The organism is Sphaerisporangium flaviroseum, assembly GCF_039537005.1.
Classification (GTDB): domain Bacteria; phylum Actinomycetota; class Actinomycetes; order Streptosporangiales; family Streptosporangiaceae; genus Sphaerisporangium; species Sphaerisporangium flaviroseum.
In genome coordinates this window covers 59,749-114,626 of record NZ_BAAAZR010000018.1, presented here as the reverse complement: position 1 = coordinate 114,626, position 54,878 = coordinate 59,749, and the positions used below count along the sequence as shown (strand labels likewise).

The 54,878-nt window shown below is 70.4% G+C and carries 57 protein-coding genes and 1 pseudogene (2 of these 58 only partly in view); 33 read left to right on the top strand and 25 right to left on the bottom strand.

Annotated features, from left to right (window positions below):
• From ABD810_RS24360 to ABD810_RS24345, 4 genes are all read right to left on the bottom strand, one after another.
• A protein-coding gene (locus ABD810_RS24360; RefSeq protein WP_344944740.1) for a hypothetical protein crosses the window boundary here: on the bottom strand, positions 1–2,141 show its 5' portion. It extends 220 nt beyond the left edge of the window; only the first 2,141 of its 2,361 coding nucleotides appear in the window; it begins with the start codon at positions 2,139–2,141; the stop codon falls past the left edge of the window.
• 69 nt (positions 2,142–2,210) lie between these two features.
• The gene (locus ABD810_RS24355; protein WP_344944737.1) at positions 2,211–2,993 is read right to left on the bottom strand and encodes a class I SAM-dependent methyltransferase; all 783 of its coding nucleotides are present in this window, start codon (positions 2,991–2,993) and stop codon (positions 2,211–2,213) included.
• Positions 2,994–3,206: 213 nt separating this feature from the next.
• On the bottom strand, positions 3,207–4,289 hold the full coding sequence (locus tag ABD810_RS24350; RefSeq protein WP_344944734.1) for an ABC transporter substrate-binding protein: 1,083 nt from the start codon (positions 4,287–4,289) through the stop codon (positions 3,207–3,209).
• 104 nt (positions 4,290–4,393) lie between these two features.
• Positions 4,394–4,621 (bottom strand): putative acetyltransferase, encoded by a 228-nt coding sequence (locus ABD810_RS24345; RefSeq protein ID WP_344944731.1) that lies wholly within the window; start codon positions 4,619–4,621, stop codon positions 4,394–4,396.
• A 99-nt stretch (positions 4,622–4,720) separates the two neighbouring features.
• Here ABD810_RS24345 and fdxA point away from each other — a divergent pair, with 99 nt between their 5' ends.
• From fdxA to ABD810_RS24330, 3 genes are all read left to right on the top strand, one after another.
• Positions 4,721–5,047: a ferredoxin gene (gene fdxA, locus ABD810_RS24340; protein ID WP_344944728.1), complete on the top strand. Its 327-nt coding sequence runs from the start codon at positions 4,721–4,723 to the stop codon at positions 5,045–5,047.
• A 117-nt stretch (positions 5,048–5,164) separates the two neighbouring features.
• Positions 5,165–6,244 carry a succinyldiaminopimelate transaminase gene (dapC, locus tag ABD810_RS24335; RefSeq protein ID WP_344944725.1) on the top strand — a complete coding sequence of 360 codons (1,080 nt, stop codon included), beginning with the start codon at positions 5,165–5,167 and terminating at the stop codon, positions 6,242–6,244.
• Between the two features lie 11 nt (positions 6,245–6,255).
• Positions 6,256–6,915: a DUF4178 domain-containing protein gene (locus ABD810_RS24330; RefSeq protein ID WP_344944722.1), complete on the top strand. Its 660-nt coding sequence runs from the start codon at positions 6,256–6,258 to the stop codon at positions 6,913–6,915.
• A 35-nt stretch (positions 6,916–6,950) separates the two neighbouring features.
• On the opposite strand, the gene ABD810_RS24325 is transcribed toward ABD810_RS24330, so the two are convergent.
• Complete coding sequence (locus ABD810_RS24325) at positions 6,951–7,691, bottom strand: hypothetical protein (RefSeq protein WP_344944718.1); 741 nt, start codon at positions 7,689–7,691, stop codon at positions 6,951–6,953.
• Between the two features lie 146 nt (positions 7,692–7,837).
• Between ABD810_RS24325 and ABD810_RS24320 the strand changes: the two genes are divergently transcribed.
• From ABD810_RS24320 to ABD810_RS24305, 4 genes are all read left to right on the top strand, one after another.
• The gene (locus ABD810_RS24320) at positions 7,838–8,674 is read left to right on the top strand and encodes a 2,3,4,5-tetrahydropyridine-2,6-dicarboxylate N-succinyltransferase (protein ID WP_344944716.1); all 837 of its coding nucleotides are present in this window, start codon (positions 7,838–7,840) and stop codon (positions 8,672–8,674) included.
• Positions 8,667–9,755: a succinyl-diaminopimelate desuccinylase gene (gene dapE, locus ABD810_RS24315; RefSeq protein ID WP_344944713.1), complete on the top strand. Its 1,089-nt coding sequence runs from the start codon at positions 8,667–8,669 to the stop codon at positions 9,753–9,755. The genes ABD810_RS24320 and dapE overlap by 8 nt, the downstream gene beginning before the upstream one ends.
• Before the next feature lie 226 nt (positions 9,756–9,981).
• Positions 9,982–10,743 (top strand): LOG family protein, encoded by a 762-nt coding sequence (locus ABD810_RS24310; protein WP_344944710.1) that lies wholly within the window; start codon positions 9,982–9,984, stop codon positions 10,741–10,743.
• A gap of 51 nt (positions 10,744–10,794) precedes the next feature.
• Positions 10,795–11,382 carry an LOG family protein gene (locus ABD810_RS24305; RefSeq protein ID WP_344944813.1) on the top strand — a complete coding sequence of 196 codons (588 nt, stop codon included), beginning with the start codon at positions 10,795–10,797 and terminating at the stop codon, positions 11,380–11,382.
• Here ABD810_RS24305 and ABD810_RS24300 read toward each other — a convergent pair.
• Positions 11,359–11,643: a hypothetical protein gene (locus ABD810_RS24300; RefSeq protein WP_344944707.1), complete on the bottom strand. Its 285-nt coding sequence runs from the start codon at positions 11,641–11,643 to the stop codon at positions 11,359–11,361. The genes ABD810_RS24305 and ABD810_RS24300 overlap by 24 nt on opposite strands.
• A 163-nt stretch (positions 11,644–11,806) precedes the next feature.
• Between ABD810_RS24300 and ABD810_RS24295 the strand changes: the two genes are divergently transcribed.
• Together ABD810_RS24295 and ABD810_RS24290 are read left to right on the top strand one after the other, a co-directional pair.
• Positions 11,807–12,685 (top strand): hypothetical protein, encoded by an 879-nt coding sequence (locus ABD810_RS24295; RefSeq protein WP_344944704.1) that lies wholly within the window; start codon positions 11,807–11,809, stop codon positions 12,683–12,685.
• Between the two features lie 58 nt (positions 12,686–12,743).
• The gene (locus tag ABD810_RS24290; protein ID WP_344944701.1) at positions 12,744–13,301 is read left to right on the top strand and encodes a DNA-3-methyladenine glycosylase I; all 558 of its coding nucleotides are present in this window, start codon (positions 12,744–12,746) and stop codon (positions 13,299–13,301) included.
• A gap of 17 nt (positions 13,302–13,318) precedes the next feature.
• On the opposite strand, the gene ABD810_RS24285 is transcribed toward ABD810_RS24290, so the two are convergent.
• Positions 13,319–14,176: an enoyl-CoA hydratase-related protein gene (locus tag ABD810_RS24285; protein ID WP_344944698.1), complete on the bottom strand. Its 858-nt coding sequence runs from the start codon at positions 14,174–14,176 to the stop codon at positions 13,319–13,321.
• Entirely contained in the window at positions 14,176–15,000 is an 825-nt protein-coding gene (locus tag ABD810_RS24280; protein WP_344944695.1) for a PaaX family transcriptional regulator, read from the bottom strand. Before ABD810_RS24280 ends, ABD810_RS24285 begins: the two co-directional genes overlap by 1 nt.
• A 143-nt stretch (positions 15,001–15,143) precedes the next feature.
• Between ABD810_RS24280 and ABD810_RS24275 the strand changes: the two genes are divergently transcribed.
• On the top strand, positions 15,144–15,311 hold the full coding sequence (locus ABD810_RS24275) for a DUF3117 domain-containing protein (protein WP_114033903.1): 168 nt from the start codon (positions 15,144–15,146) through the stop codon (positions 15,309–15,311).
• Positions 15,312–15,416: 105 nt separating this feature from the next.
• Entirely contained in the window at positions 15,417–16,847 is a 1,431-nt protein-coding gene (locus ABD810_RS24270; protein ID WP_344944691.1) for a leucyl aminopeptidase, read from the top strand.
• A gap of 78 nt (positions 16,848–16,925) precedes the next feature.
• On the opposite strand, the gene ABD810_RS24265 is transcribed toward ABD810_RS24270, so the two are convergent.
• Entirely contained in the window at positions 16,926–17,576 is a 651-nt protein-coding gene (locus ABD810_RS24265) for an O-methyltransferase (protein ID WP_344944688.1), read from the bottom strand.
• A gap of 179 nt (positions 17,577–17,755) precedes the next feature.
• Between ABD810_RS24265 and sigE the strand changes: the two genes are divergently transcribed.
• From sigE to ABD810_RS24245, 4 genes are all read left to right on the top strand, one after another.
• Positions 17,756–18,415, top strand: coding sequence for an RNA polymerase sigma factor SigE (gene sigE, locus ABD810_RS24260; RefSeq protein WP_344944685.1), 660 nt, complete (start codon positions 17,756–17,758; stop codon positions 18,413–18,415).
• The gene (locus tag ABD810_RS24255; protein ID WP_344944682.1) at positions 18,412–18,936 is read left to right on the top strand and encodes an anti-sigma factor family protein; all 525 of its coding nucleotides are present in this window, start codon (positions 18,412–18,414) and stop codon (positions 18,934–18,936) included. The genes sigE and ABD810_RS24255 overlap by 4 nt, the downstream gene beginning before the upstream one ends.
• 167 nt (positions 18,937–19,103) lie before the next feature.
• Complete coding sequence (locus ABD810_RS24250) at positions 19,104–20,783, top strand: S1C family serine protease (RefSeq protein ID WP_344944679.1); 1,680 nt, start codon at positions 19,104–19,106, stop codon at positions 20,781–20,783.
• 120 nt (positions 20,784–20,903) lie between these two features.
• Positions 20,904–21,269, top strand: coding sequence for a sec-independent translocase (locus ABD810_RS24245; RefSeq protein WP_344944676.1), 366 nt, complete (start codon positions 20,904–20,906; stop codon positions 21,267–21,269).
• Positions 21,270–21,345: 76 nt separating this feature from the next.
• Here ABD810_RS24245 and ABD810_RS24240 read toward each other — a convergent pair whose 3' ends face one another.
• On the bottom strand, positions 21,346–22,485 hold the full coding sequence (locus ABD810_RS24240) for an Mrp/NBP35 family ATP-binding protein (protein ID WP_344944674.1): 1,140 nt from the start codon (positions 22,483–22,485) through the stop codon (positions 21,346–21,348).
• Between the two features lie 122 nt (positions 22,486–22,607).
• Between ABD810_RS24240 and ABD810_RS24235 the strand changes: the two genes are divergently transcribed.
• Positions 22,608–23,057, top strand: coding sequence for a MarR family winged helix-turn-helix transcriptional regulator (locus tag ABD810_RS24235; protein WP_344944810.1), 450 nt, complete (start codon positions 22,608–22,610; stop codon positions 23,055–23,057).
• Here the strand turns inward: ABD810_RS24235 and ABD810_RS24230 are convergent.
• Positions 23,049–23,567 (bottom strand): DUF1003 domain-containing protein, encoded by a 519-nt coding sequence (locus ABD810_RS24230; RefSeq protein WP_344944671.1) that lies wholly within the window; start codon positions 23,565–23,567, stop codon positions 23,049–23,051. The genes ABD810_RS24235 and ABD810_RS24230 overlap by 9 nt on opposite strands.
• A complete protein-coding gene (locus ABD810_RS24225; protein ID WP_344944669.1) occupies positions 23,557–24,852 on the bottom strand; it encodes a magnesium transporter MgtE N-terminal domain-containing protein in 1,296 nt (431 codons plus the stop codon). The genes ABD810_RS24230 and ABD810_RS24225 overlap by 11 nt, the downstream gene beginning before the upstream one ends.
• A 200-nt stretch (positions 24,853–25,052) precedes the next feature.
• On the opposite strand from ABD810_RS24225, the gene ABD810_RS24220 reads away from it, so the two are divergent.
• On the top strand, positions 25,053–26,003 hold the full coding sequence (locus tag ABD810_RS24220; protein WP_425566946.1) for an EamA family transporter: 951 nt from the start codon (positions 25,053–25,055) through the stop codon (positions 26,001–26,003).
• 480 nt (positions 26,004–26,483) lie between these two features.
• Here ABD810_RS24220 and ABD810_RS24215 read toward each other — a convergent pair whose 3' ends face one another.
• Together ABD810_RS24215 and ABD810_RS24210 are read right to left on the bottom strand one after the other, a co-directional pair.
• Positions 26,484–27,509 (bottom strand): aldo/keto reductase, encoded by a 1,026-nt coding sequence (locus ABD810_RS24215; RefSeq protein WP_344944806.1) that lies wholly within the window; start codon positions 27,507–27,509, stop codon positions 26,484–26,486.
• Positions 27,509–27,940 (bottom strand): PPOX class F420-dependent oxidoreductase, encoded by a 432-nt coding sequence (locus ABD810_RS24210; protein ID WP_344944663.1) that lies wholly within the window; start codon positions 27,938–27,940, stop codon positions 27,509–27,511. The genes ABD810_RS24215 and ABD810_RS24210 overlap by 1 nt, the downstream gene beginning before the upstream one ends.
• Positions 27,941–28,039: 99 nt before the next feature.
• Here ABD810_RS24210 and ABD810_RS24205 point away from each other — a divergent pair, with 99 nt between their 5' ends.
• Both ABD810_RS24205 and ABD810_RS24200 read left to right on the top strand, forming a co-directional pair.
• Positions 28,040–28,888, top strand: coding sequence for an MmyB family transcriptional regulator (locus tag ABD810_RS24205; RefSeq protein ID WP_344944660.1), 849 nt, complete (start codon positions 28,040–28,042; stop codon positions 28,886–28,888).
• A 554-nt stretch (positions 28,889–29,442) separates the two neighbouring features.
• Complete coding sequence (locus ABD810_RS24200; protein ID WP_344944658.1) at positions 29,443–30,681, top strand: S8 family peptidase; 1,239 nt, start codon at positions 29,443–29,445, stop codon at positions 30,679–30,681.
• A 212-nt stretch (positions 30,682–30,893) separates the two neighbouring features.
• Here the strand turns inward: ABD810_RS24200 and ABD810_RS24195 are convergent, their stop codons facing one another.
• Positions 30,894–31,832: an HpcH/HpaI aldolase/citrate lyase family protein gene (locus tag ABD810_RS24195; RefSeq protein WP_344944655.1), complete on the bottom strand. Its 939-nt coding sequence runs from the start codon at positions 31,830–31,832 to the stop codon at positions 30,894–30,896.
• 466 nt (positions 31,833–32,298) lie between these two features.
• On the opposite strand from ABD810_RS24195, the gene ABD810_RS24190 reads away from it, so the two are divergent.
• Together ABD810_RS24190 and ABD810_RS24185 are read left to right on the top strand one after the other, a co-directional pair.
• Positions 32,299–32,865 carry a biotin transporter BioY gene (locus ABD810_RS24190; protein ID WP_344944652.1) on the top strand — a complete coding sequence of 189 codons (567 nt, stop codon included), beginning with the start codon at positions 32,299–32,301 and terminating at the stop codon, positions 32,863–32,865.
• A 1,234-nt stretch (positions 32,866–34,099) separates the two neighbouring features.
• Positions 34,100–34,207, top strand: a pseudogene (locus ABD810_RS24185) (CoA ester lyase); the annotation flags it as partial.
• Between the two features lie 132 nt (positions 34,208–34,339).
• Here ABD810_RS24185 and ABD810_RS24180 read toward each other — a convergent pair.
• Together ABD810_RS24180 and ABD810_RS24175 are read right to left on the bottom strand one after the other, a co-directional pair.
• Positions 34,340–34,912 carry a DUF6529 family protein gene (locus tag ABD810_RS24180; RefSeq protein ID WP_344944649.1) on the bottom strand — a complete coding sequence of 191 codons (573 nt, stop codon included), beginning with the start codon at positions 34,910–34,912 and terminating at the stop codon, positions 34,340–34,342.
• A gap of 15 nt (positions 34,913–34,927) precedes the next feature.
• Positions 34,928–35,596, bottom strand: coding sequence for a hypothetical protein (locus tag ABD810_RS24175; RefSeq protein ID WP_344944647.1), 669 nt, complete (start codon positions 35,594–35,596; stop codon positions 34,928–34,930).
• Between the two features lie 156 nt (positions 35,597–35,752).
• Here ABD810_RS24175 and ABD810_RS24170 point away from each other — a divergent pair, with 156 nt between their 5' ends.
• Both ABD810_RS24170 and ABD810_RS24165 read left to right on the top strand, forming a co-directional pair.
• Positions 35,753–36,832, top strand: coding sequence for a CPBP family glutamic-type intramembrane protease (locus ABD810_RS24170; RefSeq protein WP_344944644.1), 1,080 nt, complete (start codon positions 35,753–35,755; stop codon positions 36,830–36,832).
• 512 nt (positions 36,833–37,344) lie between these two features.
• The gene (locus ABD810_RS24165) at positions 37,345–40,299 is read left to right on the top strand and encodes a beta propeller repeat protein (protein WP_344944643.1); all 2,955 of its coding nucleotides are present in this window, start codon (positions 37,345–37,347) and stop codon (positions 40,297–40,299) included.
• Positions 40,300–40,326: 27 nt separating this feature from the next.
• On the opposite strand, the gene ABD810_RS24160 is transcribed toward ABD810_RS24165, so the two are convergent.
• Entirely contained in the window at positions 40,327–40,731 is a 405-nt protein-coding gene (locus tag ABD810_RS24160; protein WP_344944640.1) for an NUDIX hydrolase, read from the bottom strand.
• 27 nt (positions 40,732–40,758) lie between these two features.
• On the opposite strand from ABD810_RS24160, the gene ABD810_RS24155 reads away from it, so the two are divergent.
• From ABD810_RS24155 to pqqE, 8 genes are all read left to right on the top strand, one after another.
• Positions 40,759–41,439 (top strand): DUF6758 family protein, encoded by a 681-nt coding sequence (locus ABD810_RS24155; RefSeq protein WP_344944637.1) that lies wholly within the window; start codon positions 40,759–40,761, stop codon positions 41,437–41,439.
• A gap of 109 nt (positions 41,440–41,548) precedes the next feature.
• The gene (locus ABD810_RS24150) at positions 41,549–42,262 is read left to right on the top strand and encodes an MBL fold metallo-hydrolase (RefSeq protein ID WP_344944633.1); all 714 of its coding nucleotides are present in this window, start codon (positions 41,549–41,551) and stop codon (positions 42,260–42,262) included.
• 79 nt (positions 42,263–42,341) lie between these two features.
• Positions 42,342–43,250: a RecB family exonuclease gene (locus ABD810_RS24145; protein WP_344944630.1), complete on the top strand. Its 909-nt coding sequence runs from the start codon at positions 42,342–42,344 to the stop codon at positions 43,248–43,250.
• Positions 43,251–43,483: 233 nt separating this feature from the next.
• Positions 43,484–43,636, top strand: a complete 153-nt coding sequence (locus ABD810_RS24140; RefSeq protein WP_344944627.1) for a hypothetical protein — start codon at positions 43,484–43,486, stop codon at positions 43,634–43,636.
• Between the two features lie 25 nt (positions 43,637–43,661).
• Positions 43,662–44,564, top strand: coding sequence for a pyrroloquinoline quinone biosynthesis protein PqqB (gene pqqB, locus ABD810_RS24135; RefSeq protein WP_344944624.1), 903 nt, complete (start codon positions 43,662–43,664; stop codon positions 44,562–44,564).
• Complete coding sequence (gene pqqC, locus ABD810_RS24130; protein WP_344944621.1) at positions 44,561–45,253, top strand: pyrroloquinoline-quinone synthase PqqC; 693 nt, start codon at positions 44,561–44,563, stop codon at positions 45,251–45,253. Before pqqB ends, pqqC begins: the two co-directional genes overlap by 4 nt.
• Positions 45,250–45,600: a pyrroloquinoline quinone biosynthesis peptide chaperone PqqD gene (gene pqqD, locus ABD810_RS24125; protein WP_344944618.1), complete on the top strand. Its 351-nt coding sequence runs from the start codon at positions 45,250–45,252 to the stop codon at positions 45,598–45,600. The genes pqqC and pqqD overlap by 4 nt, the downstream gene beginning before the upstream one ends.
• Positions 45,597–46,778 (top strand): pyrroloquinoline quinone biosynthesis protein PqqE, encoded by a 1,182-nt coding sequence (gene pqqE, locus ABD810_RS24120; protein WP_344944615.1) that lies wholly within the window; start codon positions 45,597–45,599, stop codon positions 46,776–46,778. The genes pqqD and pqqE overlap by 4 nt, the downstream gene beginning before the upstream one ends.
• On the opposite strand, the gene ABD810_RS24115 is transcribed toward pqqE, so the two are convergent.
• The 3 genes from ABD810_RS24115 to ABD810_RS24105 all read right to left on the bottom strand — a co-directional run bounded on the left by ABD810_RS24115 (position 46,723) and on the right by ABD810_RS24105 (position 50,850).
• Positions 46,723–47,640 carry an oxygenase MpaB family protein gene (locus tag ABD810_RS24115; RefSeq protein ID WP_344944612.1) on the bottom strand — a complete coding sequence of 306 codons (918 nt, stop codon included), beginning with the start codon at positions 47,638–47,640 and terminating at the stop codon, positions 46,723–46,725. The genes pqqE and ABD810_RS24115 overlap by 56 nt on opposite strands.
• A 95-nt stretch (positions 47,641–47,735) precedes the next feature.
• A complete protein-coding gene (locus ABD810_RS24110) occupies positions 47,736–48,614 on the bottom strand; it encodes an alpha/beta fold hydrolase (RefSeq protein ID WP_344944609.1) in 879 nt (292 codons plus the stop codon).
• A gap of 199 nt (positions 48,615–48,813) precedes the next feature.
• Entirely contained in the window at positions 48,814–50,850 is a 2,037-nt protein-coding gene (locus ABD810_RS24105; protein ID WP_344944606.1) for a DEAD/DEAH box helicase, read from the bottom strand.
• A gap of 406 nt (positions 50,851–51,256) precedes the next feature.
• Here ABD810_RS24105 and ABD810_RS24100 point away from each other — a divergent pair, with 406 nt between their 5' ends.
• Positions 51,257–51,994, top strand: a complete 738-nt coding sequence (locus tag ABD810_RS24100) for a ferritin-like fold-containing protein (RefSeq protein ID WP_344944604.1) — start codon at positions 51,257–51,259, stop codon at positions 51,992–51,994.
• Between the two features lie 338 nt (positions 51,995–52,332).
• On the opposite strand, the gene ABD810_RS24095 is transcribed toward ABD810_RS24100, so the two are convergent.
• The 4 genes from ABD810_RS24095 to ligD form a co-directional block, all read right to left on the bottom strand.
• Positions 52,333–52,563 (bottom strand): DUF3107 domain-containing protein, encoded by a 231-nt coding sequence (locus tag ABD810_RS24095; RefSeq protein ID WP_344944601.1) that lies wholly within the window; start codon positions 52,561–52,563, stop codon positions 52,333–52,335.
• A gap of 107 nt (positions 52,564–52,670) precedes the next feature.
• Positions 52,671–53,291, bottom strand: a complete 621-nt coding sequence (locus ABD810_RS24090; protein ID WP_214412694.1) for a TetR/AcrR family transcriptional regulator — start codon at positions 53,289–53,291, stop codon at positions 52,671–52,673.
• A 162-nt stretch (positions 53,292–53,453) separates the two neighbouring features.
• A complete protein-coding gene (locus ABD810_RS24085; RefSeq protein ID WP_344944594.1) occupies positions 53,454–53,732 on the bottom strand; it encodes a hypothetical protein in 279 nt (92 codons plus the stop codon).
• Between the two features lie 17 nt (positions 53,733–53,749).
• Positions 53,750–54,658, bottom strand: coding sequence for a non-homologous end-joining DNA ligase (gene ligD, locus ABD810_RS24080; RefSeq protein ID WP_344944591.1), 909 nt, complete (start codon positions 54,656–54,658; stop codon positions 53,750–53,752).
• A 178-nt stretch (positions 54,659–54,836) separates the two neighbouring features.
• Between ligD and ku the strand changes: the two genes are divergently transcribed.
• On the top strand, positions 54,837–54,878 hold the 5' end (the start) of the coding sequence (ku, locus tag ABD810_RS24075; protein WP_344944588.1) for a non-homologous end joining protein Ku. It continues 885 nt past the right edge of the window; the window shows 42 of its 927 coding nt (coding positions 1–42); its start codon is at positions 54,837–54,839; its stop codon lies off the right edge, out of view.

Sequence of the window (54,878 nt, the reverse complement as noted above, 5' to 3'; positions counted from 1 at the left end):
AGCACCTTGTCCTCCTCGGCGACCGTGAGGAACAGGTGGGCCCCGGGTTGGGCGCCCAACTCGTTGAGCAGCGGTCCAAGCGAGTCGATGACGGGGCGGGCCTGCCAGGTCAGTATGACCTCGCCGGCGGTGGTCTCGACCGTGTGGCTGTCGCCGGGCGTCATCCCGAGGTAGGACGCGAACCCGCTCGGCAGCGGGCACTCTCCGCCGGTGAGCTGGTCGGGGAGGACGTCGACCCTGAGCCACCAGAGGCCGTCGGGGTGCCGGAAGCACCTGCGGGTCATCGAGACGTCCTTCAGCTGACCTGTCGGCGCCGACTGGGGTCCCTCGGGATCGCTCGGCCCGTCTGCTTGGTCATCTTGGCCGGACGTACTCCCCTTTTTGGTGCTCTGAATCCGAAGTTGCGGGACGTTCTCCAGCCACTCCTTGGCGATCTCGGGATGGATGCCCAGGGTCGAGACCAGTTCGAGGGCACGCGCCACCGTCGGCGGGCGCTCGGCGTTGAGGATCAGGGCACAGGTCTGCTCGCGCAGCTCGGCGATGTCGCCGGAGACCAGCCAGTCGTCCTGGACCGTGTAGCCGGGCAGCGTGGCCAGCACGAACTGCCAGGCAGGGACGTCGAGGGAGCGCAGCTCCCTGGTGTGCCACTCGGCGGCGCCGATCAGGCGTGACTTCGGCGCGGCGACGCCGAGGGTGCCGGGAAGTTTCTCCAGGTGCTGGGTGTAGGGGGCGGCGTCCGCGCCGTCCAGCCAGCCGGCGAGCCGGGTGCGCAGCTCCTCCTCCAGGGCGAGGATGTCCTCCGGGGACACGGCGAACAGCTTCGCGAGCTCCTCGGGAGCGGCGGGCGAGTCGGTGAAGACGTGGTTCTGCGCGACCGCCCAGGTCTTGTCGTCCAGGTCCGCGAACGCCGAGTCGATCAGCGCGGGGATGTCGTCCCTTTCGGTGCGCCCGGTGCCCAGGTCGTCGGCGCTGATGCCCTGGGGGGTGTCCGCGCCTTCGGACGCTGGGGGGTCCTCGTGCTCACGGTCTTCCCCGCCTTCGCGTGCCTGCGGGCCGTCCAGAGGTTCGGAAGGTCCCGACGGCTCCGGCGGTTCGGACGGGAACGGCCGCAGGTCTTTGCCGTACGCGCCGAGGCCGAGCGGGGCCGGATCGAACGGCTCGGGCTCGGGGACGAACGGACGGGGAGCGGCGGAGAATCCCTGGCCGTCGGTTCCGAAGGAGGGGGCGTCGGGGGCCGGGAAGGGCCGCTCCGCGCGTGGGGGCGGGGTGAACATCGACGTGCGGGCACCCGGGGCGCCCACCGGGGAACCGTCGGCCGGCAGGTCGCGGGACGCCGGCTGCCGCAGGGCCGCCTCCGCCAAGCGGGCAGCGGCCAGGCCGAGGGGGTCACCGGGGTCGATCGACGCCTTCTGCCGCTTCGGAAGCCGGGACGGTGACCGTACGGGAAGCGGTTCCGCTTTCGGGACGCGCCGCACGGGCAGCGGGGCCGCCTCGGGCGAAGATCCGGTGGGGGAGCGGTCCCCGGCCTTCGCGGGCGTCTTGGAAACCCGTACGGACGTCTCAGGGGCCTTCCCGGCCGAGACCGGCGACTCCCCGGCCCGTGCGGCCCGGAGCGGCGTCTCCTGGACCGCGTCGCGGGTCTCGGCCGGCGCCGCCTCGGCGGCGGCCGCCTGCTTCGAGGCGCGACCTTGGGACTTGGCGGCCGATCGCGCGGCGTGGTCGCCCGACTGGTCGCCGGAGGGCGCGAGCCGTACGAAGACCGCCGTGAAGAGCGCGGTCAGGATGGGCCTGGCACGGATGAAGGGCTGGTCGGTGAGCTCGCGCCCGGTCAGCGACAGCAGGCCGAACCAGGAGCCCACGCGGTCGAGCGCGATGGAGACCTGCGGCTCATCGGCCTCGTCGGGGTCCATCACGTGCAGCGCGGGCAGGATGTCGCCCACGGCGGCGGCCGGCCAGTGTTCCATCGCGAGCTCGGTCAGCAGCTCACCGAGCGCCTCCGGGCCGAGCACGACGAACACCCGGCTGACGGGGACGGCCCGCCACCAGGCGTCCGGAAGGCCTGGCACGTCGCGGAGCTGCGCGAATCCGGTGGCGTCACTCCAGCGAAGCGGAGGGACGAGATCACTCAGGCAGAAGTTCATCCCGTTTCCTCTCCGGTGATTCCGTTGACCAGACCATAGTGTGGCAAATCGCTCGATCGTAGGCGGCGGTTAGGCCCGCACAGCGGCGAATCGAAGCCTCACGTAGTCGGCCACCCAGCCCGATTCCCGGCGCAAAGCGGGCGCCGCGAGCTCGTTGACCCGTCTGAGCAGGGGTTCCACGGTGGCGGGCGGCACTCCGTCGAGAAGGGAGCCCGCGAACATCCGGACCCAGTCGGCGGCGCCGTTGGGGCATTCGTCGAGCGGTGTCGGCCGGTCGAAGTATTCGAGCAGCCGCACGGTGAACCCGCCCTTCTCCAGCCGGAGGGCGTACTCGGCGGGGGAAGGGAAGTACCACGGCAGCTCCGGTTCGGGCAGCCCGTACTCGCGCCACGCGGTGAGCATGGCCGAGGTGAGCGCGGCGCAGTTGCCTGCGCCGCCCATCTCGGCCACGAACCGCCCGCCGGGGGTGAGCGCCGTGCGCACGCAGTGGATCACCGCGTCCGGGTCGCGGCCCATCCAGTGCAGCGCCGCGTTGGAGAACACCGCGTCGTACGGCTCGCCGACGCGGAAGTTGGCACCGTCACCGATCATGAAGTCCAGGCCGGGGTGGTGGGCGACCGCCACCTCGATCATCGCGGCGGAGCCGTCCATGCCGAGGACGGTGGTGCCCCTGGCGGCGATGTCGGCGGTGAGCACTCCGGTGCCGCATCCGAGGTCGAAGATGCGCTCACCGGGCCGGGGGTCCAGCAGGTCGATCAGCGGTTCGCCGTGCGCCGAGACGTAGCCGAACGAGCTGTCATAGGCGCGAGCGTTCCACCGCATCAAGCTCGGCGTGTCGTATCGCAAGGCCATCAGCTCGCATTCTCAGACATCGCTTCCCGTGTCCGTAAGTACAGACACTTTAGAGCCTCAATGTCCTTGCAACACATCTGTCCGATAGCTTCGCTCTTGCTCGCTTTGGCCCCGCTATGGAGCAACCAACCGTCCAGGCCTCACGCGTTCGGGGAATCACCCGGCGGGATCTTCGGAGAAATCGGCGCGTTCCAGCGGTGCGGGAGGAGCGGCTCAGCCCATGGTGCGGGCCCAGTTGGCCCTGAGATAGGTCTTGGCCTCGTCCGCCTGGGGGATCGTGAGCAGGACGGGATTGCCGGACACCAGAGGCAGCTTGGCCGCGGCCTGCTTGTCCAGCTTGCCCTTCATGTCGAGCGCCTCCATGCGCGCCGGGCGGGCGAAGCCCTTGAGGAAGAGGTTCTGGACCTCGTCGCTGTAGAGGAACTCCTGCCAGAGCCTGGCGGCGGCGGGATGGGGCGCCCTCTTGTTGATCGCCTGCACGTAGTACGACGCGAGCGTCGCGTTGGACGGGATCACGACCTTCCAGGCGGGCTTGGCGTCCCCCGCGGTCTGGGCGGCCTTGGCGGCGTTCACGTAGTCCCAGTCGACCAGGGTGTTGGCCCGGGAGGGCAGGCTGAAGCCGCCGCCCTTCTTGAGCTTGCTGAAGAACTCGAGGCCCCGCTGGGCCTCCGGCCGTCCGGCCTTGAGCGACGCCGCCATGACGCCGTTGAAGGCGGCCGCGGTCTGCAGCGGGTCGCCCGGCAGCGCGACGGCGTACCCGGGCTTGAGCAGGTCGGAGAAGCTCGTGGGCGCCGGCACCTTACGCGGGTCGTACCCGATCGACATGTAACCGCCGTACCCCGCGTACCAGTGCCCCTTGAGGTCCTTGACGTTGTCGGGGATGTCCTGCCAGGCGGTCACCTTGTAGGGGGCGAACCGCTGCGCGTTGGCGATCGCGACGTCCATGCCGAGGTCGAACACGTCGGGAGCCTGCTCGGCCGTCGTGGTCTTCGCCACGTCGATCTCGCGCTGGCTGCTCGCGCCCGGCTCGGTCACGTTGATCCGCAATCCGTACTCGCCGGAGAAGTGATCCATGATGGCGCCGTAGTTCACCCATTGGCGAGGGATGCCGATGAGGTTGAGCGAGCCCTCTTTCCTAGCGGCCTCGACGAGCCGGTCCATCGTGCCGAACCCTTCGGCGAGGCTCGCGGCCTTCGGGTTGACCGGAGGGAGCTTCTTCTCGGTGGTCGTCGGGGAGGAGCACCCCGCGACGGCTGTGGCGAGGAGCACTACTGCGGCTGCGGCACGTGAGGTCACGAGACGAATACTCAACGTAACGGCCGGCCGCGTCGAGGAGGCACGCGGATGTTTGGGGCAGCGTTGAGGCAACGGTCAGGACGTACCCCCTCAAACCGTCTAGGTCAGCGTTCGGGGACGACCTTGGCCGCGACGACCGTCTCCTCGGGGATGTCGACCAGCGTGCCGTCGCGCTTGCGCACCTTGAGCGACCCTTCGCGCCACGACTCGAGGACGCCCACGGCGTCGCGGAACCCCTCGGGATCCCTGCGCCGAACGGTGACCCTGCGGCCGACATCGGAGGGGGAGATGGAGATGAGCAGTCTTCCGCCGAAGTGCGGTGTCACGCGCATTGCCCCCCTCCCGTTTCAGACATGCGGTCGGCACGGCAATACTAGGTCTAGCAACCCGCGGTCGAGTCGTGCGAAGGCGCGGAGAAGAAGGAGCCCGAGGTGACCTACGTCATCGCGCAGCCTTGCGTGGATGTCCTGGACAAGGCGTGCATCGAAGAGTGCCCCGTCGATTGCATCTACGAGGGCAACCGCATGCTCTACATCCACCCAGACGAGTGTGTGGACTGCGGCGCGTGCGAGCCCGTCTGCCCGGTCGAGGCGATCTTCTACGAAGACGACACGCCCGACCAGTGGAAGGATTTCTACAAGGCCAACGTGGAGTTCTTCGACGAGTTGGGCTCGCCCGGCGGCGCGTCCAAGGTCGGCAAGATCAACAAGGACCACCCGATCGTGGCCGTGCTCCCGCCGCAGGCCGAGGAGCACTGATCTTCGGTCCGCCCGTGATCACGAGGTGCCGCCGGGTACCGTGACCGCCTGGTCGCGGTACCGGTAGGCATGTCCGGACATCGCAATCTTGATCACTTTCGACTGGGGGTAATTTCGGTGATCGGGCTGCCTGACTTTCCGTGGGACCGTCTGGTGCCTTACAAGGAGCGGGCGCTCGCGCACCCGGGCGGCATCGTCGACCTCTCGGTCGGCACCCCCGTCGACCCGGTGCCCGCCGTGGCCCAGGAGGCGCTCGCGGCGGCGGCCGACAGCCCTGGATACCCCCTCACCCACGGCACCGAACGGCTTCGCCGCGCCGCCGCGGGCTGGCTCGCCCGCCGCCACGATGTCACGGTCGACCCCGACGCCGTTCTGCCGACCATCGGGTCGAAAGAGCTGGTCGCCTGGCTGCCCACCCTCCTTGGCGTGGGCTTGGGCGACCGCGTGGTCATCCCCGCCCTGGCGTACCCGACCTACGACGTCGGCGCGCGCATCGCGGGAGCGGCGCCCTACGCGACCGACGGCCTGCTCGGAGTCGGCCCTGAGCGGGTGCCGCTCGTCTGGGTGAACTCCCCGTCGAACCCCACCGGCCGCGTGCTGCCCGCCGAGCACCTGCGCAAGGTGGTCGCCTGGGCGCGCGAGCGCGGCGCGGTGGTGGCCTCCGACGAGTGCTACATCGAGCTGGGCTGGGAGGAGAGGCCCATCTCGATCCTGCATCCCGATGTCTGCGGTGACTCCCACGAGGGCCTGCTCGCCGTCCACTCGCTGTCCAAGCGGTCCAACCTCGCGGGCTATCGTGCGGCGTTCGTCACCGGCGATCCCGTGCTCGTCAGGCGGCTGCTGGAGGTGCGCAAGCACGCCGGCATGATCATGCCCGCGCCGGTCCAGGCCGCCATGGCCGCGGTCCTCGACGACGACGAGCACGCCGACGCGCAACGCGAGCTGTACGCCGCCCGGCGCGCCCTGCTGAGGCCCGCGCTCGAGAAGGCGGGGTGGCGGGTCGAGCACTCGACGGCGGGTCTCTATCTGTGGGCGACCGATGATCGGAAATGCTGGGAGCAGGTTCAGTCGCTATCCGAAATGGGCATTCTGGTCGCGCCAGGTGATTTTTACGGACATGCCGGTGCAGCACATATCCGGATCGCCATGACGGCAACTGACGAACGGGTCAATGCGGCGGTGCTCCGCCTCCAGTAGGATCCCGCGGCATGACCGTTGCGGTCGTGCTCGCAGTGAGCGCAGCCATCTTCGTCGTCGTGCTGGGCGCTTTCCTCGGCACGCGCCGGCCCGACAAACGGGCTCGACCGGCTCCCAGACCCCCTGAGCCGCCACCCGAGCCGATGTCGTCGCACCCTGCGCTGGCCCGTCCCGTCGTCCTCGACCCCGACTACCTCGATCCAAGGACGATCAAGGTCGGTGACACCATCGACCGTCAGGGCGCGCGGTCGCGCGTCATCGGCGCCCTGCACCTGTCGTGGCAGGGCGACCAGTGGACCGAGTACCTCCTCGAGGAGGGCGCCCGCCACTACCAGTGGCTGTCGGTCCAGGAACGCGACGGGGCGACCCCCGAGGACCCGCCGCATCTCGAGGTCTTCCTCTGGACGCCCGTCCCGACCCAGGGCATGGTCCCCGCCAAGAGCATGCTGATCATGGAAGGCGTGGAGTTCTTCCCGATCGAGCGGGGGACCGCCGCCTTCCGTTCCGAGGGCACGACCGGTTACCCCGAACGAGGCCTGGTCGACTTCGCCGACTACCGGGCCGCCGACGGGCGGCTGCTGAGCTTCAACCGGGTGCAGGGCCAGCCGTGGACCGCCGCCTACGCGCAGCCGCTCTCGCCCGGCTCCATCAACGTCGAGCGCATGCTGTAGAGCGCCGCACCGCGATCTGGCCGCCGGGACCTCGATCAGGCGATCTCGACCTTGCTCGCCGATGACCTGCCGTCGGCCAGCCAGCCGTCGTGGCCGGCGATCGACTTCCACGCCACGCCCGCGTAGCTCACCTGGTGCAGGCCGTACTTCTGGGCGTGGGCGACCGACCAGGCGGCGATCAGCCAGCCGCGGCGCTCCGTCGGCGCGTCGATCCGGTTGCCGTCGCTGGTGGTGTCCCCCAGCGCCCTGCTCAGCTCCTTGCGCGCCTTGGCGGCCTGTGCCGGGACGGGCTTGTCGGAAGGCGGGTACCAGCAGTGGACGGCCTTCGGCGCCCGTCCGGTGAAGGCGTCGGTGAGGATCTGGGCGTCCTCCTCGTGCTGGGCGTACGCCGAGCCGTCGGCGGACCGCTGCACGGCCTGCGCCGCCTCGTGCAGCGGGAGCTTCTGGTAGCGCTTGACCTTGACCAGCGCCGAGAAGAACTTATGGGTCGCGTAGACGGGGTCCTGGAGCTGCTTGACGGTGCCCCAGCCCTGCGAGGGGCGCTGCTGGAACACCCCCACCGAGTCACGGTCGCCGAAAGGGAGGTTCAGCAGCTTGGACTCCTGGATCGCGGTGACGTACGCGATCTCCACGGCCCGCTCGGGCAGTCTGCGGCGCGTGGCGACCGCGGCGATCGTGGCGGCCACCTGAGCCTGCTCGATTTCGAGGTCGAGAGTGCCCGCGGGGGTCTTCACCTGGCAGTGCTCGCCCAGAGCGAACGGCTTCGCTCGGTTCATAAGGTGATAAACCCCGAAAAATATGGCTACGCAGAGCACGACGACGATGCCGGTAATCGTCAGGACCGTCCGTGAGAATCGCCGTGCCACGAACAAGAACCTACCGGCCCAGCCGAGGTCCCCGCGCGGCACTAAGCTCCACTTGCATGAGCGAGACCTTCGAAAGCCCCTTGCCTGCCACCGTGGATGAGCTGTGGGAGCGCCGTGCCGACCTTTCCCCCGACGACGGGGAAGCGCGCGGCGTGATCGTCGGTGCCGTGGACATGCTCGACACCGGCAAGGCCCGGGTGGCCTTCATCGACCACTCCACCGGTGAGGTGGTCGTCGACGAGCGTGCCAAGCGCGCCATCCTGCTCAGCTTCCGGGTCCTCGGCATGGTCAGGAGCCAGGTGGGCGACTTCCACCACAACGACCGCATCCCGTTGAAGACGTCGCTGGAGGGCGTGCGCGTGGTGCCGGGCGCCATCGCCCGCTGGGGGTCATACCTCGCCTCCGGCGTCGTGCTGATGCCCTCCTTCACCAACATCGGGGCCTACGTCGACAGCGGCACGATGGTGGACACCTGGGCCACGGTCGGCTCGTGCGCCCAGATCGGCAGGAACGTCCACCTGTCGGGCGGCGTCGGCATCGGCGGCGTCCTGGAGCCCCCGAACGCCGTTCCCGTCGTCGTGGAGGACGAGGCGCTGATCGGCAGCCGCTCGATGATCGTCGAGGGCGCCCGGGTCGGCAAGGGCGCCGTGGTCGGCGCCGGCACGATCCTCACCTCGTCCATGCCCGTCATCGACGTCGAGACCGGCGAGCAGCTCAGCCGGGGCCACATCCCCGACTGGTGCGTCGCGGTGGGCGGCACGCGCGCCAAGGAGTTCCCCGGCGGCACCTTCGGGCTTCCCTGCGTCCTGGTGCTCAAGCGGCTCCAGGCCGGTCAGCGCCACGACAAGGCCGAGCTGAACGACGTGCTGCGCCAGCACGGCCTCAATGCCTGACCTGACGCCGCTCGACCTCGCCGGCGACGTACGGGCACTGACGGCCGTGCTCGTCGACGTTGAGTCGGTCAGCGGCGACGAGAAGGCCCTGGCCGACGCGATCGAGGCGGCCCTGAGGCCTCTGCCGCACCTCACCGTCGTCCGCGACGGTGAGGCGGTCGTCGCGCGCACCGAGCTAGGCCACTCCGAGCGCGTGGTCGTCGCCGGGCACATCGACACCGTGCCGCTCGCGGGCAACCTGCCCTCGCGCGTCCAGGGCGACCTGCTGTACGGCTGCGGCACCTCCGACATGAAGAGCGGGGTCGCCGTGGCGCTGAAGCTGGCCGCCGGGGTGCCGCGCCCCGGCAGGGACGTCACGTACGTCTTCTACGACTGCGAGGAGATCGAGGCCGCGCGCAACGGGCTGGGGCGGCTGGGCCGCACCCGTCCCGAGCTGCTGGCCGGCGACTTCGCCGTGCTGATGGAGCCCACCGGCGGCGAGATCGAGGGCGGCTGCCAGGGCACCCTGCGCGCCGAGATCGTCACCACCGGCAAGCGGTCCCACAGCGCCCGCTCGTGGTTCGGCGTGAACGCCATCCACCGCGTGGAGCCCGTCCTCGCGCGGCTGAGCGCCTACGAGGCCCGCGAGCCCGTCGTCGACGGGCTCGCGTACCACGAAGGGCTGAACGCCGTCGGCATCGCCGGTGGCGTGGCGGGCAACGTCATCCCCGACGAGTGCGTGGTCACGGTGAACTACCGCTTCGCGCCCGACCGCTCGCTCGACCAGGCGCGAGACCACGTGCGCGAGGTCTTCGAGGGGTACGAGGTCCGGTTCACCGACGGCGCCCCCGGCGCCCGCCCCGGGCTGACCCACCCCGTGGCCGCGGCGTTCGCCAAGGCGATCGGCGGCACCCCGCGGGCCAAACTCGGCTGGACGGACGTCGCGCTCTTCTCCGGGCTCGGCATCCCCGCCGTCAACTACGGCCCCGGCGACCCGAACCTGGCCCACCAGCAGGGCGAGTACGTCTCGCTGGAGAAGATCGTCGACTGCGAGCGCAGGATGCTGGCCTGGCTCGGCGCTCCAGGCTCTGACCTGGCCTGATGTGGCGGGCAGGTGGCGGCACAAAAGAAAGTGGCTTTCCTCGCCGGCCATTTGGCGGGGAAAGCCACTTTCAGTCCCGAGCAGCACCCTCGGCTCTTAGACGCAGCCTCGCGAAGAAACGGTTCCGCTGCTCCAAACAGATTTTTCAAGATTCTTTGAGGGCCGTACGAAACCTCCCGATCCGGTACGGCTTTGGAGGTCCCGCGGGGCGGTTAGCGTGATCGGCATGAGCAAAGCATCACGCGAAGAACGCAGGCAGGGCGCGTCTCTCCTCCGCGGGAAGTTCCTCCCCGACTCCACCTATGACGAGCGGCTCCTCGACCGGCGCGGATCGACCGAGTGGCTGCACATGGACCCCTGGCGGGTGCTGCGCATCCAGGCCGAGTTCGTGGAGGGATTCGGGCAGCTCGCCGAGCTTCCCCCCGCCGTCACGGTCTTCGGATCCGCCCGTACCCCTTCGGACAGCCCTGACTACGCGCTGGGAGAGAGCCTCGGCAGGGCACTGGCCGAGGCCGGATACGCGGTCATCACCGGCGGCGGCCCCGGATGCATGGAGGCGGCCAACAAGGGAGCGCGCCTGGCCGGCGGCGTCTCGGTAGGGCTCGGCATCGAGCTGCCCTTCGAGCAGAAGCTGAACGACTACGTCGATCTGGGCGTCGAGTTCCGCTACTTCTTCGTGCGCAAGACCATGTTCGTGAAGTACGCCTGCGGCTTCGTCGCACTGCCCGGCGGCTTCGGCACGCTGGACGAGCTCTTCGAGGCCCTCACGCTGGTCCAGACGCGCAAGGTCACTTCGTTCCCGGTCATCCTGATGGGCACCGAGTTCTGGAGCGGCCTGCTCGACTGGATCCGCGAGACCCTCGTCGGGACCGGCAAGATCTCCCCGGTCGACCTCGACCTGGTGCGGGTCACCGACGACGTGGACGAAGCGGTGGGCATCATCGTGGAGGCGGACCAGGATCGCCAGCTCGGCTTGCGGGACCTGTGATGCGCCGTGGGCTCCCCACCAGGCGTCCTGGATAGGGTTGCCGTCGTGACTATGGCGATTTGCGTGTTCTGCGCCTCCAGCCAGAAGATCGACGGCAAGTATCTCGACCTGGCCACCCAGGTGGGCACGGAGCTGGCCCGGCGCGGGCACACGCTCGTCAGCGGCGGCGCCGTGGTGTCCTGCATGGGCGCGGTGGCCCGTGCCGCGCGGAAGGCGGGCGGGCGCACGATCGGCGTGATGCCTCAGGCCCTGGTGGACCTCGAGATCGCCGACAGCGACTCCGACGAGCTGATCATCACCGCCGACATGCGCGAGCGCAAGGGGATCATGGACGGCCGGTCCGACGCGTTCCTCGTACTGCCCGGCGGCATCGGCACGCTGGAGGAGCTCTTCGAGATCTGGACATCGCGTGTGCTCGGGCTGCACGAAAAGCCCCTGGTCATCCTGGATCCCTGGGGCCTGTACGCCCCGCTGCGCCGGCTCGTCGACGGCATGTACGACGCGGGGTTCACCCGTCCCGACGTCTTCGACGCGATCTCCTGGACCACCACGGTCGAGGAGGCGCTGCACCACCTGGAGAGGCCGGGCCGTCCGCTGAGCCCGAACGCGGAGGAGCTAGGCGAGGCCGCGCCGGGCTAGCGCAGGGGGGCGCCTTCCCGCGAGCGACTCGGTCATGTCGAGCGCCAGCCTCACCTGCGTCTCATGTGCCGTGCGGAAGACCCGCGCCCCGAGCCACGCGAACACCGCCGCCGTGGCGAGCTGTGTGGTCTCGTCCCCGGACAGGGTCACCGCGACCGTGTGGCCGGCACGGGCATGCCGCTCGACCTCGGCGGCGGAGCCCGCCTCGACCCAGGAGGGGTCCAGGGGGCGGTCGAGGCCGGTCACGAGCACGGGCGTCATGTGCCGATGGTGTCACATGCCAGGTGGCGGGCGTATTCATCCGCCGGGCGGGGGCAGGTGCGGCCGTGCACACGTGTGCGCAGGGCGGTACACCCATGCCGGAAGATCAGGGTGCGGAGGCAACAACGCGCGCTCAAAGGCACCGATGTGGCACGATTCGTATGTGCTGGTCCTCCTCGCTGTCGCTGCGGTCGCCGTGCTGTTGTGCGTGGTGATGGTCTCGCAAGGGCGCGGTGGCGAGCTGACGGAGTTCGCCCCCGACGTACCGCCTCTCGACCTGCCCGACCCCGGGCAGCTGACGGCCGTCGACTTCATGGCGCTGCAGCTGCCGGTGAGCCTGGTCGGCTACCACACCCAGAGCGTCGACGAGACCCTGCAACGGGCCGCGACGGCCCTGGGCGAGCGTGACACCCACATCGCCGTTCTGGAGCAGCGCGTCGCCGAGCTTCTCGCCGGACGGCTCCAGGCGCGCCAGGAGTCGTACGCGCGGCCGTCCTGGGCGCCGGGGGCCACCGCCGGGGCGGAGGCGGGGCCCGAGGCCTCCACGGGCGGTTGGGGGGCCGTGGAGCACTCCTTCGGCTTCGGCGGGGACGACCGGGGGGCCGTGTCGCACGAGAACCTGTTCGATCCCATCACCCCGAGCCCGGGGGTCCGCCAGGTGCCCCGCGTCGATCCCGCCCCCTCCACGAGCTCGGGTGGTGTCGCGAGCACGCCGCCGGACCTGTCCACGAGCTCGGGTGTGGCGAGCGCGCCGCCGGACCTGTCCACGAGCTCGGGTGTCGCCAGCGCGCCGCCGGACGTGCCCGCCTCCGGCCTTGGAAACCTCCCCGCCGCGCCCGGGGACGATCGCGAACCGGTCAAGGCCCAGGACAAGGACCCCGATCCGCCGGAGACGCCGAAGAAGGACCCGGATCCGTTCGAGGCGTCCGGCGAGGAGCCCGGCCCCTTCGAGAAGCCCAGGAGCTCGCCGGGGAAGCACTCGGCGTCCAACGGAGGCGGTGTGGCGACCGGCGACCGCTCCGACGCCGAGGACGCCCGATGACATCCGATGACGCCCGGCGAGTGAGCTTCACCCCGCCGGGCTTGTAACCTCGGAATCTGTGACCCCTGAGCTTGTGCGATGCGGCTGGGCGACCAGCGCTCCCGACTACGTCCGCTACCACGACGAAGAGTGGGGCCGGCCCGTCCACGGCGACGACCCGGTGTTCGAGCGGCTGACCCTCGAGGCGTTCCAGTCGGGCCTGTCGTGGCTGACGATCCTGCGGAAGCGCGAGAACTTCCGCAAGGCCTTCGCCGGCTTCTCGATCGCCGCGGTGGCCGCGTTCGACGAGTCCGACGTCGAGCGGCTGCTGGCCGACGCGGGGATCATACGCAACCGGGCCAAGATCGAGGCGGCCATCGCCAACGCGCACGCCGCGGCCGTGCTCCCCGGAGGCGTCTCCGAGCTGGTCTGGCGGTACGCCGACCCGGCCTCGCCCACGCCGGCGTCGCTCTCCGACGTGCCGGCGACGACCCCCGCGTCCAAGGCCCTGGCCAAGGAGCTGAAGCGCCACGGCTTCCGCTTCGTCGGCCCGACCACTGCCTACGCCCTGATGCAGGCGATCGGCCTGGTGAACGACCACGTGGCCGGGTGCTGGGTGCGCGAGCGCCCCGCCTGAACCCGGCCCGTCGCCGATCAGCGGCCGTGGAAGACGGGACGCTCCTTGGCGAGGAAGGCCCGGGTGGCGTTGTGGTGGTCCTCCGACTTGGCGCAGGCGTCCTGGAGGTCGGCCTCCATCTCCAGCGAGTCCTCCAGCGGGTGCGCGGCGGAGAAGTCGAGGGCCTGCTTGATGGCCCCGTAGGCCACGGTCGGGCCCTGAGCGAGCCGTGCGGCGAGCTCCCGGGCGCTCGCGGCCAGGTCGTCGCCGGGCACGACGGAGTTCACCATGCCGATCTCCAGCGCCCTCTGAGCCCCCACGGGCTCGCCCAGCATCAGCAGCTCACGCGCCCTCGCCGGGCCGACCAGCCTCGGAAGCGTCCAGGACGCCCCGGAGTCGGGTGCCAGGCCGATGGCGCCGAACGCCATCGCGAACTTCGCGCCCTCGGCCGCGATCCGGAAGTCGCAGGCGAAGGCCAGCGAGGCCCCGGCCCCCGCGGCGATGCCGTTCACCACGGCCACCACCGGCTTGCCCATGGCCGCGATCGTCGAGACGATGGGGTTGTAGTGGGCGCGGACGGTGTTGTCGAGGCCCACCCCGGCCTCCAGGTTGTCCGCGTGCTCCCTCAGGTCCTGCCCGGCGCAGAAACCCCGCCCCGCGCCCGTCAGCACCACGACACGGGCCTGCGCGTCCTCACGTGCCCGCTCCAGCGCCTCCAGCAGGGCGGCCTTCATCGAGATGGTGAGCGCGTTCATGGCGTCAGGGCGGTTCAGGGTGATCGTCGCGACGCCGTCCTCGACGGCGTAGAGCACCTGATCGTGGCCGTGCTCATCCGCGGTCGGGGAGGGCGAGACCGGCCCCGGCGCGGCGGGGGTGGCCTTGGGTCGCTGATCCATCAGTGGACTCCCTTGTCCAGGTTTCGGTCGACGAAGCCGGCCGCGGCCGGCAGCAGGCGGGCGGCCTCCTGCTCGAAGTAGGCGCGGGCCTTCTCACCCGGCCAGGCCGGGGGAAGCAGCTCCGGCGGAAGGCCCGGATCGCGGAACAGGAAGTTGCGCCAGCCGTGGACCAGTCTGCTACGGGTGGCGAAGATCTGGTCGTCGGGGGCGTCGCGGGCCAGCGCCCCCACAAGATCGACGGCCTGCTCCATCCACTCTTCGTAGGCTCGGGCGATGGCGCACAGGTCCCAGGCGCGGGCGACCAGCTCTCGCGGATCGCCGCCGAAGGTGCATTGGAACCGGTCGGCGGGCACCCCCTGCTCGCCGAGCATCGTGTCGAGCTCGGGAGAGGGCCACGGCCCGATCCAGGTGGTCTCCGACAGGGGCGCGTAGCCGAGGAAGGCCAGGTCGGCGCGTAGCCGCTCGCGCCTGCCCCGCTCACGCACCGGCTGGAAGACGACCACGTCCCAGTGCCCGGACCACAGGGCCGAGCCGGTCCGGTAGATGCGTACGGCGGCCTCGTCGAGGCGCCGCGCGCACTTGGGCGTCAGCGCGTATCCCGGCCCTTGGGGGAGCCGCACGGGCTTGAGCCAGTCTTGCCGGACCATCCGGGAAATGGCGGTACGGACGGCAGGTGCGGCGATGTCCAGAGGGGCGAGAAGCCGTACCAAAGCGGCCACGGACGCTCGCCCGGTACGGATGCGCAGGTGATCTCCGTAGAGATCGAAAAGCGCGGCGCGGGCGTTCACATAGACCAGTTTGATCGGCGTGGGGGCCCCGGACAACGCATTCTGGGAGGAGATCGTTACCCATGCGCGCTCGCGAGGCGGGATAATGGGACGTCACAGAAGACGTGAAAGCGGCGGGCGGTCGGGCGCGGACAGGCGCGTACGGCATCGCGCAGGCCGAGGCAGGAAGGGATACACGCATGGCGGCGATGAAGCCGCGGACTGGCGACGGTCCGCTGGAGGTCACCAAGGAAGGACGGGGCATTGTCATGCGGGTCCCTCTCGAGGGTGGCGGCCGGCTCGTCGTCGAGCTCTCACCAGATGAGGCAAGAGCCCTTGGCGACGCTCTGAAGAACGTCGTCGGCTGACATACCCCTGACACAACCCACCGACACAGGCGACTTGACGGCCCCGGCGGCCGGGCCGCACGCCCCCACGCCGGGGCTGTCGCATTCAGGCAGGGGAGGACCACCGTGCCCATTGAAACCGCGCTGAGATTCATCGACCAGTCCAAGCGGGACGCCGACCTGCTCGCCGTGCCGTTCGGGAGCGACCTGTCCGCCGACGTGGAGCTCCCCGTGCCGGTGCCGGCCCTTCTGGCCCACCATGAGGCCAAGGGGGAGCCCGGCGAGGTGGTGGAGGTTCCCGTCGCCCACGGTGCCGCCGTCCGGCGGGTGCTGCTCTACGGCATCGGCGACGGCACGCCCCGGGCCCTGCGCAGGGCGGGCGGGGCGGTCGCACGACGGGTCAGGGGGCGGCGGTCGATCGACGTCGTCCTTCCCGGCGGGGTCGGCGAGCAGGGATGGGCGGCCCTCACCGAGGGCCTGCTGCTCGCCTCCTACACCATGCGCATCGGCGCGCCCCGCACCGCGGCCGTCGAGGAGATCCGCCTTTCCGGGCCCGAGGAGGCCCGGCCGGCCGTCGAGCGCGCCGAGGTGATCGCCCGGGCCACGGCCCTCACCCGTGACCTGTCCAACACGCCGTCCTCCGAGAAGGACCCCGCCTGGCTGGCCGACCGCGCCGTCGAGGTCGCGGAGCGGTCGGGCCTGGAGGCCAAGGTCTGGGGACCCGACGAGCTCGCCGCCGAAGGGTTCGGGGGCATCCTCGCGGTGGGGCAGGGATCGGCCAGCCCGCCCCGCCTGATCCAGTTGTCGTACGAGCCCGCCGACCCCGACGGCACCCACGTGGTGCTGGTGGGCAAGGGAATCACCTTCGACAGCGGAGGGCTCTCTCTCAAGCCCACCGACGGCATGAAGTTCATGAAGACCGACATGGCGGGCGGGGCGGTGGTGATCTCCGTCCTCGGCGCGCTGCGCGAGCTGGGCGTCCGCACACGCGTCACCGGTCTGGTCGCCGCCGCCGAGAACATGCCGTCCGGCGGCGCCCAGCGTCCGGGCGATGTGATCACGCAGTACGGCGGCCGCACGGTCGAGGTGCTCAACACCGACGCCGAGGGCAGGCTGGTGCTCGCCGACGCCCTGGCCTACGCCGACGAGGTCCTCGACCCCGACACCGTGGTCGACCTGGCCACCTTGACCGGCGCCATCGGCATCGCCCTTGGCCGCGACCTCGGCGCGGTCTTCTCCTCGGCCGACGATCTGGTGAAGGAACTGCTGGAGGCCGGAAAGGCGTCCGGCGATCCTCTGTGGCACATGCCCCTGGTCGACGACTACCGGCCCGCTCTCGACTCCCCGGTGGCCGACCTGTCCAACATCGACGCCGAGGGCAAGTACGGCGGGGGCTCCATCACCGCGGCGCTGTTCCTGCGTGAGTTCACCGGCGGTCGGCGGTGGGCCCACCTCGACATCGCGGGGGTGGCGCGCACCACCTCGGACGACGGCGTCCTGACCAAGGGCGCGACCGGCTTCGGCACCCGCCTCCTGCTGGAGTGGCTCACCACCTGACGGGCGTGCGGGGCGGACGCTCGGCGGGGGCGCCGGGCGGGCGTGTCCGGTGGCCCCTGGGCCCGTCGTGGCGGGCCGCTAGTTCGCCGTCTTGATGGCCGCGAGGAGCCCGTCGCCGAGGGGCATCATCAGGGCGCGCAGCCGCTCGTCGCCCTTGACCAGCTTGCCGAGCTCGCGGATCGCCACGGTCTCGGGGTCGCGCTGCGCGGGGTCCGCCACCCGGTTGTGCCACAGCGCGTTGTCGAAGGCCACGATGCCACCGGGTCGCAGCAGGCGCACGGCCTCGGCCAGATAGTCGCCGTACTCCTGTTTGGCGGCGTCGCAGAACACCAGGTCGTAGCCGCCGTCGGCGAGCCGGGGGAGCACGTCCAGGGCTCGTCCGCCGATCAGGCGGACCCTGCTGCCGGAGAACCCGGCCTCGGCGAAGGACTGGCGGGCCAGACGCTGGTGCTCGGGCTCTACGTCGACGCTGGTCAGGGTGCCGTCCGGCCGCATGCCGCGCAGCAGCCACAGCCCCGAGACCCCGCATCCGGTGCCGACCTCGACCACGGACCTGGCGCTGATCGCCGTGGCGAGGAAGCACAGGGCCGCGCCGCCTCCGGTCAGGATGGGGACGGCCCCCACCTCCATGCCACGCCGCCTCGCGGCTCGCAGCACCTCGTCCTCGTCATGGAACTCCTCCGCGTAGGCCAGCGTGGCCTCCACCGGAGTCGTCGGCGTCGGGGCCATCGGCCTCTCCTCCCCGCCTTCGCCGTACGCACGTATTTGGTCGCAGCCTAGGGGAGTAAGGGCCGAACGGGAACTCACGCCACAACGGGTACGTTGCACGCTTTGAACGACCTTTGTTAAAGGACACAGTCGGGCTTCGGTGGCTCGTGGGTACGCAGGAAGGGACGAAAGCAGGCACTATGGCTGTAGCGGTGGTCCCGGAGAGAGGAGTGCTGGTGGACAACTACCACCAGGCTGATACTCCCGATAGCGCGTTCCCGGGGGGAGACCCCCGGTTGCCCGACGACGGTTGGACACCTCCGACCTGGGAGGAGGTCGTCCGCGCACACTCGGCGCGCGTCTACCGCCTGGCCTACAGGCTCACCGGCAACATGCACGACGCCGAGGATCTCACGCAGGAGGTCTTCGTCCGGGTCTTCCGGTCGCTGTCCAGCTACACCCCCGGCACTTTCGAGGGCTGGTTGCACCGCATCACCACGAACCTCTTCCTGGACATGGCGCGGCGCAGGCAGCGCATCCGGTTCGAGGGCCTCGGCGACGACGCGGCGGAGCGCCTGCGCGGGCGGGAGCCCTCTCCGGCCCAGGTGTTCGACGACGCCCAGCTGGAGCCCGACATCCAGGCCGCTCTCGACGCGCTCCAGCCGGAGTTCCGCGCGGCCGTGGTCCTCTGCGACATCGAGGGCCTGTCCTACGAGGAGATCGCGGCGACACTCGGCGTGAAGCTGGGCACCGTTCGCAGCCGAATCCACCGCGGTCGCAGTCAGTTGCGCGAGGCGCTCGAACACCGGGCACCCCGTCGCGACGAACTCCCCCCGACCGTTAGCAGGGAGGGAGCATGAGTCATCTCGGAGAGCGCGCTTCCGCGCTCATTGACGGTGAGCTCGGTCACACCGAGCGAGAGCGTGCGCTGGCGCACCTGACACTATGCGCAGACTGCCGCGCCGAGCTCGACGCGATCAGGGCGCTGAAGAGCCGGCTTCGGTCACTCGACGCGCCGGGCGTCCCTGCGGATCTCACGATGTCCCTGATGAGGATGTCCGAGCCGGGCGGCCCGCTCCCGCCGAGGGTACGCCCCTTTCCCAACCCGACTTACTCGCTGACCAGCAATCCGGTCGACAACAGGCCGCGCCGTGGTGGCGGGTTCTCCGGTCCCGGCCGCTCGGGCGGCAACCGCCGGGCGGGGTACGTCGCGGTCGGCGTCGCGTCGGCCGCCGTCGCGCTCAGCACCCTGTTCATGGTGAGCGGTGCCGACAGCAGGCCGTCCGCCCCGCCCGTCGAGATGTTCGCCAACCAGCACCGCACCACTCCGGCCGGGCAGGTCGTGCCGGGACGGCTGGAGACGCCGTCGCCCCGACCCTGAGGCCGGCCACCGGCGGCACGGGCGTCGTCGACCCGCCCGCGCCGTCCACGCCGAAGCGGGCATACGATCGGATGGACCCTTGCCGGGTGCGATTTACGGTGCTCGTATGGGGTCCGAGCGAGAATCTGGCGTAGACCACGTTGACCGGCCTCGGGAGTGAGCGTTCGATGACCGACGAGACACGTACCTTCGACTCCGGGGACGTGGCCACTCCCTCTCAGCGTTCACCGGGGTCCTCGGACCCCGGTGGGATGCGCGTCAGGCCGGAGTTCCTGCCTGCCTCTGAGGGATGGCCGGCCGGCGCGCCGGTCTCGGGGCCCGACGCCTTCACCGGCCCCAACCCCTTCGCCGCGAGCGGCGGAGGGCGCGATCCTTTCGCCCCCGCCGGCGACGCCGGGCGTGATCCGTACGGACGCGAGACCGGGAACGCTCCCAACCGCAGCGAGACCGGGCGCGATCCTTTCGGGAACGAGACGACCGGGCCCATCCCCTTCGCGGCCGAGACACCGCGGTCCGACGCCCCCATGGGCGGGCCGTACTCCGGGCAGCAGCCCGGTGACCGGCGTGGAGGAGGCGAGGAGTCCGGCTGGGGGAATCCGTCCGGCGGGCCCCTGCCGCCCTCGCCCGGTGGCCCCTTCGGTCCGCCGCCTCCGCGCAATCCGTTCGGCATGGGCCCCGGCTGGGCGCCGCCCCCGGGCGGCCCGCGCGTGGACAGTGGCGCCGCGCCCAGGATGCCCAGGACCGGAGTGCTCGCCGTCCTCGCCGTCGTGATCGCCCTGATCGCCTCGATGGCGGGCAGCCTCGGCACCTTCCTGCTCACCCGGTCCGGCTCGGGCGTCGATCCGTCCTACACGCTCGGCACGCCGACCGGCACGATCGTCAACCGCGCCCCCGACTCGGTGGCCGGCGTCGCCGCCAAGGTCATCCCGAGCGTGGTCTCGCTCGATGTGAAGGGCAACAGCGAGGCGGGCACCGGCTCGGGCTTCGTGATCAAGGGTGGGTACATCCTCACGAACAACCATGTGGTCGCGGCGGCCGCGCAGACCGGCAACATCAAGGTGATGTTCAGCAACAAGAAGTCGAGCGTCGCCAAGATCATCGGCCGGGACCCCAGCTCCGACATCGCCGTGGTCAAGCCCGACGACACCTTCGGGTCCCCGGAGATCACGCTGGGCAACTCCGACCGGGTCGTCGTGGGCGATCCCGTCATCGCCATCGGCTCGCCCCTCGGGCTCACCGGCACCGTCACGACGGGCATCGTGAGCTCTCTGAACCGTCCCGTCACGGCGGGTGGCGAGAGCGGGTCGGAGTCCTCGTTCATCAACGCCATTCAGACCGACGCGGCGATCAACCCGGGCAACTCGGGGGGTCCGCTGGTCAACGCCGCCGGCGAGGTGATCGGCGTCAACTCCGCGATCGCGACGCTCGGCAACAGCTCGTTCGGCGGGCAGAGCGGCAGCATCGGCCTGGGCTTCTCCATCCCGGTCAACCACGTGCGGCGGATCGCCGAGGAGCTCATCTCCACCGGCTCGGCCAAGAAGTCCCGCATCGGCGTCCACCTCGACGAGAACTACCAGGGCGACGGCGTCCGCATCGCCGCCACCCCGCAGGCGGGGCAGGAGCCGGTGATCTCCGGCGGTCCGGCCGACAAGGCGGGGCTGCAGGCCGGTGACGTCATCCTCGAGGTCGACGGCACGCCGGTGAGCCAGCCGTCCGAGCTGATCGTCACCATCCGGAGCAAGGCGCCCGGCGACAAGGTGACGCTGAAGTACCAGCGCGGTGGCCAGGAGAAGACCACCACCGTAACCATCGACGCGGTGCCGGTCCCGACCCCGCAGCCGTCATGATCGGCCGTTCCTTGTGGTGCCCCTTGCCGAACCGGGGCATTAGTCTGGAGGAAGCCAGGTCGTCGTTTGCCGGTCCCGGTCAACGACAGGCGTCGGCGTAGGAAAGCGTAGGAGATCACCGTGTTCGGACTCGGCTGGCCTGAGGTCTTGGCACTCGTGGTCATCGCCTTGCTCGTCTTCGGGCCCGACAAGCTTCCGCAGGCCGCCTCCCAGGCGGGCCGCATGCTCCGCCAGGTCCGGCAGATGGCCAACAACGCCAAGAGCGACCTGCAGGACAACCTCGGCCCCGAGTTCGCCAACTTCGACCCGACCGACCTGCATCCGAAGAACTTCGTCCGCAAGCACCTGCTGCAGGATCTCGAGGACGACTGGGAGCGGCCGGCGGCCGAGCGCGACACCCCCGTCCACACCGAGTCCTACGCCGTGGCGGCGGCCGGCGAGCTTGCCTACGGCGAGATCCCGCCGTACGACCCCGAGGCCACCTGAGCCCGCACAGACACCGAAGAGGGGCCATCTCCCTGGGGAGATGGCCCCTCTTGCGTGCGGTGTCCCTACGGCCGCCTCAGCGGCCGGAGGGGGACAGCCCGAGCTGGAGCCCCTTGATGCTGCCGGACTTCTTGCTCAGGCCCTCGGCGATGCGCCGGAGCTCGGTCGCGGCCGGCGAGTCGGGGTCGGTGAGCACGAGCGGCTTGCCGTTGTCGCCGCCCTCGCGCAGGCGCAGGTCGATCGGGACCTGGCCGAGAAGCGGGACGCGCGAACCGAGGGTGCGGGTGAGGCCGTCGGCGACGGACTGGCCACCTCCCTCACCGAAGACCGCGATGCGCTCGTCGCAGTGCGGACAGGGCAGCCACGCCATGTTCTCGATGACGCCGGCGATCTGCTGGTGGGTCTGGGTGGCGATGGACCCGGCACGCTCGGCGACCTCCGCCGCGGCCTGCTGCGGGGTGGTCACCACCAGGATCTCGGCCCCCGGCATGCGCTGTGCCACCGAGATCGCGATGTCGCCGGTGCCCGGAGGCAGGTCCATGAGCAGGACGTCGAGGTCGCCCCAGTAGACGTCGGCGAGGAACTGATGCAGCGCGCGGTCGAGCATCGGCCCGCGCCACACCACCGGCGTGTTGCCCGGCGGCTTGAACATGCCGACCGAGATGACCTTGATGTCATGCGCCACCGGCGGCATGATCATGTCCTCGACCTTGGTGGGACGGTCGCTCACGCCGAGCATGCGCGGGATCGAGTGACCGTAGATGTCGGCGTCGAGCACGCCGACCTTGAGCCCCGACACCGCCATCGCCGCGGCGAGGTTGACGGTGACCGAGGACTTGCCGACGCCGCCCTTGCCGCTCGCGACGGCGAAGACACGGGTCAGGGAGCCGGGCTTGGCGAAGGGGATCTCCTTCTCCGGCCCGCGGTCGCCCCGCAGCTTGGTCTGGAGGGTCTTGCGCTGCTCGGTGCTCATGACGTCGAGGTCGACGTGGACGGCGGTTACACCGGCGACCTTGGACACGGCGGCGGTGACGTCGCGCGTGATGGTGTCGCGCATGGGGCAGCCCGCGACGGTGAGAAAGACGCCGACCCGCACCACCCCATCGGGGGAGATATCGACGCTCTTGACCATGTCAAGGTCGGTGATCGGCCGGCGGATCTCAGGGTCATTGACCGTCGCCAGCGCGGCCGTCACCAAATCTGGGGTTGGTGCCATGGATCCATGCTACGAACCCAGGACCGATCCGACGAACTCCGGCTTCTCTCCTAGGGGCCAAGAGAGGTCAAGAGGGAGGTGTATGTGTTTATGCGACCTTCTAGGATGACCGCGTGACGTCCATGACGGCGGAGATCACCCCGCAGCAGATGATCGTCTGGCGCATGTTGCAGCGGGCTCAGGTCCAGATCACCCGGAGCCTCGAGGTGGAGCTGCTGAGCCGCCACGATCTGGCCCCCGCCGCCTATGACGTGCTGCTCCAGCTCTCAGAAAGCCCCGACCGGCGGCTGCGCATGAACGACCTGGCCGAGCGGGTGCTGCTGTCCCGCAGCGGGCTCACGCGGCTCATCGACCGTCTCCAGCGTGACGGGCTGGTCGAGCGCGCGGCCTGCGCCAGCGACGCACGGGGTCTGTTCGCAGTGCTCACGAAAAAAGGTGAGCAACGTCTCACCGACGCCACGCCCACCTACCTGCGCGCGATCCGCGGCCAGTTCCTCGATCTCCTCGACGAGGAGGAGCTACGGCAGTGCGCCGCCATGCTCACGAAGCTCTTCGCCCAGGACTCACTCTGAGTCGCTCTCGAGCCGCCGGGGTGGCCGCCGGGGACCCTCCCGGCGGGCCGACTCGAGCACCTCGTCGAACAGGTGCTCCAGCTCGCCCCTGATGAAGTCACGCGTGGCCAGCTCGCCCAGGGCGAGGCGCAGCCCCGCGATCTCCCTGGTGAGGTACTCCACCTCGGCCTGGTTCCGCTCGGTGGTCATCCGGTCCTGCTCGCTCTGCACGCGGTCGCGGTCGGCCTGCCGGTTCTGCGCGAGGAGGATGAGCGGAGCGGCGTAGGAGGCCTGAAGCGACAGGATCAGCGTGAGGAAGATGAACGGGTAGGGGTCGAAGGTGAGGCTTCTGGGCGCCAGCGCGTTCCAGAGGACCCAGACCGCGATGAAGCCGGTCATGTACACCAGGAAGCGGGCGGTACCGAGGAAGCGGGCGATCCGCTCCGAGAGGCGACCGAATGCCTCGGGGTCGTAGTGCGGGCGGAAGGTACGCCGGAGCTCCCGGGGCTGGTCGAGCCGGTTAGCCGCCACCGTTCACCTCCGGCGGCCCGGAGCCGGGCGTACTCGGTGGGGAGATGCCGGCGCCCGGCGGCTGCTCGTCGCGCTCCCGCCAGTCGGGCGGGAGCAGGTGGTCGAGCACGTCGTCCACGGTGACGGCCCCGACGAGCCGTCCCATCTCGTCGACCACGGGGGCGGCCACCAGGTTGTAGGTGGCGAGGTACGACGTGACCCCGTGAAGGGGCAGGTCGGGCCGGATCGGGTCGATGCTGCTGTCGATCGCGCCGCCCAGCAGCGTGGAGGGCGGCTCGCGCAGCAGCCGCTGGAAGTGGGCCACCCCCAGATACTTGCCGGTGGGCGTCTGGATCGGCGGCCGGGCGACGTACACCTGGGCCGCGACGGCAGGGGTGATGTTCTGCCTGCGGATCTCGGCGAGGGCCTCGGCGATCGTCGCGTGGGGCGGCAGCACGACCGGTTCGCTGGTCATCATGCCGCCCGCGGTGTTCTCCGCGTACGTCAGCAGGCGCCGCACCGGGGCCGCCTCGCGAGGCTCCATGCGGCCCAGCAGCGCCTCCGCCTGCGCGGACGGCAGGTCCTGCAGCAGGTCGGCGGCGTCGTCCGGGTCCATGGCCGCGAGCACGTCGGCCGCGCGCTCGGCGTCCAGGCGGCTCAGGATGCCGATCTGGTCGCGCTCGGGCAGTTCCTCCAGCACGTCGGCGAGCCGGTCGTCGTCGAGCGCGGCGGCCACCTCCGCCCGCCGCTTGTCGGGCAGGTGGCGCAGGGCGTTGGCGAGGTCGGCGGGGCGCGTCTCCTCGAATGCGGCCAGCAGGTTGGCGGCCCCCTGGTCTTTCTGCACGGAGCCGAACCCGGTGACGTCGGACCAGTCGGCGATGAGGGTCTCGCCTCGCCGCCGGCGTAGCCCGCGGCCGGGGGCGCCCCGCAGCACCGCCACCTTGGTGATCAGCCACTCGCCGGTCCGGCCCTGCTCCATGGCGAGGTCGAGCACGGTGACCTTCTCGTCAGCGATCTCGACCGTCAGGTCGAGAAGCTCTCCGATGGCGAGGGACTCCGAGGCGTGCTTCTCGAAGCGGCGCAGGTTGATGCTGCCTGTGAAGATCACGGCGTCGGCCTCGATGTTCCGTACCCGGGTGATCGGCAGGAACACCCGCCGGCGCGGCTGGACCTCGACGACCAGGCCGTGCACGCGCGGGGGATCGTTGGGGCGCATGGACACAACGATGTCCCGGATCCGCCCGATCTGGTCACCGGCGGGGTCGAACACCGGGGTTCCGGCGAGCCGAGCGACGAAGATCCTCACTACCGCAGCGTACGAGGTTCTTGGGGGTGCGCCATACCGAGCCCCGCTAAAAGCCGTCTCAACGTACGGCCGCTCCTTGATCTCACCAAACTCCGTGTGACAGCATCAAAACCATCTAACGGTCATTACGGGGTGGGTGTGGCATGAAAGGCGCGGCGCTGGCGGTCGTATCGGCCTGCTGCTTTGGTTTCTCCGGGTCCATGGCGAAATTCCTCGGCGCGGGCGGGCTGACCCCCCTCCAGGCGGTGTGGGTGCGGATGGCGGGCGCCGCCATCCTGCTCATCGTGCTCCTCGCCGTCCTCAAGCCCAAGGCGCTGCGCGTCCCGCCGGGCAAGCGGGGGTTCTTCGCCGCGTACGCGCTGATCGCCGTGGCCGGAGTCCAGGCGCTGTTCTTCCTCGCCATCACGCGGCTTCCCGTGGGGGTGGTGCTCCTGCTGGAGTACACCGCGCCGGTGCTCGTGGTCTTCTGGGTGCGCTTCGTCAGGCACGTACGGCTGCCGCGCTCGGCGTACGCGGGCGCGGTGATCGTGCTCGTGGGTCTCGCCGTCGTGGTCGAGATCTGGCAGGGGATGAGCCTGGACGGTATCGGGCTGATACTGGGCCTCGTGGCCGCGGCCTGCTGCGCGGGGTACTTCCTCATGAGCGACGGCTTCGGCGGCGACGTCGACCCCCTGGGCCTCATCGTCTGGGGTCTCGCGGGGGCCGCCGTGGTCCTCCTCCCGCTCTCGCAGGCCTGGGACATCCCCTGGGCGGCCTTCGGCACGAGCGTCACCCTAGGCGGCAACACGATCCCGATGGCCGTGGCGGCCCTGTGGCTGATCGCGATCGCCACCGTACTGGCGTACGTCACCGGGGTCAGCGCGGTACGGCGGCTGTCGGCGGCCGTGGGGGCCACCGTGGCGTCCCTCGAAGTCGTCATGGGCGCGGTGATCGCATGGATCCTGCTCCGGGAGCATCTGGGCGTGGCCCAGATAGCGGGCGGCGCCATCGTGCTGGCCGGGGCCCTGCTGGCTCAGACCGCCACGTCGGGCGTCAGCCGTACGATCGAGGAGGAGGCGGCCCAGCGGGTAGGCAGCCCGGGCGCGTCGACCGCGTTGAGCCGCTCCTTCGCCAGGACGGCCACGGCGCCGGCCGCCGACGACGACGCCTGATCGACCACCTCGGCATCGGCGTCGAAGGAGATCAACTCGGCGCCGTTGTCCTTGCTGCGCAGCGTCACACGCACGCGCGAGGCATCCACCAGGCCCGGTAGCGCCTGCTCCTCGCCGCCGGTGACGACGTAGATGGCGCCCTCGTACCACACATGCCACGCCAGCCGATCACGCCCGGCCAGCGAGACCCACAGGACGCTCGACTTCTTCGCGCCTTCTTCGATCAGCGAGAGGCTCACAGTCAGCAATCTACGACTGATCGCACCGATTGGCATTCCCAGGCCGGCGAGAACCAGCCCGGCTCGCCCACCCGCCCGCCCCCAGGAGTCGGGTACAGGGACGGCCGGCCAGGATTAGCCCCGACTCGCCCATCCGCAGTTCCCGCAGGTGGTCGTGGCGCGGAGTCCTTGTTGGGCGAGGGGCCCCGCGCAGGCGAATTTCGCAGCGTCCTACGCCAGTGTGTAGGCCGAGTTCGGGCCGCTACTGGGGCATGGCGAGAGAACGCCCTGCGAGGTGGATTCGGCCCTCTAGCCTGGCTTCCCCGTCGCCGAACACCCATGGGCGAGCCCCGGTGTTGATGTCGGTCGGATAGCCCGGGTCGAACTTCACTGCCGAATCCAGGTGGCCTACGGCGTCAACTGGCAGGGTGACGTCGAGGGTGCCCAGGTTGTCCTTGAGTTGCGTGACGTCGCGCGAGCCGATGATCGGGTGCACGGCGTGAGACCGGGTACGGGCCCAGGCGATCGCGACCTGGGACGCGGTCACCCCCAACTCCTCGGCAACCTCCTGTACGGCGCGCGCGGCTTGGTGGTCGCGCGGAGTGAGGGACGCGGGGTTGATCCTGGTTCCGGTCGGGGCATCGCCGTGGCTGGTGAACTTGCCTGAGAGCACACCGCCGGCCAGCGCCCCGTAGGTGGCCACGGTCATTCCGTAGGCTTCGGCCATGGGCAGCAATTCCCGCTCGATGTCGCGTTTGAGCAGGCTGTAGGGCACCTGCACACCGGCGAACGGGGTCCAGTCGCGCCACTCGGCCAAGGTGTTGGCCCGGGAGACGAGCCACGCAGGAAGGTTAGACGCGCCCACGTAGAGGACCTTCCCGGCGCGGACGGCGTCGTCCAGCGCCCGCATGGTCTCCTCGATCGGCGTGTGCTGGTCCCAGGTGTGCACCCAAAACAGATCGATGTAGTCGGTGCGTAGCCGTCGCAGGCTTGCCTCGAGGGACCGGGTGAGGTTCTTGCGGTGGCTGCCGCCCGCGTTCGGGTCCGTGGCGTCCCGGGACAGCGTGTACTTGGTGGCCAGCACGAACCGGTCCCGGCGGTGCTGGAGGAGATCGCCGAGTACCTCTTCGCTGTCGCCGTACGCGGAGGCGGTGTCGATGACGTTGCCGCCGGCGTCGGCGTACAGGTCGATCATCTTGCGGGCCTCGTCCGGCCCGGCAAAGGTCATCGCGCCCAGGAACAGCTCCGAGACGCGCAGCCCGGTCGGACCGAGCAGCCGGTGACGCATCACGCCACGTCCCTTGCCCATAGTTCGAAGGCGTCCGTGTCGATCCCGCGCGACAGAATCCGGCGCGGGTGGATGCGGATCCACGCCGAGTCGAACGGCATGTTGGCGCCAATCCGCTTGCCGACCTCCTCGCCTCCGGTGGTGTGCGTTTCCGCACGCCCTCGGATCTCGATACCGCGCGGTGTCCAGGGATCGACGGAGGCCAGATCGTCCACAGCGAACGCGACATCAGGGTGGCGCTCGGCGTCGCGGAACTTCTTGCTTGCGGCCATATTGGTGCCTGCGTGGCCCCCGATGACGATGGTCTGGGTTTCTGCGTCGTAGAAGACCCCTACCGGCACGATGTGCGGCCGGCTGCTGGGGCCCACCGTGGCCAGGCGCCCGAGCGGCTGGCTGTTCAGATATTCGATCTCGTTTGCAGTAAAGGTCATGGACTCAGTCTGTGGACACGGGCGGACGCCGGGAAGGCCGGGGTAAGGCTAGCCTTGGCGGGGCCACGATGCGCCGGCGCCAGCCGTACACTCCAGCCTGTGAGCGACATCGAGTTGGGGACGTTCCTCCGCAGCCGCCGCGAGGCCGTCACCCCGGGCCAGGTGGGACTGCCCACCAGCCGGCGTCGCCGCACACCCGGCTTGCGGCGAGCCGAGCTGGCCACCATTTCCGGGATCAGCGTCGACTACTTGACGCGGCTGGAGCAGGGGCGCGACCGGCACCCGTCGCCGCAGGTCCTCGCCGCGCTCGCGGACGCCCTGCAACTCTCTGCGGGCGAGCGGGTCCAGCTTCGCAACCTGGCCAAGGCCGCATCTGGTGCCGACATCCTGTGCCCCGGCGGCCTGCCCCCTGAACGGGAAGTACGTCCCACGATGCGGGCGCTGCTGGACCGGCTGGAACCCACTCCGGCCGTGCTGCTCAACCGGCTCGACGAGACACTCGCCCACACCTTCGCCTACGAGCGCCTCGCCAGGCCAATCGGCCTCCTCGACGGCCAGCCGCCGAGCCGAGTCCGGTTCGTGTTCACCGACAATCGGGCCCGGGCTGCATACCCCGATTGGGACCGCATCGCCGACGAGCAGGTCGCCACGCTCAAAGCCGAGTCCTCCCGCAATGACCCGCACCTCATTCACCTCGTTGACGAACTGACCATCATGGCCGGTGCCCCGTTCGCCGAACGGCTGCGGGCCACGCCGGTTCTGCCCCACCGCACCGGTGTTGAACGTCTCGTCCACCCCGAGGTAGGCGAACTGCGGCTGGCCTACGAGACCCTCGACGCCGAGGGTCAGCGCTTGATCATCTATCTCCCCGCTGACAACGCCACCTCCGCCGCACTGGACCGCCTCAACCGGCGCCAATCCGGCGCCTTGCGCACGGTGCGAGGCTAACGACGTGGTGCGCGATAAGGACTGTTCCGAGTGGCCGGTGACCGATCTTGCTGCGCACGTCGTCACAGCGGCCCACTGACATGGCGCCGCCTGTGTGCGCTTCACCTCGTATGACGGCCACCTTCCGCCTCCACTCAACCTCGGGGTCACCCGGTCCAGAATCCCGGCCAACCCTGGGACCCGCGGTCGGGCCGTCGGGGCCACGATGTGCGAGTAAGGACCGCAGCGGCAAGGCCCGAAAACGGTTGCGACAGCCGTATATCGCCTGAAGCTTTGGCCTGCTTCGCGACGGTGTCCCGGGCTCCCGTGAACTCACCGGGCGCCATGCCGTACAGCCGGTCCGTCGCCTCGTCGAGGTCCACAGATTCCCTCTACCGGTTGATATCCGGCGTCTACCGGGCTGGCCGCGGACGTTCTGACTTTTGCTGTCGCACCCATCGACAACGGATGGTTAATACCACCATTTGGCCACCATTGGTCCCTCTTGTGCTATCTCGTGGCGGTTCCTAACTTCGGGTCACCTGGCGAGGTTCCCCGAGGTCCAAGGAGGACCCATGACGCACCCCCCGACGTCCCGTACCCGTCTCCGCTCGGCCACGGTGCTCACCGCCACCGTGGGCACCCTGCTCGCCTCCATGCTCGCCACCACCTCGGCGGCTCACGCGGACGACCCCTCTGGCCGGGGCACCGTGTTGGCGGAGGCGGCCGACCCCGCCGACCTGGTTCCCGGAAGCTACATCGTCGTCCTGAAGAACGGCGGCGACGTCGACTCCGCGGCACGGCAGCTCACCGGCCGTCACGGGGGCAGCTTCAGCAGGACGTATCACTACGCGCTGCGCGGCTTCGCCGTACGGGCCAGCTCGGATCAGGCGAAGAAGCTCGCCGCGGACCCGGCGGTGGCATACGTCCAGCAGAACTCGGTGGTACGAGCGTCCGATACCCAGCCCAGCCCCCCTTCGTGGGGCATTGACCGGATCGACCAGCGAAACCTGCCGCTGAACTCCTCCTACACATACGGGCCGACGGGCGCGGGGGTGCGCGCCTACATCGTCGACACCGGCATCAGGGTCACCCATTCGGACTTCGGCGGCCGGGCCTCGATCGGCTTCGACGCCATCGGCGACGGGCAGAACGGCCAGGACTGCAACGGCCACGGCACCCACGTGGCGGGTACGACGGGCGGCAGCGCGTACGGCGTGGCCAAGGGGGTCTCGCTGGTCGCCGTCCGCGTGCTCAACTGCAGCGGGTCCGGTACGACGGACCAGGTCATCGCGGGAATCGATTGGGTCACCGCGAACGCCGTCAAGCCGGCCGTGGCCAACATGAGCCTTGGCGGCAGCACGAACACAGCCCTGGACAATGCTGTGAAGCGCTCGGTCGCCTCCGGCGTCGGGTACGCCATCGCGGCGGGTAACGGCTTCCTCGGGCTGTTCGCGCAGAACGCCTGCAACACCTCACCGGCACGCGTACCCGAGGCCATCACGGTCTCGATCACCGACACCACCGACAGAAAGCCGTCGTGGGGCAATATCGGTACCTGCGTGGACCTGTTCGCGCCCGGATACAACATCACCTCGGCGTGGAAGGACTCCGACGGCTCGACCAACACGATCAGTGGCACGTCGATGTCCACCCCGCACGTCACCGGGGCCTCCGCGCTGTACCTCCAGGGGCACCCCGCGGCGACGCCGCAGCAGGTGCGGGACGCGATCGTGACCAACGCGACGACCGGCGTCGTCGTGAGCCCCGGCAGCGGATCGCCCAACCGGCTCCTCTACACCCCCGGCCTCTGATCACGCGCCTCCGTCCCGTCCCGTCCTGTTCGACGACGGGACGGGACGTGGCCGCCCAGCCACAGGACCTGCGAAGGGCGTCCCGTCGCCGGGTTCCGTACGCCGGGACGGGACGTGGCCGCCCAGCCGCGGGACCTGCGAAGGGCGTCCCGTCGCCGGGTTCTGTACGCCGGGACGCGAAGAGCGTCCCGGAAGCGGCGCGGGTGTCCGCCTCAGGCGGGCGTGTCGAGGCTCTTGGTCCGTGAGAGCCCGGCCGCCCGCCCCTTGGCCGCCACGACCAGTGCCATCTTGCGCGAGGCCTCGTCGATCATCTCGTCGCCGAGCATCACCGCGCCACGCTTGTCCACCGTCGTGGCATGCTCGTAGGCGTCCAGGATCAACTCGGCGTGGTCGTAGTCCTCCTGCGCCGGGGAGTAGACCTCGTTGGCCGCCTCGATCTGCGTCGGGTGGAGCACCCACTTGCCGTCGAAGCCGAGCGCCGCCGACCTGCGCGCCACCTTGGTGAATCCGTCCAGGTCCTTGATCTGCAGGTACGGCCCGTCGATGGCCTGCAGGTCGTACGTCCTCGCGGCCATGAGGATCCGCATCAGGACGTAGTGGTAGGCGTCACCCTCGGTGTAACCGGGGGGCTGCTGCCCGACGACCAGTGTCCTCATGTTGATCGACGCCATGAAGTCGGCCGGGCCGAACACCAGCGTCTCCAGCCGTCCGGACGCGGCGGCGATGGCGTCCACGTTGACCAGCCCGCGGGCGTTCTCGATCTGCGCCTCGATGCCGATGCCCCCGAGCGGCAGCCCGATCGTCTTCTCGATCTGGGTGAGCAGCGTGTCGAGCCAGGCCACTTGGGCGGCGTCCTCCACCTTGGGCAGCATCAGGCAGTCGAGCTTGTCGCCGGCCCCTTCGACCACCTCGATCACGTCGCGATAGGTCCAGGCGGTGGAGAGGTCGTTCACCCGTACGACGCGGATCTTGCCCGCCCAGTCACCGGTGCGCAACGCCTCGACAATGTTCTTCCTGGCCTGTTCCTTGGCCTGCGGGGCGACCGAGTCCTCCAGGTCGAGGAAGACCTCGTCGGCGGGAAGGCCCTGGGCCTTGTCGAGGAATCGAGGATTGCTGCCGGGAACCGCGAGACAGGAACGACGGGAGCGCATGCGCAACACCGTAACCTGCCCGCCGGGGAAGCCCGAGCGGGCACCCTCGGCGCAGTACCCCTGACGGCCCAAAATCCGGAGTGAGCGGACACCCTCGGCGCAGTACCCCTGACCGCCCAAAAACCGGAGTGAGCGGGCACTCTCGGCGCAGTACTTCTGACCGCCCAAAATCCGGAGTGCACGGGCGGCGCAGACCCTGCCACGCGGCGAGCCTAAGCGGACATCTGCGGCTGGATATCCCCTGAACGCCCGAAGCAGGACAGGTCACCGGCAACGCAGTCACCCCTCATACCCGGCGAGCCCCCCCGGCACCGGCGGCTGGGTAACCCCTGATCGCCTCCTCGAGCCCGGGGGTCACCTGTGGCGCAGTCACAAAGGGGACCTACTGTTCTTGGCGCGGATCCCTAGGGGTTTCCTGGTCACGGTCCGGACAATGGATAGCAAGCATCGGTAAAGGGAGATAGACATGACTGACGCATCCATAGCGGTTCGTCCCGCCGTACTGTCCGACCTCATTCCCGGAAGGCTCGTCCGCGACATCGCGCTGGTCGTGGCCGCGGCGGGTCTCACCGGTTTGGCGGCGCAGGTCAGCATCCCCCTGCCCGGCACCCCCGTCCCCCTGACGCTCCAGACCTTCGCCGTCCTGCTGGCCGGTGCCACACTGGGCCTGCCCCGTGCCTTCCTCGGCATGGCGCTCTACCTGGCGATCGGGCAGCTCGGCGTGCCGTGGTTCGCGCCGTCGGGCGGCAATGCCACGCTCGGCTACGTGGTCGGTTTCGTCCTCGCCGCCTCGGTGGTGGGGGCGCTCGCGAGCAGGGGCGGCGACCGCACGCCGATACGCACCCTCGCGACGATGACCTTGGGCACGCTGCTCATCTACGCCGTCGGGGTGCCGTGGCTGATGCTGGCGACCGGAATGAACCTGCCCGCAGCCTTCGCCGCGGGTGTCGTGCCGTTCCTCATCGGGGACGGCCTCAAGGTGCTGGCCGCCGCCGGCCTGCTCCCGGCCGCTTGGAAACTCACCCGCCGCTAACACTCCGCCGGATCCCCTGCCCGCCGCTAACACTCCGCCGGATCCTTGCCCACCGTCCCGTTCTGTCCCGCCCCGCCCCGCCCCCGTCTCGTCTCGCTCTCGCTGGAAACGCGCGTGCGTCTTCTCACTCGCGCCACGAGTCCGGGCGCCGTCGATTTCCAGGGGCTCGTTGACCCTGAGGTCGTACGGGCGCTCGGGCGGGCGCTCAGGCAGGTAAGCACTCGGGCAGGCTAAGCGGGTGAGCACTCGGTCGGGTGGGCGGGCCGGTCAGGGCACGGGCATGGCCTTCACGAAACCTCTTCACCACCGGACAAGGCCGGCACGTCCACCATGACTAGAACCACCGTTGGCAGGCTTCCCGGTTGAGTGTTGATCGTTCTATTGGAGTCCCACCCGGCACCCATTTGATCGGGGAACCCGCCTGCTTCCCACCCACACCATGACCTACCGGGCACAGGCAATCGATCGACCCCACCTACGACCACCAGGCCGTGCCCTTCCATCCAAGGCATGCGACGGCTCACCTCCACGCCCTGACCTGCCAGCCGGGGTAAGCGGCGGCTCACCTTCACGCCCTGACCTGCCAGCCGGGGTAAGCGGCGGCTCACCTTCACGCCCTGACCTGCCAGCCGGGGTAAGCGGCGGCCCACCTACTGGCAGCGTCCTGCCTGGGTCGCGTATTGCGGCGCCGATGCGGTGGGGAGCGCTACGGCGAAGTCGGTGCCGTTGTACGGCGGCGAGCTTGGGGGCGGGTGGGTGAGTCGGGGCCACCTCTGGCCGACCTTCCTTCTACCCGAATCCGGCCGTCTTTCCAGAGCACCCTCTCCGGCGGCCCCATTACTGGCAGCGTGCTGCCTGGGGTCGCGTATTGCGGCGCCGATGCGGTGGGGGGCGGTACGGCGAAGTCGGCGCCGTTGTACGGCGGCGAGCCTGGGGGGCGGGTGGGTGAGTCGGGGCCACCTCTGGCCGACCTTCCTTCTACCCGAATCCGGCCGTCTTTCCAGAGGACCCTCTCCGGCGGCCCGCCTACTGGCAGCGTGCTGCTCTGGGTCGCGTATTGCGGCGCCGATGCGGTGGGGGGCAGTACGGCGAAGTCGGCGCCGTTGTACGGCGGCGAGCCTGGGGGCGGGTGGGTGAGTCGGGGCCACCTCTGGCCGACCTTCCCTCCACCCGAATCCCGCCTTCCTCCCAGAGCACCCTCACCGGCCGTTGGAACCCCCGGCCGGGTTGCTTCGGCGACGAGATGATCGACGAGGCCTCGTGCAAGATGGCACTGGTCGTGGCGGCAAAGGGGCGGGCGGCCGGGCTCTCACGGGAAAAGAGCCTCGACACGCCCGCCTGAGACGGACACCCGCGCCACGTTCGGGACGCATACGCGCCCGCGCACGGAACCCCGTGCCCCGCCTACGAGACGCCCCTCCGCGACTCGCCGGCGGCACGCCGGGCAAAGGTGCCCGCCGCTTCGGTCACGCCGTCAGAACGTGATACCGAAGGTCGTGAAGAACCAGAAGGACGACGTCAGCCAGAGGCCGGTGAGCGTGGTGAAGGCCAGCCCGCCCAGAAGGGGGAGTGTCCAGCCGGGCAGGCCCTTCTTCGGGAGCGAGAGCATCTTGGCCACGAAGACGCCGTAGAAGAAGGTGCCGAGCAGCGAGTGGATCAGGACGCGCGGTACGTCGAACTGCGCGCCGAGCGCGTACAGGCAGTGGAAGGCCACGGGCACCGACAGCAGGAACGCCACGCGTCCCGACCACCGGTGCAGCGTGCCGGTCCACGAGGGCGCCTGTACGCCGGGAAGCTTGCCGTACATCGCCAGGGCGGAGACCACCTGGACGATCGCGAGTACGAACGTCCCGGTGGCCAGCCAGGACTTCATGGCCTGGGCCCCGGTGAAACCCGACAGTCCCACGGCGTATCCGGTCGGCGTGTGTGCCCGGCCGTACACGCCGAGGGCGACGGCCACCAGGCCACCCACGAGGAGCGGCATGAGGTAGGGCGCGGAGTTCTGCTTCGGCACAGCCTGTTGCTGCTGGGGCTGGGGGATGGTCATGGGAGAGGGTCCTTGTCAGAGGTCGTCGATGAAGGCGTCGGTGTCCTCGGGCCGCAGTTCCGTCCCGTCGACGTTGACGGGGGAGCCAGGGGTGAGCTTGGGAGCCGGGTACTGGCGCTCGTCGATGTCCATGAGCCCCACCTGCCGCCCGCCGGGCAGGATGATCCAGCCGCCGGTGACCTTGGCGCCGCGGACGATGGCGCTTGCGCGGTAGAGGCCGGAGGGCTTCTTGACCAGCGGGGCGCTGAAGCGCCACTTGGCCTTGCCCACCTGGAGCCTGCCCTGCGCCTTGCCGTCGCCGAGCGCGGCGGTGATCAGCGAGCCCTTGCCGCTCAGCGTGACGGTGTTGTTCTCGGCGGTGCCCTTGAGCCACGACTCGATGCGCCCGTCGCAGAAGTAGGCGATCGCCTTGCCGTTCTTGATGGAGAGCGCGACCAGCCCGCCGTTGCCCTGGGCCACGCCGGCGTAGTCGGCGCGCTTGGGGGTCGGGTCGGCGGCCTCCGTGGCGGCGCTCGCCGAGGCCGTGGGTTCGGGCGCCACCGAGGTGGTGGCCTTGGCGGCCGGCGCGTCGGAGGAAGCGGCCGCGTTGTCGGCGGCGGGGGCGGTCTGCATGCTGAGAACGCCGAGTCCGACGGCGAGGACCGCTCCCCCTGCCAGCGTGTGTAAAGGCCCTAGCCGTTTCATTGTCTGCTCCTGAATGTTTGGTCTGTGCTTGCAGGTTGGCCCGCCCGGGGCACGGTGTCTATGAAGAAATGCGCATAGCGCGCGGAACCAGTTGCCGAGGACGTACGGAGGCGGCCAGCCGTCGGACCCGTCGGAGCCGTGAGGAGAATGGCTGGTATGCACGATCCGTCACAGCCGCACCATCCCCGGCCGGAACAGGGGCCCTCGGGGACCGGCCGTCCGCCGGCGACCCAGCCGTACGACGCGGCGCCAGGGCAGCGGCCCTACCCGGCGTCCGGCCAGCCGTACTACCCCGGGCCGCAGCCCTGGCAGACGCCGCCCGCGCCGGTGTCGTGGGTCGTGCCTCCGCCGCCGGGAACGCGGTACGACCACCTGGCGCGCACGCCCCTGCATCGCTGGTGGCGGCCCCTCGTCGGGACGGTCGTCGTCGCCGTGGGGTTCGTGGCCATCGGGCTTTTCGTGATCTTCATTGGCATGATCGCCGCCTCGATCATCGGCATCCCGCTGGTCATGCGGGGGGAGCGGCTGTTCGGCGACCCGGTGTTCGAGCTGACGGTGCTGCTGCTGTCGATCGCCTTGGTCCTCCCGCTGGTGTTCGGGACCGCGTGGCTGGTCCAGCGCCGCCCGCCGGGCACTCTGTCGTCCGTGGAGGGGCGGCTGCGGTGGCGGTGGCTGCTGGTCTGCCTCGGGGTGGCCTTCCTGGCGCTCATGCTCGGGCAGGCCGCGATGATCACGACGCTCGCCGTGACGGGCGAGGATCTCGGGGAGCTCTTCGGCTGGGTGGGCTGGGAGCGGTTCCTTCCCGGCCTGCTGGTCATCCTGCTGCTCGTGCCGTTCCAGGCGGCGGCGGAGGAGTACGTCTTCCGCGGCTGGGTGCTCCAGGCGTTCGGCGCCTACTTCGCCAACCCGTGGCCTGGCATCCTGCTGGGCGCGGCGGCGTTCACCTCGCTGCACGCCTATACCGACTGGGGCATCATCGACGTGTTCTGCTTCGGCGCGCTGATGGGCTGGCTCGCGATCCGTACGGGTGGCCTGGAGGCCCCCATCGCGCTGCATGTGGTCAACAACGTCGTGAGCTTCCTGCCGGCCGCGGCCTCCGGCGATCTGGGGGACGCGTTGCGGCAGGGTCCGGTGCCCTGGCAATCGCTGTCCGGAACCGTGGTCCAGTTGGCCTTCTTCACCGTTGTGGTCGTAATAATCGCCCAGAAGCGGGCAATTCAGACGGTCTCTAGATAAATCTGACTAGAGAGGTCTCGCCAGAAGGGCCCTCGGCGTGTTGCCCTGGAGTGTGTGCGGGTCGGCAGTCGGCCCCAGGGAGGTGCGCGCTGGCGGCGAGGGCGAGAGCGGCCACCAATCCGTCCCGGTATGTGATCACTGGGCATGGGATGGGTATCGGTACGATCGCAGGTGATCTGTTGTCTATGCGATGGATGCGCTGGAGTTCGGTGGAACGGTCCCGAATCTCGGCCTTCAGACTGGGTTAGGCTGCCGACGAGGAGGTGCTGAGCGTGGCCTCGGGCCCCCACGACCCGCGCTCGTCATGGTGGTCGGCGGATGACGGCGCCGACCACGGAAGCACGTCACACTCATATGGGTCCCATCAGGCCCACCCATCCCCCCCGACGCTGCACCACTCTCCGCCGGACCCCGCGGACAGCCGCTCCCGCGGCCTCCCGCTCGACTCGCCGTGGGCCCTTCCGCCCTTCGGCGCGCCGACCCCCGATGAGGGCCCCACCCCTGAGGACCCCGTGGCCGAGCCTCCCCGTCAGCCCTCCGCCGGGCGCCATCCGTACGCGCGGCCGTACGGCGGCGGTTCGGAGCCGCGCCACAGCGCGGGCCGCGAGTCCCCGGAGCGGCTTCCTGAGCCGCCCGGCTGGTCCTCCACGTCGCCGTACGAGATCGCGGAAGAGCCCTCACAGAGGCCGGGCGAACAAGGACCGGGCGACCAGAGACCGGACGAGCCCGCGTGGGGACCCCGCCGGCTCGTGAACCGTCCCGACAAGCTCGTGGCCTCGGGGCCGCCTCGCCGCCCTCCCGTCCCCTCCAGGCCTGCGGCCGCGACGCCACCCGCGCCCTACCCGCCCGCCGAGGACAGGCCGGGGATCAGGGTCCAGCCAAGCATCACGGCCGAACCCGAATCCGAGCCCGCACCTGAGCCCGAGCCCGAGATCAGGCCCGAGCCCGACCCTCCCTCCGGGCGTGGCCGCCGGCCAGGCCAGGGCATCTCCACGGGAGAGCGGATAGGCAGGCCCCCGGCGGAACGTCCCGCCCGCCCCTCCCGTCCCGACATCCTCGTGGCATCCGGACCGCCCCGGCCGCGTGGCGGCGGGCGTGGCCGCCACCACCGTGATCAGGCCACCACCCGCCCCGCCCGCCAACCGCGTCAGCCACGGCAGCGTGGCTCCGGGCGCGGCCTGCTGACCCCGGTCATCGTGGCCGTGGTGTTGCTGGCCACCGCGGGTATCGGCCTCGGGATCGTGAACTGGCTGAACTCCCCGACCAGCTCAGGGCTCCGGCTGGCCGCGGGCGACGGCGGGTCAGGCGACCAGGCGTTCGCGGCCCTGCCCGGCACCAGCGGGAACGGCTCCAGCCAGGTGCTCAACGCGGTGACCTCGGTCGGCTCGACGGTCGTGGCGGTGGGCAGCGACACCACCAGCCCGGTGCCGCGCCCGCTGTTCCTCGTCTCCACCGACGGCGGCAAGTCCTGGGAGCTCGGCAAGGTGGCCGGGGCCTCGGGCTACCAGCCGGCGGGGTCGGCAGGGCGCGTCACCGGCGGCTCCGGTCGCTGGCTCGCGGCCGGGACCGAGACCCCCGGCACCGGCCCGGCCGCGCGAGGGATGTGGACCAGCACCGACGGGCGTTCCTGGACGGCGGTCGACCCCTCACGACTTTCGGTCTTCTGGAGCGGTGATCGGATCACGGACCTGGCGCGGACGGCCGGCGGTTTCGTGGCCGTCGGCTCCACGACCCTCCAGGACGGCGGGTACGGCCCGGTGGCGTGGGTGTCTCCGGACGGGCTGAGCTGGAGCCGCGTGGACACCGGCCAGATCGGCGCCACCGACAAGGTGCGGGCGATCCGGGCCGTGGTGGCCAAGGGAGACGCGGTCGTGGCGCTGGCCGATCCGGGCAAGGGGGACACCACTTCGGTCATCCTGCGTTCGCCGGACGGTGGCAGGACCTGGCTCCGTACGGCTGCGGCGCTGCCCGGCGTACGGCCCGAGCCCGGCGCGCTGGCGGTGGCGAGCAAGGGGTTCCTGCTCGTGCCGACCCTGCAGAAGTCCAACGCCGGTGATGTCCGGGTCTACTGCTCCGACCTCGGAGACGAGTGGCGCCAGTGCGGGGTGATCGGCGGGCTTGGGCGCGAGGCGACCGGCGTGCGCGGCCTCGCGTCCTCCGCGGACGGGGTGGCGGCGGTCGTCGAGTCGGGCTGGGAGAGGTACGGCGTCTTCACCAGCGGCGACGGCAAGAACTGGACCGAGAGCACCGAGCTCGGGCAGATCCCGGGTACGCTGCGCGGCCTGTCCATCACCGACGCGGGCACGCTGGTCGCCGCAGGGGATCAGCGGGCCGGGGGTCTGGACAACCTGCCGGTGCTGATGACGGCGGCCAAGGGCAAGCCCGCCGCCCCGGTCCCGCTGGCGGAGATCAGCGGGCTGACCCGATCGGCTCGCGAGACCAGCTCCCTGGTCGCGGCGGGCGACTCCTTCGTCGCGGTCGGCTCGGTCAAGGGCGACGCCGGCATCTGGACCAGCTCCACTGGGCAGAACTGGAAGGCCGCGGGCTCGCCCGCCCTCGGTGGCTCGGGCAGGCAGTCGCTGAACGACGTGGCGCACGGTCCCCAGGGCTGGCTCGCCGTGGGCAGCACCACGGCCGACTCGGCGTTCGTCAAGCCGCTGCTCGCCACCTCCACCGACGGCCGCTCCTGGCGTCCGGCGCCGCAGTCGCCCGCGCTCGCCGCCTCGGGGCGGTACGCCGTGGTGCCGCGCGTGGTCGCGGCCGGACCCAAGGGATACGTGCTGGCGGGCGACGACAGCGGTCCCGGCGGGGTGGTGGCCGCGCTGTGGTTCTCCGCCGACCTGCGGCGCTACTCGCGGGCCGCGCCCCAGAGCCTCCCCGCGGGCGGCGCCGACGTGCGCATCGAGGACGTGGTCGCGACCTCCGGCGGGTATCTGGCGGTCGGCGGGTCCGGCACGGCCGGCCGTACGTCCGGCGTGGTCTGGGTGTCCGACGACGGGCTGAACTGGAGCGCCCGCAAGCGCGTGATCCCGGAGGGCGCTCGATCGGCGAGCCTGCGCAGGGTGGTCCTCCAGGGTGACGCCGTCGTGGCCGTGGGCAGTGCGATGAACGACAAGGGAGTCGAGCAGCCGTTCGCCGCCGTGTCCGGGGACGAGGGGGTCACCTGGCAGTACTCCTGGCTGCCCGCCGACGCCGCGGCCACGGCGCTGGACCTGGCGGCCTCGGAGTCCGGCCTGGTCGCCGTGGGGTCCTACGGCTCGCCCGCGAGCGGGGACAGCACGGTGTGGACCTCCGCGGACGGCCACGACTGGCAGCGTCACACCCTGACCGGAGACGGCATGACCGGGGACGGCGCGCAGTGGCTCGGAGCCATCGCCGTGATCGGTGACAAGGTCGTCGCCGTGGGCCGCTCCACCACCTACACCTCCGACCACCTCACCCTGTGGCGGACGACGTTCAGCCGCTGACGGAGGACGGAGGGCCGCCGCGGAGGCTCAGCCGGCCTCGGCACGGACGACGCGCCAAGCGATCAAGGTGTCCAGGAGCCCGGAGGTCAGCGGGAGCAGGGCCAGGTCACCTCGGGTGAACCACCCCACGTCGGCCGCGTCGTCGCCCGGTCGTGGCGTGCCTTCGGCGGCCGTCGCGAAGTAGTCGTGGATCTCGTAGACGACGCCATCGGGACCGGGCCGCTCCACGGTGCCCGCCAACTCGCCGATGGACACCGACAGGCCGGTCTCCTCCAGAAGCTCGCGCTCCAGGGCGCCGGCGTCGGACTCGCCGGGCTCGACCCGCCCACCCGGGAGGGACCACAGACCCTCACCCGGCGGGTGGCCGCGCCGGATCAGGAGCAGCCGCTCGGCGCCGTCGACGACGATTCCACCCACGCACCTCACGCGCATACGCCAAGATTACGCCGGGATAACGGGATGGCCCTTGACTTATCCGCGTGGACGGAAGCACCGTGGATAACTGTGAGAGCCGCGCCCACCTGCCCTCGGTGTTTCGGTACGCTACGCCCACCTAGCGCCTGGTCAAGCGCTTGGCGTTGCGGCGTGCACGGCGCCGTCCTGCCCTTCATGTCCAGACGCCCGTCCAACGAGGCGCTCGACGTCGTGCGCGGGGATTCCCGGGTCCCCTTCTGGCTACCGTGGCCGTTGCCGGCCGGGTGGCTGGTGACCGGCTTCGGGGACGCGGGGGAGGAACACAGCGGTGCCCGCGCCGGGGTGGTGGCCGTGTCGGGGCCATCTGTCACCCACGGCCCGGCCGACCTCGTCATCGTGGCGGAGGAGCCGGGCGTGGGGCTGGGAGCCGCCTTCGCCGGGCTCGACGGTCCTGATCCGGGCCCGGGGTTCGACTCCGGTCCGCCCAACGTCAAGGTCGAGACCGTTGGGCATCCCACGCCGCTGTGGTGGGTCGAGGGCCCTTCCGATCGGGCCGTGTACGTCGGCGAGGCCATGGGCAGCTGGCTGTGGGTCATCGGCTGGCCGTCGGAGGCCGGATGCCTGGTCGAGCTCGCCCAGCTCAGCCTGCGCGACCTGAGAGACCAGGACCAGGATCTCGACCTGCCCTACGGCGCGTTCTCGCCCCGTCTCGAAAACGAGCCGTGAGCCGGACAGGCCCGTCGCGCGCCGAGAATCTGGCGTTCCACCCGGTTCGTCACCTACGTCAGTGGTTTGCTTATCGAGACGGGCGCAAGTGTTCGGTAAGGTCGTGGCCGTGACAGCGCGTATCGAGCGAGTGGTGACCGAGGGCGTCGTGAACATCGACGGCGCCGAATACAAGGTCGAGAACAACACCTGGATCGTGGGAGACGACGAGGAGGTCATCGTCATCGACCCCGCGCGCGACGCGGAGGCGATCCTTTCCAGCGTAGGCGAGCGAGAGGTGCTCGCCGTCATCTGCACCCACGGCCTGGCCGATCACGTCGGCGGGGCCATCGAGGTGGCGGCGCGCGACGAGGCGGTCATCGCCCTCAACCGCAAGGACCGCCAGCTCTGGCGTGAGACCTGGCAGGAGACCTATCCCGACATCGACATGGAGGACGAGGGCCTGTTCGGCGTCGCCGACGTCGAGCTTGAGGTCATCGCCACGCCCGGCGTCACGCAGGGCGGCGTCTCGCTCTACGTCGAGGCCCTGAACGCGGTCTTCACCGGCAAGACGCTGCTGGCCGACGGCCCGGGCAAGCTCGGCGGAGAGTATCCCCGGCTGGCCGACCAGCTCACGGCGATCGGCGAGCGGCTCTTCACGCTGCCGGCCGACACCCGCGTGCTGCCGGCCCATGGCGAGGAGACCACGATCGCCGAGCAGGAGCCGCACTTCGACGCCTGGCTCGCCGGGTCCCTCACCGGAGGCGACACGGCGGCGGATGCCGAGGGCCCTCTCGCCGACGGCACGCGCGCTTCGGGCATCAAGCTCAACCTCGACGAGTGACCCGGCGGGCGTCCGTGCCGTGTGATCCGCCGCCTTTCCCGGCGGCCTAGGCCTTCCGGGGCGAGGAGAGAGGCTCACTGTGGGGCAACTCGGCCTGGAAGGCATGCCCAGGCGGCTCTATTCATGCACGCCGTCCCGGCTGAACACCTGGCTCGACTGCCCCCGGCGTTACCGCTTCACCTACCTCGACCGCCCGGCCCCGGCCAAGGGGCCGCCGTGGGCGCACAACAGCGTCGGCGCCTCGGTCCACAACGCCCTGGCCGGATGGTGGCGCGAGCCGTACGAGCGCAGGACCACCGCGATGGCGGGGATCCTGCTCACCAAGGGCTGGATCACCGAGGGCTTCCGCGACCAGGAGCAGTCCACGATGTGGCGCGACCGGGCACGGGCCATGGTCCTCGGCTACACGAGCACCCTCGACCCTTCCGACGAGCCGGTCGGCGTCGAGCGCACCGTGGCCACCCGCACGTCCGTCATCGCGGTCTCGGGGCGCATCGACCGGCTCGACAGGCGCGGTGACGAGCTGGTGGTGGTCGACTACAAGACGGGCAGGCGCCCGCTGACCGAGGACGACGCCCGCTCGTCGCTCGCGCTGGCGATCTACGCGGTGGCGTCGTCGCGCGTGATGCACCGTCCGTGCCACAAGGTGGAGCTCCACCACGTCCCGACGGGTTCGATCGTCGAGTGGGAGCACACCGACGAGTCCCTCCGCCGCCATATCGGGCGCGCCGAGGAGATAGCCCTGGAGGCCTCCGAGGCGGACGAGCGTTACCGCGCGTGGCGGGGAGAGCCCGTGTCGGCACGCGCGTCCCGGTCGTCGTCGTGGGCCCCGGCGGGCCCCGCACCGGTCCCCCCGGAGATCGACGCCGGCTTCCCCCCGAGGACGGGCCCGATCTGCTCCTGGTGCGACTACCGCCGCCACTGCCCGGAGGGCCAGGCGGCCGGCACCCCGCACCAGCCGTGGGACGGCCTGGGGGACCCTGCCTGAGGCCAGTCGCTGGTGGACGAGTCCTCCACGGTGGCAGCGGGCCGCGTAAAGACGAGTCCTGAGGCCGTCGGCCATACCTCCGATGAAAAACCGTGATTACGGCGAAACCTTGTCCAAGGGTGCGGAGGTCCGCCGTACAGATCGGATGTCTTCCGCATAAAGTTATTGACAATGGTCGGTAGCGCCAGTCATAACATGTGTAACCCTCTAGCACGGAAGGCAGGTGCCGGCTCATGGCGGAACCGAAGGACCAGAGCAAGCGGCAGCCACCGAGGATCCACAAAAAGGGGAAGAAGCCCAAGGGCGAGGAGATGACCTGGCACAAGCCCGACTACCAGATCGTCGAGGCGTCCATGGAGATGTCGGCCTACTTCCTGACCAGGTGACCGCCCGCCGCTTGCGAGGTACACGATGCGTCTGCAGCTTCTCGGTACCGCCGCGGGCGGCGGCGTCCCCCAGTGGAACTGCGCGTGTCCCGGATGCACCGGGGCACGCGCCCACCCGGGGCGCCGGCGCCGGCACGCCTCCCTCGCCGTCGAGGTGGAACGGGGACGGTGTCACATCGTCAACGCGACGCCCGACATCGCCGATCAGATCGAGGGGTGTGACGGGCTGCTTCCCAGCCCGGGCTCCCGGGAGACACCGCTCGCCGGTGTGATCCTCACCGACGCCGAGCTTGACCATACGCTGGGCGTCGCCCGCCTGCGTGAGGCGGAAAAACTGGAGATCCGCGCCACCCCGGCCGTGCGAGGGACGCTCACCGAGCGGTTACGGCTGGGAGAGGTGCTGTCGCCGTACGCGGGACTGAGCTGGCACGACCTGCCGCTCTCGGGCTCGGAGCCGCTCGGCGCCGGCGTCGAGGCGGGCGCGGTGCCCATCTCGGGGAAGCGCCCAAGGTACGCGGCCGGCGCCGAGGGCACGGTCCGAGCCGAGGGACCGGGCAGCGGCTGGGTGGTGGCCCTTCGGCTGGCCGACCGGATGAGCGGCAAGGTGGTGGTCTACGCCCCGGCCATGGGCGTCTGGACTCCCGAGTTGGACGCCGCGCTCGCCGTGGCGGACTGCGTGATCATCGACGGTACCTTCTGGGACGACGAGGAACCCCGCAGGACCGGGATCTCCGAGCGCACCGCCACGGAGATGGGCCACCTGCCGATCGAGCGCACCGCGGACCGATTGGCGGGGCTCGCCGGACGGGTCCTCTACACCCACCTGAACAACACCAACCCCCTCATCGACCCCGGGGCGCCGGAACACCGGGTGCTGGCCGAGCTGGGCATCGAGGTGGCGGCCGAAGGAGCGTGGATCGAGCTGTGAACGCCGAGTCCTGGACGGCCGGGGAGTTCGAGGACCGGCTGCGTGCGGTCCCCGCCGAGCGTTACCACCATCGGCACCCGTTCAACCTGCGGATGCACGCCGGTGAGCTGAAACCCGACGAGGTGCGCGGCTGGATACTCAACCGGTTCCACTACCAGCGGCACATCCCCGTCAAGGACGCGCTCGTCCTCGCCAAGCTGCCGACCCCGGAGCTGCGGCGGGTGTGGATCCGCCGCATCCAGGACCACGACGGGAGGCGGGCGGGCGAGGGCGGCATCGAGCGATGGCTGCGGCTCGGCGAGGCCGCCGGTCTCGATCGCGAAACGCTGCTGTCGGGCCAGGGCGTGCTGCCGGGGGTCCGGCTCGCGGTCGAGGGATACGTGACCCTGTGCCGCCTCGGCACCCCTGTGGAGGCCGTGGCCGCGTCGCTGACCGAGCTGTTCGCCCCCGGCCTCATGCGCACCCGTATCGACGCCTTCGAGCGCCACTACGGCTGGATCGAGCCCGAGGGGCTGCGGTACTTCCGCGACCGCGTCACCCAGGGCCGCCGGGACGGCGGGGAGGCGCTCGCACTGGTCCTCGACTGGGCGCGCGACCGAGCCGCCCAGGACAGCGCGGTGGCGGCGCTCGCCTACAAGTGCGACGTGCTGTGGGCCCTGCTGGACGCGGTCGACCGGGAGTACGGGTGACAGGCCCGGCGGCGACGGACCCGCTGAAAGCGGCGGCCGGCGGGCCGGATGGGGTATGTGCGAGGGACACCGGGGTCGCGGGTCTGGTGGACCCCGGGTGGCGGCCCGTGCCGGCGTCCTCGATCCTGCTGCGGCACGACGCCGTACGGGACGCGGACCTGCTGGTCATGCCCGAACGCGTCGTCGTGCTGAACGGCGAGGCCGCCCACGTCGTACGGCTGTGCGACGGCAGCCGCACCGTCACGCAGATCGTCGGTGAGCTCAGCGCCGCCTTCCCCGATGCTCCCGTCGCGGACGACGTGCCGGAGTTCCTGCGCCGGGTGCGCGAAGAGGGATGGCTTCGATGACCTCTCCGCCGTGGGCCATGCTGGCGGAGCTCACCCACGCCTGCCCGCTGCACTGCCCGTACTGCTCCAACCCCCTGGAGCTGGTCGGTCGCTCGCGCGAGCTGTCCACGGAGGACTGGACGCGGGTCATGGCCGAGGCCGCGGCGCTCGGCGTCGTGCACGCCCACCTGTCCGGCGGCGAGCCGCTGCTGCGCGCCGACCTCGCCGCGATCGTCACGGCTGCCGAGGGCGCGGGGATCTACACCCAGCTTGTGACCAGCGGTGTGGGTCTCCACCGCTCACGGATGGACGAGCTGGCCGGCGCGGGCCTGCGCAGCGTCCAGCTCTCGGTCCAAGACGCGACGGCCGGGGCGTCGGACCTGCTGGCGGGCGCCCGGTCGTTCGCGGCCAAGGAGCGGGCCGCGCTGGCCATACGGGAGTCGGGCCTGCCGTTCGGGCTCAACGTCGTGCTGCACCGGCACAACCTCGACTCCATCGACGAGATCATCGCGCTCGGCGTCGCGTGGGGAGCGGAGCGCGTGGAGCTGGCGAACACCCAGTTCTACGGCTGGGCGCTGCGGAACCGGGGCGCGCTGCTGCCGACGCGCGACCAGCTTCGGCGCGCGGAGGACAGGGTCGGGGTCTGGCGGGCCAGACTCGCCGGGCAGGTCGAGCTGATCTGGGTCGTCCCCGACTACTTCGAAGGCGTCCCGAAACCCTGCATGGGGGGCTGGGGCGCGGTGTCGCTCACCGTGGCCCCGGACGGCGCCGTGCTGCCCTGTCCGGGGGCCTACGCCCTCCCCGGGCTCGCGTTCCCGAACGTGCGCGACAGGGCTCTGCGGTGGATCTGGGAGAACTCCGAGGCGTTCAACGCCTATCGGGGCACGGCCTGGATGTCGGGGCCCTGCGCCGGGTGCCCGCGGCGCGACGTGGACTTCGGTGGTTGCCGCTGCCAGGCGTACGCGATCACCGGCCGGCCGGAGCGCACCGACCCCGCCTGCTCCCTGTCGCCCGACCACCACCTCATCCGGGAGCTCACCGACGAAACCGGGCCGGGTGGGGAGGTGACGGTCGGCAGCGATCACGGCGACGCCGGGATCGGCGGGAAGGAACGAGCGGCGCCGTTCGCCTACCGGCGCCCGCTCAGCCGGTCGGCCGGAGCCCGGATGGCCATCGACGGGGATCGGTCAGGCCCTTGAGGCCCTTGCTCACGTCGTAGCCCGCGCCGCCGAGGCGCTCGCGCGCCCCGGCGAGCATGTCACGGGTGCCCGGCATGAACGCGTGGTCGTGCACCGTCTCGGGAACCGAGTTCATGGCGAGCCGGAACGCCCGCAGCGCGGCCGTCACGGTCGCCCGCGGCACCTCGGGCAGCACGCCGTACATCCGCCTGGCCCAGCGGGGAAGCGTGTAGTAGCACAGTGCTCCGAACGGGAAGTACGCCGGTTTGGCCGGGGTGAGGAAGCGCAGGTCATGGGGCATCCTCGGCCACAGCAGGAAGCGCACCGTGGCGGCCGACTCGGGGATCACCCGCAGGCTCGGCCGCATGCCGGTGAAGTAGTCGCGCATCTCGCCCAGAGAGCCGGGAACGTCCTCCTCGTGCAGGCCGACGTAGGTCGCGCTGCGCCGTTGCTCGCCGAGGTAGCGGTCCGCCTGGGCGTCGGTGATCCGCAGCCCGCCCCGCCTGGCCACCTCCAGGTAGGAGGAGACCTCGGCGCAGTGGACCCACAGCAGCAACTCGGGATCGTCGACGCGGTGGGACCTGCCGGTGCCCGGGTCGGCGACGCGCAGGCAGCGGTGGATGCCCCGCACGCGACGGCCGATCTCGTCGGCCTCCTCGGGGCTGCTGAACGTCACGCGGCCGACGAAGTCGGCGGTGCGGCGCAGGCGTCCGAACGGATCCTCCTGGAAGTCGGAGTTCTGCCAGACGCCGCGCATCGCGAGAGGGTGCAGCGCCTGGAGCATGAGCCCGCGCACGCCTCCCACCCACATGGAGCGGTCGATGTGGACCAGCCAGGTCGCGGTGTGCGGTGGCTGGACGACGATCTCGTCGATGCCGGTCATAGTAAGTAAATGATTACATGGCATTCGACAGATCGTCCAACACGGGTCCGATCAGGTGCCGGCGCCCCCGTTCGGGCCGTGGGCCGCCCCGGGGATCAGCCGTTGTGGAGCAGCCTGCGCTCGGCCTGGTTCCAGAAGCGGGTGAGCGCGTGCGCCGTGGTCTCCGGAGCCTCGACCGCCGGGGAGTGCAGCGCCCCGGGCACCACGACGCAGTCGGCGTCGAGGCGGTGCGCCATCTCGGCCTGGATCGTGGGCGACCAGCCGTCGTCGTGCTCCCCGTACAGAACCAGGATGGCCACTTCGACCTCGCTGAGGTCGTCCATCCGGTCGTGGGCGCCCAGCACCTGCTCGGCCATCGAGATCAGGCCGGTGGCCGAGTTGGCGAACAACCGCTTGCGGAGGAAGGCCAGGACGTCGTCGGGAACCCCGGCCACGATGGCTTCCGGCTCCAGGCGGTGGGTCCAGAGGTGCTCGAGCCCCACCTCGGGAAGCTCGCGCAGCATCACCCGGCACGCCTTCTCGCGGGGGCCGGTGATGCCCGAGGGCCCGGAGCTCATCAGCGTGTACGAAGCCAGCTTGGTGGCTCCGCCGATCACCGCCTCGCGCGTGACGAGGCCGCCGAAGGAGTGGCCCACCAGGTGGACCGGTTCGCCGCCGCCCACCACGGAGGCGATGTTGTCGATGTCCTCACCGAGGGCCTCGCAGGTGTAGGCCGACGGATCGTCGGGCCCCTCGGTCTCGTACTGACCGCGCATGTCGATCGCGACGACACGGCGCCCGGCCTGGGCGAGCGTCTCGAAGATCGCGAGGAAGTCCTCCTTGCTGCCGGTGTAACCGGGAACCAGCAGCGCGGGCCACCGCTCGGGGACGCCGCGGACGGGCAGCGCCTCCAGAGCCGCGAAGGTGCCCACGGGCGTCTCGATCTGCTGCGCACGGACACCAGGAGGCAGGGACAGGAAGCGCGGCGTACTCACGCGGCACCACAATACTGAGGACTCATCCCGGCAACACCGTCAAACGCTCTACGTCGGTCGCGTGGTTGACTTCGCACTCTCTCACCTGATCGGATGGTGCTTCACCTCTGCCGGAGGGCGTCGTTCGAACGGCGGGCCGCCCGCGAGGGCTTCCCGCCGTTCTCACCGCTTCGGCCGCGGTCCTTCATACGCCGGCTGGTCAGTTCCTCCGGGGCCGCTGCGTCGGCCGGCGGCGCTGCTGCACGCGCTCGGATGCCGCGGAAGGCGCCACATCGTCGTCCGTCGCCAGGTCAGGCGACTGGAAGATGATCGAGAACGCGGAGGGCGGGATGATGCGCTCCGGCTCGTGGCGGGCGACAGGCGCCTCTCGGACGGCGGGCGCGGGTGTACGCCGCGCCGTCGCTTCGAACTCGTCGGTGTTGATGAGCGCCTCCTGGGCGACGGGCGCGGTCGCGCCGCCGTCCTCTATCGTTGTGGATCCGATCTCCGTGGCGGCCTCGGACAGCGCCTCGGACAGCGCCGCCTTGTTCGCGCCACGGCGGGAACGCCGGGGTGCCGGCACCTCGGCGACGGCCGCCTCCGCGACGGCCGCCTCCGCGACGGCCTCGGACGGCACCGCCGCGGGCTCCGGTCGCACGATGTCCGCGGGCTGCGCGCTCACCGACTCCACGAGCCGCGCCTGCTCGGGCAGCGTCGTGTCCACGTCGGCGGGCGCGGGCGCCACGGTCGCCGCCGGGCTCGCCTGGGCGACGCGCCTGCGCCTGCGGGGCGTGGCCTCGGGGGCCTGCACGGACGGGACCTGGACGGCCTGGGAAGCCTCGGGGGCCTGGGCGGACGGGACCACCTGGACGGCCTGGGGAGTGTCGGGGGCGAGGATGTCGCCCTCCACGGCCATGCCGGCGGGCGCGAGGGCCTGCGACTCGGCGAGGTCCGCTGCGTCGGCGGCCACCGGCGCGTCCAACTGGCCGCCACGGGTGCGGCGGCGCTGCCGGTTGCGAGCCGGGCGTTCCCGGCGCTCGGAGCGGTCGGCGCGCTCGGTGCGGTCGTCGCGCTCCTTGCGCGAACGGTGCCGCCCGGTCTCGCCGATGTCCTCGATCTGCTCGGCCTCGAGTCCCGCGCGGGACCGCTGGGCACGCGGGAGCACGCCCTTGGTGCCCTGCGGGATGCCGAGGTCGGTGAAGACGTGCGGGGAGGTCGAATAGGTCTCGACCGGCTCCGCGAAGTCGAGGCCGAGAGCGTTGTTGATGACCTTCCAGCGAGTGAGCTCTTCCCACTCGACGAACGTCACCGCGACACCCGTGCGACCGGCCCGGCCGGTGCGGCCGATGCGGTGGACGTAGGTCTTCTCGTCCTGGGGGCAGTCGTAGTTGACGACGTGGGTGACGTCGTCGATGTCGATGCCTCGCGCGGCCACGTCGGTGGCGACCAGAACGTCGATCTTGCCGCTGCGGAACGCCCGGAGCGCCTGCTCGCGCTGGCCCTGCCCGAGGTCGCCGTGCACGGCCGCGGCGGCGAAGCCGCGCTCCCTGAGCTGCTCGGAGACCATGTCGCAGGCGCGCTTGGTCTCGCAGAACACCATCGTGAGCCCGTGACCTTCGGACTGCAGCATGCGGCCGACGATCTCGATCTTGTCCATGCGGTGGGTGCGCCAGACGAACTGGGTCGTCTTCGACACGTCCTCGCCGTCGGCGTCCGAGTTCTCGGCGCGCACGTGCGTCGGCCGGGACAGGTAGCGGCGGGACAGGGTGACGATCTCGCCCGGCATCGTCGCCGAGAACAGCATGGTCTGCCGCTCGGCCGGGATGAGCTTGATGATGCGCTCGATGTCGGGCAGGAAGCCCAGGTCGAGCATGCGGTCGGCCTCGTCGAGGACCAGCATGGAGATCTGGCTGAGGTCGAGATGCTTCTGGTTCACCAGGTCGAGAAGGCGGCCGGGCGTGCCGACGATGACGTCCACACCCTGCTTGAGGGCCTCGATCTGGGGCTCGTACGCCCGCCCGCCGTAAACCGTCAGGATGCGCGAGCCCAGCTTGCCGCCGGCGACCACGAGATCCTCGGTGACCTGCAGGGCCAGCTCGCGCGTCGGGACGACGACGAGACCACGCGGCTTCTTGCGGTTCTTGCGGGGCTTGCCGACGCGCTGCAGCATCGCCACGCCGAAGGCGTAGGTCTTGCCGGTGCCTGTGCGCGCCTGGCCGATGACATCCTGTCCGCTGATCGCGAGGGGAAGGGCCATCTCTTGAATGGGAAACGGTGAGATGATGCCCTCGGTTTCGAGGGCATCAGCGATCTCGGGTATGACTCCAAGGTCTCGGAACGTGGTCAGCTCGGCCTGCCTAGGTCTCCTGCGAAGGCGGGCTTCCGGGACCGCTGGCCGATGTGCTCGTGCCGGGTCCGCGCGGAAAAGCCAACCCTCATCTCGTCTCGGCGACCGCCGCGGCTGTAGCTCGCGTCGGGGGCTATCAGGTGATGATCTCCCTGAATACATACTGCGGTCGCACTCTTACAGGGCAGTGTACTCGATACCACAAGAGCGATCCGTTTTCTTGGTGTTCCGTATGGGAGGTCGCCGTGTCTTGAGGGGGGTCACGGCCGGTCCTGCCGGGTTCAGGGGGGCGTCGGGGAACTCGTACGCTGCATCCATGAGTGATACCCCTGCCGGCGTCGTCGATCTACTCGGTGTCCTCGCGTACGCGGAGCTGACCGCCTTCCTGAGGCTCGCCGAGGACGCGGCCACTCTCGCCCCCTCCCTCAATGACCGGGCCGCCCTCAGCGGCCTCGCCGTCGCCGAATACGCCCACTTCCGCCTCCTTCGCGACCGGCTGTCCTGGCTCGGCGCCGATCCGGAGGAGGCCATGGCCCCGTTCGTGTCCTCCCTCGATGACTGGCACGCCCAGACACGGCCGGGAGACTGGCTGGAGGCCCTGGTCAAGGCCTACGTCGGTACCGGCATCGCCGGAGACTTCTACCGCGAGGCCGCGCGACACGTGGATCCCGAGACGCGCAAGCTCGTACACGAGGTCCTGGCCGAGGAGGTCCGGTCGGAGTTCGTGGTCGAACGGGTCCGCGCGGCGCTGGCCGAGAACCCTCAGCTCACCGGCAGGCTCGCCCTGTGGGCGCGGCGCATGGTCGGTGAGGCGCTGAGCCAGGGGCACCGCATGGCCGCGGCCCGCCCCGATCTGGCGCTGCTGCTCGTCTCGGCCGCGTCGGCGACGCCCTCGCCGGAGCCGGATGCGGAGACAGGGCCGGCGGCGGGCCGTGAGGGTCCGCCCGTACGGGGCCTGGACAGCGACCTGGTGGAGATCGGGCGGCTGTTCGCCCGGCTCACCGAGGAGCACGGGAAGCGGATGGCGGCGCTCGGGCTGGTTCCCGGGCCCTAGAGGGGCGAGGTTTCGGATTCCTGGCCAATCTGGTCCGGTGATCGAGCGGCGCGAACGGCCCGAGCGGTTGTAGCGTTCGAGACATGAGGGCCTCGCGCCGCTACGGCAGTTCCTTGATGAGATGTGGACCCAATCGCTGGACCTCGCGGCCTGTGCTACGCAGGGGGAGCGCGGACTGCCCGGCCGTCATCCACAAGAGAGATGGTGTCCGGCGGTTCCATCGCCCGTGTGGCTGCTCACTGGCCTCACGCGAGGAGTGCACGGGCCTGTTCTGAGGCCACGGCGATCCGCATCCGCGCCGACGCTTTGGGGAGCCCATGCCCCCCAAAGCGCCAGGCTCAAAGGGTGCCGCCGAAGCCGATGACGCGTGACTCGTCCTCTCCGATCTCGACGAAACCGAGCGCGGAGACGGGGACGACGACGCGCCTGCCCTTGGTGTCGGTAAGGGAGAAGACCCCGCGGTCCGCGGCGAGCGAATTGCGCAGCTCCTGCTCCACGTCATCGGCGGACATTTCGGTTTCGACGATGATCTCTCGGTGCACGGAGCGCACGGCGATCTTTACTTCCATCGGGGTCCCTTTCGACTGCGATGAGTGCTGTCGCTCTCATCGTCCTCCCTGGGCGCCCCGTAACCCCTGTTGATCGCGCGAAGCGAACAACGATGTGGTGCCGGGGGCTACGTCGTGCGGGGGAAGCCGCCGATTCCCCTCCAGGCCAGACGGGCCATGAGCTGGGTCGCCACGTCCTTGGGGATGGAACCGTGGCTCGCGAGCCAGTAGCGCGCGCTGACCTCGGCCATGCCGACCAGGCCGACACCGAGGAGGTGGGCCTCGTCGCTGGAGCAGCCGGTGTCCTCCTGGATCACCTGACTGATCATCTCGGCGCTCTCGCGCAGCGAGCGCTCCATGCGCTGGCGCACGGGCGCGACGTTGCGCAGATCGGATTCGAAGACCAGGCGGAAGGCCTCGCCCTGGCTGGAGACGAAGTCGAAGAACGCTCCGATCGCGGCCTGGACGCGTTGCTTGTTGTCGGTCGTGGAGGCGAGCGCCTCTCGACACCGGTTGGCCATGTCGTCGACGTGGAGGTCGAGCAGCGCCAGGTAGAGCTCCAGCTTCCCGGGGAAGTGCTGGTAGAGCACGGGTTTGCTGACTCCGGCCCGCTCGGCGATCTCGTCCATCGCGGCCGCGTGGTAACCGTTCTCCACGAAGACCTCTTGCGCCGCGTTGAGCAACTGCCGGCGGCGGGCCATCCGGGGCAGCCGGGTGCCCCGGGGCTTGGCATCCGGGGTAGCGGTCACGGGATTCTCCTTGGGGCCGGTTCGCGCGGGGCACGATCGGTGACCGCGCTCCGATTCCTGCTGATCGAGTTGACGTCGGATCTCCGCCGGCCAGGCAGGTGCGCCTGTCCTCGTTCCCGTGGATCCGGTTCGGGGTTCACATCCTACGCGTGGGTAACCAGGTCAGCGATAGTCGTCGTCGCCGATATCCACCGTGCGTTCCTGGTCGGCGGCGTCCGCCGGATCGACGTCGTAGGGGATCTCCAACGGCCATTCGCGCTGGTCATCGCGGATGGTCAGATGCTGTTCGATGGCGTCGGCCTCGGGGACCTCGGTCTCCAGGGCATCGGCCACGTCGTCGAGGGGCTCGAGTGAGTCGAGTGAGAGCTCATCTCCGCCTAGATCCATCTCCGACATTTCGGTCCCCTCCGTTGCGGCGGGCTTGGACTCGCCCCGCTCCATACCCCGATGCGTCCAGCCTAAGGCCCGTCACCGGTCGCGCTCCGTTCCGGCGGCACCATCAGATCACCGAGTTCCTCGACCCGGCGCAGGACCTCCCCGGCCGTGAACACGAGGTCCTCCGGCCGGTCGCAGCCCTCCACCTGCTCCCAGGTGATCGGCGTGGAGACGGTGGGGATCCGGTTGGCGCGCAGGGAGTAAGGGGTGACGGTGGTCTTGGCGGGGTTGTTCTGGCTCCAGTCGATGAAGACCTTGCCGGGACGCAGCTTCCTGGCCATCTGGCTGACGATCTCGTCGGGCCGCTCCTTCTCCAGTCGCCTCGCCACGGCCTTGGAGTACTCCGAGGGGTTCTCGGACCGGTGGGACCACGGGACGTACACCTGCATTCCCTTGTTGCCGCTGGTCTTCGGGCAGGCGTCCAGGCCGTCCTCCTGGAGGACCTCCCGCAGCCGGAGCGCCACCTGGCAGCACTCGACGATCGTCGCGGGCGCGCCCGGGTCGAGGTCGAAGACCATGGTGTCCGGCTGCTGCGCGCGGCCCTGCTCGTCGACCCGCCACATCGGCGTGTGGAACTCAAGCGCGGCCAGTCCCGCCAAATAGACGAGGGTGGGCAAGTCGTCGACGATGGCGTAGTCGATGGTCTCGCGGTCCTTGGTGCTGCCCGGAGCGGGCAGCGTGGCCGTGCGCACCCAGTCGGGCGTGTGCGCGGGCCGGTTCTTCTCGAAGAAGAACGGCTGGTCCACACCCCCGGGATAACGCTTGACGGTCACCGGCCGGCCCTTCAGGTGGGGGATCATCACCGGGGCGACGCGGCTGTAGTAGTCGATCACCTCGGCCTTGGTGAACCCGAACTCTGGATACAGCACCTTGTCGAGGTTGGTCAGCGTGAGCTCTCGGTCGTCGACCTTGACTCTGACCTTCTGCGCCACACGCACCACTTCCCCTGGAGGTTTCTTTTCCCGTGCTGAGGTCGGCCCCGGGCTCGCCAGGCCGTGGCTTGACCGGGTACCCCATTCCACACTGGGTATCTGCCCATTCAGATACTGTTTTGCGCTCTTGCCACTACCGAACATGCGTTCGATAGTGGGTTCGAGGTGAGGAGAAGCCATGCGTAGCATCTGGAAGGGTGCCATCTCGTTCGGTCTCGTC

Excerpts from the sequence above, each read along its gene's own strand:
- ABD810_RS24155 (WP_344944637.1), top strand. The coding sequence starts at position 40,759 with ATGGCCCTTGACTTATCCGCGTGGACGGAAGCACCGTGGATAACTGTG.
- ABD810_RS24170 (WP_344944644.1), top strand. The coding sequence starts at position 35,753 with ATGCACGATCCGTCACAGCCGCACCATCCCCGGCCGGAACAGGGGCCC.
- ABD810_RS24310 (WP_344944710.1), top strand. The coding sequence starts at position 9,982 with ATGAGCAAAGCATCACGCGAAGAACGCAGGCAGGGCGCGTCTCTCCTC.
- ABD810_RS24240 (WP_344944674.1), bottom strand. The coding sequence starts at position 22,485 with ATGGCACCAACCCCAGATTTGGTGACGGCCGCGCTGGCGACGGTCAAT.
- ABD810_RS24210 (WP_344944663.1), bottom strand. The coding sequence starts at position 27,940 with ATGACCTTTACTGCAAACGAGATCGAATATCTGAACAGCCAGCCGCTC.
- ABD810_RS24250 (WP_344944679.1), top strand. The coding sequence starts at position 19,104 with ATGACCGACGAGACACGTACCTTCGACTCCGGGGACGTGGCCACTCCC.
- ABD810_RS24275 (WP_114033903.1), top strand. The coding sequence starts at position 15,144 with ATGGCGGCGATGAAGCCGCGGACTGGCGACGGTCCGCTGGAGGTCACC.
- sigE (WP_344944685.1), top strand. The coding sequence starts at position 17,756 with ATGGCTGTAGCGGTGGTCCCGGAGAGAGGAGTGCTGGTGGACAACTAC.
- ABD810_RS24095 (WP_344944601.1), bottom strand. The coding sequence starts at position 52,563 with ATGGAAGTAAAGATCGCCGTGCGCTCCGTGCACCGAGAGATCATCGTC.
- ABD810_RS24305 (WP_344944813.1), top strand. The coding sequence starts at position 10,795 with ATGGCGATTTGCGTGTTCTGCGCCTCCAGCCAGAAGATCGACGGCAAG.
- ABD810_RS24105 (WP_344944606.1), bottom strand. The coding sequence starts at position 50,850 with ATGGCCCTTCCCCTCGCGATCAGCGGACAGGATGTCATCGGCCAGGCG.
- ABD810_RS24285 (WP_344944698.1), bottom strand. The coding sequence starts at position 14,176 with ATGGATCAGCGACCCAAGGCCACCCCCGCCGCGCCGGGGCCGGTCTCG.
- ABD810_RS24160 (WP_344944640.1), bottom strand. The coding sequence starts at position 40,731 with ATGCGCGTGAGGTGCGTGGGTGGAATCGTCGTCGACGGCGCCGAGCGG.
- ABD810_RS24330 (WP_344944722.1), top strand. The coding sequence starts at position 6,256 with ATGACCGTTGCGGTCGTGCTCGCAGTGAGCGCAGCCATCTTCGTCGTC.
- ABD810_RS24195 (WP_344944655.1), bottom strand. The coding sequence starts at position 31,832 with ATGCGCTCCCGTCGTTCCTGTCTCGCGGTTCCCGGCAGCAATCCTCGA.
- ABD810_RS24175 (WP_344944647.1), bottom strand. The coding sequence starts at position 35,596 with ATGAAACGGCTAGGGCCTTTACACACGCTGGCAGGGGGAGCGGTCCTC.
- pqqB (WP_344944624.1), top strand. The coding sequence starts at position 43,662 with ATGCGTCTGCAGCTTCTCGGTACCGCCGCGGGCGGCGGCGTCCCCCAG.
- dapE (WP_344944713.1), top strand. The coding sequence starts at position 8,667 with ATGCCTGACCTGACGCCGCTCGACCTCGCCGGCGACGTACGGGCACTG.
- ABD810_RS24140 (WP_344944627.1), top strand. The coding sequence starts at position 43,484 with ATGGCGGAACCGAAGGACCAGAGCAAGCGGCAGCCACCGAGGATCCAC.
- ABD810_RS24190 (WP_344944652.1), top strand. The coding sequence starts at position 32,299 with ATGACTGACGCATCCATAGCGGTTCGTCCCGCCGTACTGTCCGACCTC.
- ABD810_RS24320 (WP_344944716.1), top strand. The coding sequence starts at position 7,838 with ATGAGCGAGACCTTCGAAAGCCCCTTGCCTGCCACCGTGGATGAGCTG.
- ABD810_RS24355 (WP_344944737.1), bottom strand. The coding sequence starts at position 2,993 with ATGGCCTTGCGATACGACACGCCGAGCTTGATGCGGTGGAACGCTCGC.
- ABD810_RS24265 (WP_344944688.1), bottom strand. The coding sequence starts at position 17,576 with ATGGCCCCGACGCCGACGACTCCGGTGGAGGCCACGCTGGCCTACGCG.
- ABD810_RS24180 (WP_344944649.1), bottom strand. The coding sequence starts at position 34,912 with ATGACCATCCCCCAGCCCCAGCAGCAACAGGCTGTGCCGAAGCAGAAC.
- ABD810_RS24345 (WP_344944731.1), bottom strand. The coding sequence starts at position 4,621 with ATGCGCGTGACACCGCACTTCGGCGGAAGACTGCTCATCTCCATCTCC.
- ABD810_RS24085 (WP_344944594.1), bottom strand. The coding sequence starts at position 53,732 with ATGGAGCGGGGCGAGTCCAAGCCCGCCGCAACGGAGGGGACCGAAATG.
- ABD810_RS24325 (WP_344944718.1), bottom strand. The coding sequence starts at position 7,691 with ATGAACCGAGCGAAGCCGTTCGCTCTGGGCGAGCACTGCCAGGTGAAG.
- ABD810_RS24255 (WP_344944682.1), top strand. The coding sequence starts at position 18,412 with ATGAGTCATCTCGGAGAGCGCGCTTCCGCGCTCATTGACGGTGAGCTC.
- ABD810_RS24215 (WP_344944806.1), bottom strand. The coding sequence starts at position 27,509 with ATGCGTCACCGGCTGCTCGGTCCGACCGGGCTGCGCGTCTCGGAGCTG.
- ABD810_RS24115 (WP_344944612.1), bottom strand. The coding sequence starts at position 47,640 with ATGACCGGCATCGACGAGATCGTCGTCCAGCCACCGCACACCGCGACC.
- ABD810_RS24220 (WP_425566946.1), top strand. The coding sequence starts at position 25,053 with ATGGCGAAATTCCTCGGCGCGGGCGGGCTGACCCCCCTCCAGGCGGTG.
- ABD810_RS24200 (WP_344944658.1), top strand. The coding sequence starts at position 29,443 with ATGACGCACCCCCCGACGTCCCGTACCCGTCTCCGCTCGGCCACGGTG.
- ABD810_RS24235 (WP_344944810.1), top strand. The coding sequence starts at position 22,608 with ATGACGGCGGAGATCACCCCGCAGCAGATGATCGTCTGGCGCATGTTG.
- ABD810_RS24300 (WP_344944707.1), bottom strand. The coding sequence starts at position 11,643 with ATGACGCCCGTGCTCGTGACCGGCCTCGACCGCCCCCTGGACCCCTCC.
- ABD810_RS24100 (WP_344944604.1), top strand. The coding sequence starts at position 51,257 with ATGAGTGATACCCCTGCCGGCGTCGTCGATCTACTCGGTGTCCTCGCG.
- pqqE (WP_344944615.1), top strand. The coding sequence starts at position 45,597 with ATGACCTCTCCGCCGTGGGCCATGCTGGCGGAGCTCACCCACGCCTGC.